The 54,408-nt window shown below is 73.9% G+C and carries 58 protein-coding genes and 1 pseudogene (1 of these 59 only partly in view); 29 read left to right on the top strand and 30 right to left on the bottom strand.

What is annotated here, in order from left to right; translation table 11 throughout:
- A protein-coding gene (locus tag ACIF6L_RS36985; RefSeq protein ID WP_396491414.1) for a hypothetical protein crosses the window boundary here: on the top strand, nt 1–1,007 show its 3' portion. The gene continues 472 nt to the left of window position 1, outside the view; 1,007 of the gene's 1,479 nt are visible here — the last part of the coding sequence; its start codon lies off the left edge, out of view; it ends in the stop codon at nt 1,005–1,007.
- Complete coding sequence (locus ACIF6L_RS36980; protein WP_396491413.1) at nt 1,004–2,182, top strand: ARPP-2 domain-containing protein; 1,179 nt, start codon at nt 1,004–1,006, stop codon at nt 2,180–2,182. The genes ACIF6L_RS36985 and ACIF6L_RS36980 overlap by 4 nt, the downstream gene beginning before the upstream one ends.
- A gap of 86 nt (nt 2,183–2,268) precedes the next feature.
- Here ACIF6L_RS36980 and ACIF6L_RS36975 read toward each other — a convergent pair whose 3' ends face one another.
- The 3 genes from ACIF6L_RS36975 to ACIF6L_RS36965 all read right to left on the bottom strand — a co-directional run bounded on the left by ACIF6L_RS36975 (nt 2,269) and on the right by ACIF6L_RS36965 (nt 4,728).
- Nucleotides 2,269–3,555, bottom strand: a complete 1,287-nt coding sequence (locus ACIF6L_RS36975) for an MFS transporter (protein WP_396491412.1) — start codon at nt 3,553–3,555, stop codon at nt 2,269–2,271.
- Entirely contained in the window at nt 3,552–4,091 is a 540-nt protein-coding gene (locus ACIF6L_RS36970) for an ArsR/SmtB family transcription factor (RefSeq protein WP_396491411.1), read from the bottom strand. Before ACIF6L_RS36970 ends, ACIF6L_RS36975 begins: the two co-directional genes overlap by 4 nt.
- A 349-nt stretch (nt 4,092–4,440) precedes the next feature.
- Nucleotides 4,441–4,728 carry a hypothetical protein gene (locus ACIF6L_RS36965; protein WP_396491410.1) on the bottom strand — a complete coding sequence of 96 codons (288 nt, stop codon included), beginning with the start codon at nt 4,726–4,728 and terminating at the stop codon, nt 4,441–4,443.
- A 182-nt stretch (nt 4,729–4,910) separates the two neighbouring features.
- On the opposite strand from ACIF6L_RS36965, the gene ACIF6L_RS36960 reads away from it, so the two are divergent.
- Nucleotides 4,911–5,066: a hypothetical protein gene (locus ACIF6L_RS36960; RefSeq protein ID WP_396491409.1), complete on the top strand. Its 156-nt coding sequence runs from the start codon at nt 4,911–4,913 to the stop codon at nt 5,064–5,066.
- 176 nt (nt 5,067–5,242) lie between these two features.
- Here ACIF6L_RS36960 and ACIF6L_RS36955 read toward each other — a convergent pair whose 3' ends face one another.
- Both ACIF6L_RS36955 and ACIF6L_RS36950 read right to left on the bottom strand, forming a co-directional pair.
- On the bottom strand, nt 5,243–5,839 hold the full coding sequence (locus tag ACIF6L_RS36955; protein WP_396491408.1) for an NADPH-dependent F420 reductase: 597 nt from the start codon (nt 5,837–5,839) through the stop codon (nt 5,243–5,245).
- Between the two features lie 87 nt (nt 5,840–5,926).
- Nucleotides 5,927–6,748, bottom strand: coding sequence for an inositol monophosphatase family protein (locus ACIF6L_RS36950; protein WP_396491407.1), 822 nt, complete (start codon nt 6,746–6,748; stop codon nt 5,927–5,929).
- Between the two features lie 139 nt (nt 6,749–6,887).
- Between ACIF6L_RS36950 and ACIF6L_RS36945 the strand changes: the two genes are divergently transcribed.
- The 4 genes from ACIF6L_RS36945 (at nt 6,888) to ACIF6L_RS36930 (ending at nt 10,756) form a co-directional block, all read left to right on the top strand.
- Nucleotides 6,888–7,793 carry a LysR family transcriptional regulator gene (locus ACIF6L_RS36945; protein ID WP_396491406.1) on the top strand — a complete coding sequence of 302 codons (906 nt, stop codon included), beginning with the start codon at nt 6,888–6,890 and terminating at the stop codon, nt 7,791–7,793.
- 122 nt (nt 7,794–7,915) lie between these two features.
- Nucleotides 7,916–8,731, top strand: coding sequence for an SAM-dependent methyltransferase (locus ACIF6L_RS36940; protein WP_396491421.1), 816 nt, complete (start codon nt 7,916–7,918; stop codon nt 8,729–8,731).
- Nucleotides 8,732–9,053: 322 nt separating this feature from the next.
- On the top strand, nt 9,054–10,496 hold the full coding sequence (locus ACIF6L_RS36935) for an RICIN domain-containing protein (RefSeq protein ID WP_396491405.1): 1,443 nt from the start codon (nt 9,054–9,056) through the stop codon (nt 10,494–10,496).
- On the top strand, nt 10,493–10,756 hold the full coding sequence (locus ACIF6L_RS36930) for a hypothetical protein (RefSeq protein ID WP_396491404.1): 264 nt from the start codon (nt 10,493–10,495) through the stop codon (nt 10,754–10,756). Before ACIF6L_RS36935 ends, ACIF6L_RS36930 begins: the two co-directional genes overlap by 4 nt.
- Before the next feature lie 342 nt (nt 10,757–11,098).
- Here ACIF6L_RS36930 and ACIF6L_RS36925 read toward each other — a convergent pair whose 3' ends face one another.
- Entirely contained in the window at nt 11,099–11,683 is a 585-nt protein-coding gene (locus ACIF6L_RS36925; RefSeq protein WP_396491403.1) for a TetR/AcrR family transcriptional regulator, read from the bottom strand.
- Nucleotides 11,684–11,804: 121 nt separating this feature from the next.
- Here ACIF6L_RS36925 and ACIF6L_RS36920 point away from each other — a divergent pair, with 121 nt between their 5' ends.
- The 5 genes from ACIF6L_RS36920 to ACIF6L_RS36900 all read left to right on the top strand — a co-directional run bounded on the left by ACIF6L_RS36920 (nt 11,805) and on the right by ACIF6L_RS36900 (nt 17,006).
- Nucleotides 11,805–12,596 carry an SDR family NAD(P)-dependent oxidoreductase gene (locus tag ACIF6L_RS36920; protein ID WP_396491402.1) on the top strand — a complete coding sequence of 264 codons (792 nt, stop codon included), beginning with the start codon at nt 11,805–11,807 and terminating at the stop codon, nt 12,594–12,596.
- A gap of 597 nt (nt 12,597–13,193) precedes the next feature.
- A complete protein-coding gene (locus ACIF6L_RS36915) occupies nt 13,194–13,421 on the top strand; it encodes a hypothetical protein (protein ID WP_396491401.1) in 228 nt (75 codons plus the stop codon).
- Nucleotides 13,422–14,120: 699 nt separating this feature from the next.
- Entirely contained in the window at nt 14,121–14,729 is a 609-nt protein-coding gene (locus tag ACIF6L_RS36910; protein WP_359839160.1) for a hypothetical protein, read from the top strand.
- A gap of 482 nt (nt 14,730–15,211) precedes the next feature.
- Nucleotides 15,212–15,520, top strand: coding sequence for a hypothetical protein (locus ACIF6L_RS36905; RefSeq protein ID WP_359809514.1), 309 nt, complete (start codon nt 15,212–15,214; stop codon nt 15,518–15,520).
- 442 nt (nt 15,521–15,962) lie between these two features.
- The gene (locus ACIF6L_RS36900) at nt 15,963–17,006 is read left to right on the top strand and encodes an alpha/beta fold hydrolase (protein WP_396491400.1); all 1,044 of its coding nucleotides are present in this window, start codon (nt 15,963–15,965) and stop codon (nt 17,004–17,006) included.
- A gap of 153 nt (nt 17,007–17,159) precedes the next feature.
- Here the strand turns inward: ACIF6L_RS36900 and ACIF6L_RS36895 are convergent, their stop codons facing one another.
- On the bottom strand, nt 17,160–17,897 hold the full coding sequence (locus ACIF6L_RS36895; protein WP_396491399.1) for an alpha/beta hydrolase: 738 nt from the start codon (nt 17,895–17,897) through the stop codon (nt 17,160–17,162).
- Nucleotides 17,898–18,581: 684 nt separating this feature from the next.
- Here ACIF6L_RS36895 and ACIF6L_RS36890 point away from each other — a divergent pair.
- Together ACIF6L_RS36890 and ACIF6L_RS36885 are read left to right on the top strand one after the other, a co-directional pair.
- The gene (locus tag ACIF6L_RS36890; RefSeq protein ID WP_359839156.1) at nt 18,582–19,364 is read left to right on the top strand and encodes an MEDS domain-containing protein; all 783 of its coding nucleotides are present in this window, start codon (nt 18,582–18,584) and stop codon (nt 19,362–19,364) included.
- Nucleotides 19,361–20,326, top strand: coding sequence for an anti-sigma factor RsbA family regulatory protein (locus ACIF6L_RS36885; protein ID WP_396491398.1), 966 nt, complete (start codon nt 19,361–19,363; stop codon nt 20,324–20,326). Before ACIF6L_RS36890 ends, ACIF6L_RS36885 begins: the two co-directional genes overlap by 4 nt.
- Before the next feature lie 158 nt (nt 20,327–20,484).
- Here ACIF6L_RS36885 and ACIF6L_RS36880 read toward each other — a convergent pair whose 3' ends face one another.
- On the bottom strand, nt 20,485–20,757 hold the full coding sequence (locus ACIF6L_RS36880) for a hypothetical protein (RefSeq protein ID WP_359809521.1): 273 nt from the start codon (nt 20,755–20,757) through the stop codon (nt 20,485–20,487).
- Nucleotides 20,758–20,899: 142 nt separating this feature from the next.
- Nucleotides 20,900–21,271: a winged helix-turn-helix transcriptional regulator gene (locus ACIF6L_RS36875; protein ID WP_396491397.1), complete on the bottom strand. Its 372-nt coding sequence runs from the start codon at nt 21,269–21,271 to the stop codon at nt 20,900–20,902.
- Nucleotides 21,272–21,363: 92 nt separating this feature from the next.
- Between ACIF6L_RS36875 and ACIF6L_RS36870 the strand changes: the two genes are divergently transcribed.
- Complete coding sequence (locus ACIF6L_RS36870) at nt 21,364–22,203, top strand: NAD(P)H-binding protein (RefSeq protein ID WP_329491675.1); 840 nt, start codon at nt 21,364–21,366, stop codon at nt 22,201–22,203.
- A gap of 483 nt (nt 22,204–22,686) precedes the next feature.
- On the opposite strand, the gene ACIF6L_RS36865 is transcribed toward ACIF6L_RS36870, so the two are convergent.
- From ACIF6L_RS36865 to ACIF6L_RS36850, 4 genes are all read right to left on the bottom strand, one after another.
- Entirely contained in the window at nt 22,687–23,490 is an 804-nt protein-coding gene (locus ACIF6L_RS36865; RefSeq protein ID WP_396491396.1) for an SDR family oxidoreductase, read from the bottom strand.
- Between the two features lie 48 nt (nt 23,491–23,538).
- Entirely contained in the window at nt 23,539–24,432 is an 894-nt protein-coding gene (locus ACIF6L_RS36860; RefSeq protein ID WP_396491395.1) for an RNA polymerase sigma-70 factor, read from the bottom strand.
- Between the two features lie 108 nt (nt 24,433–24,540).
- A complete protein-coding gene (locus tag ACIF6L_RS36855; protein WP_396491394.1) occupies nt 24,541–25,146 on the bottom strand; it encodes a DUF6461 domain-containing protein in 606 nt (201 codons plus the stop codon).
- 244 nt (nt 25,147–25,390) lie between these two features.
- Complete coding sequence (locus ACIF6L_RS36850; RefSeq protein WP_396491393.1) at nt 25,391–26,116, bottom strand: TetR/AcrR family transcriptional regulator; 726 nt, start codon at nt 26,114–26,116, stop codon at nt 25,391–25,393.
- A 118-nt stretch (nt 26,117–26,234) separates the two neighbouring features.
- Between ACIF6L_RS36850 and ACIF6L_RS36845 the strand changes: the two genes are divergently transcribed.
- The 3 genes from ACIF6L_RS36845 to ACIF6L_RS36835 all read left to right on the top strand — a co-directional run bounded on the left by ACIF6L_RS36845 (nt 26,235) and on the right by ACIF6L_RS36835 (nt 27,831).
- Nucleotides 26,235–26,381: a hypothetical protein gene (locus ACIF6L_RS36845; protein ID WP_396491392.1), complete on the top strand. Its 147-nt coding sequence runs from the start codon at nt 26,235–26,237 to the stop codon at nt 26,379–26,381.
- A gap of 70 nt (nt 26,382–26,451) precedes the next feature.
- Entirely contained in the window at nt 26,452–27,189 is a 738-nt protein-coding gene (locus ACIF6L_RS36840; RefSeq protein ID WP_359839147.1) for a VOC family protein, read from the top strand.
- Between the two features lie 201 nt (nt 27,190–27,390).
- Complete coding sequence (locus tag ACIF6L_RS36835; RefSeq protein WP_329491668.1) at nt 27,391–27,831, top strand: hypothetical protein; 441 nt, start codon at nt 27,391–27,393, stop codon at nt 27,829–27,831.
- 73 nt (nt 27,832–27,904) lie between these two features.
- Here the strand turns inward: ACIF6L_RS36835 and ACIF6L_RS36830 are convergent, their stop codons facing one another.
- The gene (locus ACIF6L_RS36830; protein WP_396491391.1) at nt 27,905–28,789 is read right to left on the bottom strand and encodes a helix-turn-helix transcriptional regulator; all 885 of its coding nucleotides are present in this window, start codon (nt 28,787–28,789) and stop codon (nt 27,905–27,907) included.
- Nucleotides 28,790–28,939: 150 nt separating this feature from the next.
- On the opposite strand from ACIF6L_RS36830, the gene ACIF6L_RS36825 reads away from it, so the two are divergent.
- A complete protein-coding gene (locus ACIF6L_RS36825; protein ID WP_396491390.1) occupies nt 28,940–29,560 on the top strand; it encodes a YbhB/YbcL family Raf kinase inhibitor-like protein in 621 nt (206 codons plus the stop codon).
- Between the two features lie 94 nt (nt 29,561–29,654).
- On the opposite strand, the gene ACIF6L_RS36820 is transcribed toward ACIF6L_RS36825, so the two are convergent.
- Together ACIF6L_RS36820 and thpR are read right to left on the bottom strand one after the other, a co-directional pair.
- Nucleotides 29,655–30,605: an SDR family NAD(P)-dependent oxidoreductase gene (locus tag ACIF6L_RS36820; RefSeq protein ID WP_396491389.1), complete on the bottom strand. Its 951-nt coding sequence runs from the start codon at nt 30,603–30,605 to the stop codon at nt 29,655–29,657.
- 232 nt (nt 30,606–30,837) lie between these two features.
- Entirely contained in the window at nt 30,838–31,452 is a 615-nt protein-coding gene (gene thpR / locus ACIF6L_RS36815) for an RNA 2',3'-cyclic phosphodiesterase (protein ID WP_396491388.1), read from the bottom strand.
- A gap of 81 nt (nt 31,453–31,533) precedes the next feature.
- On the opposite strand from thpR, the pseudogene ACIF6L_RS36810 reads away from it, so the two are divergent.
- Nucleotides 31,534–31,695 (top strand): annotated as a pseudogene (locus ACIF6L_RS36810) (DUF4232 domain-containing protein); the annotation flags it as partial.
- Between the two features lie 108 nt (nt 31,696–31,803).
- Nucleotides 31,804–32,763, top strand: coding sequence for a helix-turn-helix domain-containing protein (locus ACIF6L_RS36805; RefSeq protein ID WP_329491663.1), 960 nt, complete (start codon nt 31,804–31,806; stop codon nt 32,761–32,763).
- 37 nt (nt 32,764–32,800) lie between these two features.
- Here the strand turns inward: ACIF6L_RS36805 and ACIF6L_RS36800 are convergent, their stop codons facing one another.
- Complete coding sequence (locus ACIF6L_RS36800; protein ID WP_396491387.1) at nt 32,801–33,052, bottom strand: hypothetical protein; 252 nt, start codon at nt 33,050–33,052, stop codon at nt 32,801–32,803.
- Nucleotides 33,053–33,213: 161 nt separating this feature from the next.
- Here ACIF6L_RS36800 and gap point away from each other — a divergent pair, with 161 nt between their 5' ends.
- Nucleotides 33,214–34,212 carry a type I glyceraldehyde-3-phosphate dehydrogenase gene (gene gap, locus ACIF6L_RS36795; protein WP_329491662.1) on the top strand — a complete coding sequence of 333 codons (999 nt, stop codon included), beginning with the start codon at nt 33,214–33,216 and terminating at the stop codon, nt 34,210–34,212.
- Between the two features lie 483 nt (nt 34,213–34,695).
- Nucleotides 34,696–35,550, top strand: a complete 855-nt coding sequence (locus ACIF6L_RS36790) for a PRC and DUF2382 domain-containing protein (protein ID WP_396491386.1) — start codon at nt 34,696–34,698, stop codon at nt 35,548–35,550.
- 163 nt (nt 35,551–35,713) lie between these two features.
- On the opposite strand, the gene ACIF6L_RS36785 is transcribed toward ACIF6L_RS36790, so the two are convergent.
- From ACIF6L_RS36785 to ACIF6L_RS36765, 5 genes are all read right to left on the bottom strand, one after another.
- Nucleotides 35,714–36,469 carry a DUF4232 domain-containing protein gene (locus tag ACIF6L_RS36785; RefSeq protein WP_396491385.1) on the bottom strand — a complete coding sequence of 252 codons (756 nt, stop codon included), beginning with the start codon at nt 36,467–36,469 and terminating at the stop codon, nt 35,714–35,716.
- Nucleotides 36,470–36,755: 286 nt separating this feature from the next.
- Complete coding sequence (locus ACIF6L_RS36780) at nt 36,756–38,324, bottom strand: hypothetical protein (protein WP_396491384.1); 1,569 nt, start codon at nt 38,322–38,324, stop codon at nt 36,756–36,758.
- A gap of 247 nt (nt 38,325–38,571) precedes the next feature.
- A complete protein-coding gene (locus tag ACIF6L_RS36775; protein ID WP_396491383.1) occupies nt 38,572–39,666 on the bottom strand; it encodes an NAD(P)-dependent alcohol dehydrogenase in 1,095 nt (364 codons plus the stop codon).
- Entirely contained in the window at nt 39,663–41,066 is a 1,404-nt protein-coding gene (locus ACIF6L_RS36770; protein ID WP_396491420.1) for an aldehyde dehydrogenase family protein, read from the bottom strand. The genes ACIF6L_RS36775 and ACIF6L_RS36770 overlap by 4 nt, the downstream gene beginning before the upstream one ends.
- Nucleotides 41,067–41,077: 11 nt before the next feature.
- The gene (locus ACIF6L_RS36765; RefSeq protein ID WP_359809551.1) at nt 41,078–41,830 is read right to left on the bottom strand and encodes a (5-formylfuran-3-yl)methyl phosphate synthase; all 753 of its coding nucleotides are present in this window, start codon (nt 41,828–41,830) and stop codon (nt 41,078–41,080) included.
- A 596-nt stretch (nt 41,831–42,426) separates the two neighbouring features.
- On the opposite strand from ACIF6L_RS36765, the gene ACIF6L_RS36760 reads away from it, so the two are divergent.
- The gene (locus ACIF6L_RS36760) at nt 42,427–42,726 is read left to right on the top strand and encodes a DUF4193 domain-containing protein (protein ID WP_329491654.1); all 300 of its coding nucleotides are present in this window, start codon (nt 42,427–42,429) and stop codon (nt 42,724–42,726) included.
- A gap of 128 nt (nt 42,727–42,854) precedes the next feature.
- On the opposite strand, the gene ACIF6L_RS36755 is transcribed toward ACIF6L_RS36760, so the two are convergent.
- Both ACIF6L_RS36755 and ACIF6L_RS36750 read right to left on the bottom strand, forming a co-directional pair.
- Nucleotides 42,855–42,992, bottom strand: coding sequence for a hypothetical protein (locus tag ACIF6L_RS36755; RefSeq protein ID WP_396491382.1), 138 nt, complete (start codon nt 42,990–42,992; stop codon nt 42,855–42,857).
- Between the two features lie 222 nt (nt 42,993–43,214).
- Nucleotides 43,215–44,534, bottom strand: coding sequence for a M23 family metallopeptidase (locus ACIF6L_RS36750; protein WP_396491381.1), 1,320 nt, complete (start codon nt 44,532–44,534; stop codon nt 43,215–43,217).
- 465 nt (nt 44,535–44,999) lie between these two features.
- Here ACIF6L_RS36750 and ACIF6L_RS36745 point away from each other — a divergent pair, with 465 nt between their 5' ends.
- Nucleotides 45,000–45,791 carry a hypothetical protein gene (locus ACIF6L_RS36745; protein WP_396491380.1) on the top strand — a complete coding sequence of 264 codons (792 nt, stop codon included), beginning with the start codon at nt 45,000–45,002 and terminating at the stop codon, nt 45,789–45,791.
- Nucleotides 45,792–45,828: 37 nt separating this feature from the next.
- On the opposite strand, the gene ACIF6L_RS36740 is transcribed toward ACIF6L_RS36745, so the two are convergent.
- From ACIF6L_RS36740 to ACIF6L_RS36715, 6 genes are all read right to left on the bottom strand, one after another.
- A complete protein-coding gene (locus tag ACIF6L_RS36740) occupies nt 45,829–46,920 on the bottom strand; it encodes a VWA domain-containing protein (RefSeq protein ID WP_396491379.1) in 1,092 nt (363 codons plus the stop codon).
- Between the two features lie 387 nt (nt 46,921–47,307).
- On the bottom strand, nt 47,308–47,754 hold the full coding sequence (locus ACIF6L_RS36735; RefSeq protein ID WP_359839906.1) for a DUF1772 domain-containing protein: 447 nt from the start codon (nt 47,752–47,754) through the stop codon (nt 47,308–47,310).
- 151 nt (nt 47,755–47,905) lie between these two features.
- On the bottom strand, nt 47,906–48,646 hold the full coding sequence (locus tag ACIF6L_RS36730; RefSeq protein ID WP_396491378.1) for a class I SAM-dependent methyltransferase: 741 nt from the start codon (nt 48,644–48,646) through the stop codon (nt 47,906–47,908).
- A 290-nt stretch (nt 48,647–48,936) separates the two neighbouring features.
- Complete coding sequence (locus tag ACIF6L_RS36725; RefSeq protein WP_329491645.1) at nt 48,937–49,254, bottom strand: hypothetical protein; 318 nt, start codon at nt 49,252–49,254, stop codon at nt 48,937–48,939.
- Nucleotides 49,255–49,524: 270 nt separating this feature from the next.
- Entirely contained in the window at nt 49,525–51,006 is a 1,482-nt protein-coding gene (locus ACIF6L_RS36720) for an ATP-binding protein (protein WP_396491377.1), read from the bottom strand.
- On the bottom strand, nt 50,999–51,676 hold the full coding sequence (locus ACIF6L_RS36715) for a response regulator transcription factor (RefSeq protein WP_396491376.1): 678 nt from the start codon (nt 51,674–51,676) through the stop codon (nt 50,999–51,001). Before ACIF6L_RS36715 ends, ACIF6L_RS36720 begins: the two co-directional genes overlap by 8 nt.
- Before the next feature lie 141 nt (nt 51,677–51,817).
- Here ACIF6L_RS36715 and ACIF6L_RS36710 point away from each other — a divergent pair, with 141 nt between their 5' ends.
- The 4 genes from ACIF6L_RS36710 (at nt 51,818) to ACIF6L_RS36695 (ending at nt 54,010) form a co-directional block, all read left to right on the top strand.
- Nucleotides 51,818–51,973, top strand: coding sequence for a hypothetical protein (locus ACIF6L_RS36710; protein WP_396491375.1), 156 nt, complete (start codon nt 51,818–51,820; stop codon nt 51,971–51,973).
- 110 nt (nt 51,974–52,083) lie between these two features.
- Entirely contained in the window at nt 52,084–52,731 is a 648-nt protein-coding gene (locus tag ACIF6L_RS36705) for a DedA family protein (protein ID WP_396491419.1), read from the top strand.
- Entirely contained in the window at nt 52,728–53,345 is a 618-nt protein-coding gene (locus ACIF6L_RS36700) for a phosphatase PAP2 family protein (RefSeq protein ID WP_396491374.1), read from the top strand. Before ACIF6L_RS36705 ends, ACIF6L_RS36700 begins: the two co-directional genes overlap by 4 nt.
- Nucleotides 53,330–54,010: a phosphatase PAP2 family protein gene (locus ACIF6L_RS36695; RefSeq protein ID WP_396491373.1), complete on the top strand. Its 681-nt coding sequence runs from the start codon at nt 53,330–53,332 to the stop codon at nt 54,008–54,010. The genes ACIF6L_RS36700 and ACIF6L_RS36695 overlap by 16 nt, the downstream gene beginning before the upstream one ends.
- The last annotated feature ends 398 nt before the right edge of the window (nt 54,011–54,408 follow it).

Raw genomic sequence — 54,408 nt, 5'->3', positions numbered from 1 at the left:
GGCCCGCCGCCGCGGAGACCGGCGACTTCCTGTACGCCCCGCGACGCCGCGGCGCGTACCAGGCACCGCTGCTGGACGCCTGGCGGCGCGCCCACCACCAGCAATCCGCTCTCTACGAGCTGCCGTACACCGTCGCGGAGGGCTTCGCCCGGCGCCACGGCATCCCCCGGGCCGCGTTCCTGGAGCGCATCGAACCCCGGCTGACCGGCCTGGAGCGGCTGCGCCTCCAGGAGTCCGCGCGCGCCGCCGGCGCCACCGCCGTCACCGCCGACGACGCGGCGCTCGCCCGGATGCCGCTCACCCGGCTCGCCTCGTACGTCCTGGGTCTGCCGCCCGCCGACCGGGTCGCCCGCCGCGCGGAGCTGACCGGCGCCCTGCGCGGCGCGGCGCGCCGGGCGGTGCGCGCGGCCGGCGCCGAGGAGGGTGGCTGGGGCCGGGTCGCGGCCGTCCTCGACGACAGCTGGTCCGCGTACGGCTCGGGCGTGAAGCGCCGTCGGCCGCTCGCCGCCGCGCTCGCCTGCCACTTCCTGCTGGCGGCGCTGGCGGGCGAGTACACGGCGCTGTGGACCTCGGGGCGCACCGACGCCCTGCTCGCCCGCCCGTCCGGCCCGACCCCGCTCGGGCGCCGCATCCTGGACGCCCTGGACACCGCGCCGCAGCGGCTGGTGATCGTCTCCGACGGCTGGGACAACGCCCCGCCGGGCCTGGCCGCGGAGGTGCTGCGGGTGTGGCGCACCCGCCTGGACCCGGAGCACCGGACCAGCATCGTGCACCTCAACCCGGTGTACGACGCGGAGGGTTTCGACGTCCGGCGGCTCGCCCCGACGGTGCCGACGGCCGGGCTGCGCGACGCCGAGGACCTACCGGCGCTGGTCGAGTTCGCGCGCTTCGCCGACGGCCGCACCGACCTCGCGGAGCTGACGGCGCACCTGGCGGCCCGCACCGAGAGCTTCCTGGCGGCCGGCGCGACCGGGCGCCGCCCCACCGCCGAGGAGAGCGTCCGATGACCACGACCCCGTCCGGGCCGGCCTTCCGGATCGACCTCGCCGGTCTCGACACCCGGCCCGCCCAGGTGTGGGGCGGCGTGCGCCTCGTCCCGCTGGTCCGCGCCGAGCCGATCGAGGACCTCCGCCTCCACCAGGAGCTGTACGAGCCGGAGTACGCCGCCGTCCCGGTCGGCCGGCACACCGACTACCTCGCCTACGTCCCGCACGGCTTCGTCGCCGACTGGACCCGGGACGGCACCCCGGCGGCCACCTACGGCACCCGGCTCGACGCGCCCTCCGCCATCGGCGCCACCGCCCCGCCCGAGCGCATCCGGGTGCGGGCGCCGCGCCGGCTCGCCAAGCGAGAGAGCCGGACCCGGCTGCGTTTCCTGCCGTTGCACCTTGCCCTGGAGGGCTACCTCGCGCTGCACTTCGGCGGCCCGACCATCGCCTGGGAGGAGTGGTCCGACCGCGCCGTGCGGCACGGGCTGTCGCCGCGCGCCGAGGAGGCATACGTGGGCGACCGGGTCCGCGGCCTCGCCGACGCGCTGCGGGTCTTCGAGATCCACCCCGGCCAGTGCGGGCTGCTCGTGTACGTCGCCGACGCCCTCGCCGCGGCGTTCGTCGTCCCGCACCCCGACGACTACCGGGCGCTGCACCGGACGCTGCTCCTCGACCTCTACGGCGAGCTGATCCACCACTACGCCCTCCTGTCCGCCGCCGTCCCGGACTTCCGCGCCGACCTGCGCACGGCAGGCCCGGTCAACTCGGTGGCCGAGCTGCGCGCGGCCGTCGCCGGGCAGGAGCGCGCCTGGGCGGACTTCCACGACGACACGATGGCGGGCGGCCTGCTCGACCCCGACTACCGGGCCCGGGAGGTGCGTCGGCTGGGCCGCTTCAGGCTCGCCCGGTTCCTGCCGGAGTTCCGTCCCAAGCAGGAGAACCACATCGGCGAGGCGATCACCGACGAGCACGGCCGGCTCGCCTACCTCAAGACCTTCCGATTGTCCGAGTCCCAGGTCCGGCGCGGCCACCTGCTGGACCGGCTGGCCGCCCACGAGTGGCACCTGCCGAGCGCCGCCGCCTCCCTCGGCCTCACCGAGCCCCAGCTCGGCCTGCGGATCGAGGGCGCGGGCTTCGCCGGACTGCTGCGCCAGGACGTCCTCGACCACTACCGCCGCGCGGCCCGCCGGTAGCGCGGTCTGCGGGGCCGGCCGGGCGCCGTGGTCGCGGTCGCCGTCGCCGTCGTGCGCCCGACTGGCTCGACGGCCTCTGCGGCGTCCTACACGGCACCCTCGTGAACGAGCTGCCGGGATCCCGGGTGGGCCGGGTCGTCGGCCGGGGCGGCGGCGCGCAGTGCCGCCTCGACCTGGCGGTTGCTGGTCATGGTCGCGGTGACGGCGGTCATGGTGAGGAGGAGACCGGCGGCGGTGTAGAGCGGGGTCCGCACGTCGTAGGTGGTGGCCAGCCAGCCGCCGAGGAAGGCGCCGAACGGGGCGGCGCACATGGAGAGCATGCGGGAGGTTGAGGCGACCCGGCCCATCAGGTGGGCGGGGACGATCGTCTGCCGGAGGGAGGGGGCCAGCACCATCGTGGCACCCATGCCCGCACCGCAGACGGCGAGCGCGAGACCGGCGACGTACGGGTTCGGTGCGGCGGCGAGGACCAGGACGGCAAGCCCTTCGAGGGCGGCCGTGCAGGTCAGCGCAGTGCCGGTGCCGAGCCGTCGGCCGAGGAAGGAGGCGATGCCCGCGCCGAGCAGACCGCCGGTGGCCTCCGCGGTGAGGAGCAGACCGAAGCCGAAGGCGCCGATGCCGAGGCGGTCGTGCGCGAAGAGGGCGAGCACGGTCTCCACAGCGAGGAAGGCGATGTTCCCGACCGCCGGACGCAGCGCGAGCCCGAGCAGCAGCTGGTTCCGGAAGACGTACGAGGCGCCGTCCCGTGCCTGCCGCAGCAGCGACTCGCGGGCCTGCGGCAGGGGCCGCGGCGCGGCGGGCAGCGAGCGCACGAGCAGGGCGGACAACGCGAACGACACCGCGTCGGCGAGCAGCGGAACCGCCCGTCCGAGCGCGAGCAGGGCGCTGCCCGCGGGCGGTCCCGCGAAGCCGGACGCGGCGGTCTGGGCGCCGCGCAGGCGGGAGTTGGCGCGCTCCAGGAGTGCGGGGTCGCGGCCGAGCAGGTCCGGCAGATAGGCGGTGGCGGCCGTGTCGAAGAAGAGTCCGCCGAGGCCGAGCAGGAAGGCGACCGCCGCGAGAAGGGGAACGCTGAGCAGGTCGAGCGCGGCCGCTGCCGCCGGTATCGTAAGGAGCACCGCACGCGCCGCGTCCGTCACCCACATCGTGCGCCGACGGTCCCAGCGGTCCACCAGCGCACCGCCGAGCACCCCGAACAGCAGCCACGGCAGCGTTCCGGCGGCAGTGACGACGGCGAGCGCCATCGGATCCCGCGTCAGCGTCAACGCGAGCAGTGGCAGCGCGGCGTGCGTCACGCCGTCACCGAGCGAGGACACCGTCTGCGCGGTCCACAGTCGTCCGAACCCGGCCGGCAACTTCCGAAGGTCTGAGGTCACTTGGCGTCTCCTTCGGCCTGCACGCGGGTTGCCGGGTGGAACAGCGCGAAGACGAGCGACGCGTCCGGCAGGGACGGATCGGACAGCTCCCGGTACTCGTCCGCCAGCGCTTGCAGCCGCACCCCCAGCTCCGCGAACTGCTCCTCGGTGAGCCGAAGATGCGCCATCCGCACGTGCCGCTCGCCGTCCGCCGGCGCCGCCTCCAGGTCCGCCACCGCATGCCGCATCAGGATGTCCGGCCCTCCCTCGCCCGGATCCGGCAGCACGATCGACCGCGCGGCCATGGCGTAGTACCGCTCGGTGACCCCCCGGACCTTCCGCGTCCGTACCACCGTCACCAGCCCGGCCCGCTCCAGCAGCCGCACGTGGTAGCTGGAGCTCCCCTTCGCGAGGCCCACCCGGTCGGCGATCTGCGTGATCGTCGCGGGCTCGAAGCGGAGCACGGCCATGATCCGGTGGCGCGTGAGGTTGGAGACGGCGCGTAGTTGCTCGTCAGTGGTGACGTGGAACTTCGCGGGGAGATCATCGGTAGGCATGGGCCCAATGGTCAACGTTTCTTGACCATTGGTCAAGGGGTTTCGCCCGCGCGCCCGGGATCGACTGTGCAGCACGCGGGGCCTTCACCCCTGCTCCCGCCCGAGCTGCCGGGGCGGGCGGGCGCCTTCGGCCCACTGTGGGCGCTCAACCAGCCCTCGCTGTCGACGACCGTCGATCCAAGATCGAAAGGACCTCCAGGGCCTTCCCGTGCCCCTTCGGCAACCTGGGTGGTTCAACGAACCCGGGGTCGTTCTCTTGTGCCAGAACTCCGGCTTTGGGCAGGGAACTTGACCTCTACGCGTTCCGACTCCTGGTCGCCGAAGCGCCGATGCGGACCGGCACCCGCTCCTACGGGAGATCGTGCAGGACGGCCACTCCCGTACCGAACGTCCACACGGCCGGCAGGAGCCACATGCCAGGGGACGGGCGGTCCTTGCGCAGCACGGCGATGGCGATACCGACAAGGAGGCAGAGCAGGGCGAGGCCCTGGGCGATCCAGGCGATCGTGGGATAGCCGGGGTGGGTGCCGGTGCGGTCGGCGGCCATGCGAAGGATGAGGGAGGGAAGGAGCAGTGGCACGCCCGTGTGAGCGACGATGTCCTGGAGGGTGGAGGTGCGACGGGCGGGGTCGGTCACGCCGATTCCTTGACGACGGGTGGCGTATGGCTGTTCCGCGCCACCGCGGGGAGGTCGGTTGTACGACGGATCGGGGAGGCCAGGAGGGATCCGCTCGCTCGCCGTCCGGCCGTGGTGCTGTCGCGGGACATGACCAGCGCTGGGCCGCGGGCCGGTCGCCGCAGGGCCTTCAGAGCAGAGCGGTGACCGATCGCGCCGCGGCCATGGCGACCAGGAGGGCCGCGCCGGCCAGAAGGCACTGCGTCGCGCGCTGCATCCTTCTCGCCCTGAGCTGGTGGACGCTGATGCAGCGCCACAGCTCCAGGACCGCGGAGTCGGCCGCCGCCTCCACGCTCTGAGCGGAGAAGCCGGACCGGAACTCCTCCGGAGAGCCGAACGCACCTACGGTGTCGCCGTAGCCGAAGGCGATCGGAACCGGGAAGCCGGCCGGCCGCGGGGACGCCGGCCGAGCGGGTCGGCCAGCACCGCACCGGGACACGGTGCGGTGTGGCCGGAGCGGTGCGCTGTGCCCGGCTCAGCGGACTATCGAGATCGCGAAGGGCGAGAAGCCGTTGGCGCGGATCACGTGCGGTACGAACAGGATCGCGGCCTCCGTGGCGCGGGCGGTCCGGATCCCGCCGAGATCGGTGATCCACTCGTCGTGCCAGCCGAGGTCGTTGAGCAGTTCGCGGACGGTCTGCTTGGCTTGCGGGTCCTCGCCGGAGAGGAAGGCGTCGGGTGCCCGGGTGAGCATGGCCGGTGCGGTCATCACCGGGAAGAGCATGGTGTTGAGGGTCTTGACGACATGCGTTTCGGGGAGCGCTTCCTGGAGTTGCTCGGCGAGGCTCGACCCCGGGTGGAGCAGTTCGCCCGGCAGTCCGTCCGGTCCGTCCGCGGTGGCGTTGGAGACGTCGACGAGGATCTTGCCCCGGAGTTCCTCGCGCAGGGCGGTGAGCCGCTCCAACGAGCCGTCGCCCGGGGTGGCGTTGATGACGATCCGGGCCGTGCGGGCCGCGTCGGCGGCGGCGCCCGGCGTGCGGTCCGCCACGGTCACCTCGTGTCCGGCCCGGGTGAGGGCGGTGGCCAGGTTGCCGCCGACGCGGCCGTTGCCGAGAACTGCGATGGTGGTCATGGGGAGGGGGTCCTTCCGTTCGTACGGGATCGTGGTGGTCGTGGCGCGGTTGCTCGTGGCGCGGTTGCTCGTGGCGCGGGGGCGCGCTCAGCGCGAGAGCGTGGTGACGGCCTGGGCGTGGACGCCGGGCGCGGCAGCCAGGAAGCTCTCGCTCAGCGGGGTCCAGGGGCGGCCCTGGGCGTCGGAGATCCGGCCGCCGGCCTCGGTGACGAGCAGTGCCCCGGGCAGCAGGTCCGCCCGGGCGCCGGCGAACTGCCAGAAGGCGTCGATCCGGCCGGCGGCCACGTTCACCAGGTGCAGGGTCGCGGGCACGGCGGTGCGGACGACCAGCGCGTCGAAGAGCATCGCGGTGATGGAGGAGCCGACGCGCCGCACGACCTCCTCGTTCTCGTCCGGCCGGGCCTGGCTGGTGGCCACGAGGCCCAGGCCGAGGTCCGCGGTCGGGGAGACGTGCAGCGGCCGGCCGTCGAGGTGCGCGCCCGCGCCGGCGAGCGCGGTGTAGGTCTCGCCGGTCAACGGCAGGTGGACCACGGTGAGCACCGGCCGGTTCTCGCGCACCAGGGTGGCGGTCACCGCCCAATCCGGCAGGGCGTGCAGGTGGTTGACGTTGCCCTCGGCCGGGTCGACGACCCACCACTCGCCGGGCGGCAGCGCTCCGCCGTCCAGCTCGTCCTCCACCCACCCGGCCTCCGGGCGCAGCTGCGTGAGGCGGGGGCGCAGGACGTCGAGGGCCGTGTCGTCGTTGGCGGCGAGCGCGTGCATCAGCTCCTCGCGGGTCCGGTAGTGGACCACGTCACCGAAGCGTGCGAGCAGCGCGGAGCCGGCCTCGCGCACGGCGATCGCGACCTGGGCGAGCAGGTCGGCGTCGGAGGCGGCGACGGCGGTGGTGTTCTGAAGCATCGCGGACATGGCGGAACTTCCTTTCCCAGCAGAGGTGATGAGGGCCGGTCGGGCCGAGCGGTCCGTTGCGTCCCGCGCTCACATCTCGAAGGTAGACAGCCCAGTCATTAACCACAACTGCATGTCAAGCACGGCTAGGATTACTCCCATGCAACTGGATCTGAATCTGCTCGCCGCGCTCGACGCGCTGCTGGAGGAGGGCAGCGTGGCCGGGGCGGCCGCGCGCCTGCACGTCACCGCCCCCGCGATGAGCCGCAGTCTGGGCCGGATCCGCCGTACGACCGGGGACCAGATCCTGGTACGCACCGGCCGCACGATGACCCCGACCCCGTACGCGATCGCCGTCCGGGAACAGGTGCACGAGCTGTTGCACCAAGTCCAGGGGGTGCTGGCGCCGAGCCGTGAACTCGACCTCACGACACTGGAGCGCACCTTCACCCTCCGCTGGCACGACTCCCTGGTCGCCGCGAGCGGCCCCGCCCTGCTCGCCGCCGTCCGCGCGCAGGCGCCGGGCGTGCGCCTGCGCTTCCTCGCCGAATCGAGCGGCGACACCCCCGGGCTGCGACGCGGCGAGGTCGACCTGGAGGCGAACGCCAACCGCCCGGCCGCACCGGACATCCGTGCCGAGAACGTGGGCGAGACCCCCCTCGTCATCATCGTGCGGCACGGACACCCCCTCACCCGCGTCGAAGCCGTCACCGCGCAGCACTACGCCGCCGCCGAACACATCACCGTCTCGCGACGCGGAAACCTCGCCAACGCCCTCGACGACGCCCTCGCCCGGCTCGGCCTCAGCCGCCGCGTCGTGGCGAGCGCGCCGACGGAAGCGGCCGCGCTGGAGTTCGCCCGCGGCTCCGACGTCCTGGTCAGCGTCCCGGAAGCCACCACACGCACCGCGGTCGCCGACCTCGGCCTGGTCGCCCTACCCCTGCCGCTCGAACTGCCCTCGGCACCGGTCTACCTGTCGTGGCATCAGCGCCACGACAACGACCACGCCCACGCCTGGCTGCGCGGGCTGGCACGGACCGCGTTGGCCGCCTGCGCAGCGCCGTAGCCGGCACCGTCCGGGCCGCTCCACCCGCATGAGCTACCTGGTTCCCTCCACCCGGCCCCTTGGAGCCGGTCATCTAGGCTGGCGCGGTGACTGATGAGCGGGGGCGGGCGCAGCCGTCGGGAGTGTGGGCCACGGCGGTGGGGGTGGCCAGGGTGCGAGCGCTGGAGACCGCGCGGGAGAACGCGCTGTTCCGCGACCCACTGGCCCAGGCCTTCGCCGCCGCCGGCGGCCTGTGGCCCCCCTCGCCGCCGCTGCCCGACGACGAGGCCGCGCGGCGCCGCCGGCTGGCCGTGTCGTACTCCATCGTCATCAGGACGAAGTTCCTCGACGACCTGCTGCGGCAGGCCTGCGCGTCCGGGATCCGGCAGGTCGTGCTGCTCGGTGCCGGCATGGACAGCCGGGCCTTCCGGATGGACTGGCCCGAGGGCACCCGGCTGTTCGAGGTCGACACCGCCGCGCCACTGGACTTCAAGGCTTCGGTGCTGCACCAGGAGCGGGCCGTCGCACGCTGCGATCGGATCACCGTCGCGGTGGATCTGCGCGAGGACTGGCCGGGCGCGCTGGCCGCCGCAGGGCACCACCCGGCCGCGCCGACGGTGTGGATCGCCGAAGGACTGCTGATCTACCTGCCCGAGGGCGCGGTGGAGCTGTTGCTGGCCCGGATCGGCGCACGGTCGGCGGCGGGCAGCCGGATGGGGCTGACCTTGGGCTCGCGTGGCGTGATCGAGCGCTTCGGCGAGGACGCCGTGCCGGGGTCGGCGGCGTCCCTGTGGCTCTCGGAGATGCCCGACGACCCGGTGCGCTGGCTGGCCGGGCACGGCTGGGAGGCCGACTGCCACACGCTGCGCGAGTGCGGTGCAGCCTACGGCCGCCCGATCAGCACCCTGCCGCGGCGCGAGGAGCGGCCCGGCGGACTGGTCTCGGCGGTCCGCCGGTAGGGCGCCTCGGGTCCTTCATCGCCGCCGAATCGCTGCCGCGGTCGAACGAGTGCTCCGGCTTGCCGGGAGACAGGCCCGGCGGACGCCGACGAGGCGCACATCCGGCGAGAGCGCCACCGGATGTGCGCCGCTCACGTCCTGATGCGTCAATGCTCAGCGGGGTTCGCGACTCGCGGTGCGCGAAGTACGGACACGGAGAACCGTTCATCGACAAGTCTTGAACGTGTACGAGACGCGGATCACATGAGGGAAGGTCACATTCCGCCCGGCCCGGCGCGCCCGGTGAGTGAGCATGGCATGGACACCTCATAGGAAGGCCGAGATGAAGCTCTCTTTCAGGCGCGTCGGACGACTCTTGTCCGTCCCCTTCACCGTCACCGTCCTGCTGGGCCCGGCCCTCGCCCTCGCCGCGCCCCCGGCCGCGGCGACAGCCACCGCGACGGACGCCTACACGTTCACCAACGGCGACGGCACCCTCAACGCGACGGGCAACAACGACGGGAACCAGATCTCCGTCACGCCGGACGGCACCAACTACCAGAACTTCCGCCTCATCAAGCTGGGAGCCCCCGGCCAGTTCAACATCGCCAGTACGTCCTCTGGGAAGTGCGTCTACGCCACCCAGCCGGCCACCCAGAAGTCGTGCGGCCAGGACGGCGAACAGTGGCACTTCCGTCCGGTGGACGGCAAGCCCACCTCCTTCGGGATCGTCCGCCGCGACGACGCCAGCGGCACCGAGTGGTGCATGGACAACCGGGGCGGCCTGCACCTGTGGGGGATCCTGGCGCAGCCCAACGTCTGCAACGGCAGCGCGGCCCAGGAGTGGAAGGTCCCCGCGGCGAAGGCGGCCGAAGCCAGGAGCCTGGCGCTGGACTACTACGCCGACCTGTGTGCCAGGAAGACCGCCACCTGCTCGTGGACGGAGAAGTCCGAGGGGCAGCCCGAAGTTCTGCCCCGCCAGCCCGCCTCGTCGGTCTGGTACAACGACACCGCCGACAAGGTGACGCAGGTCTTCACCACGATCTACCACTCGGGCTGGTCGCAGTCGTTCGGTGTGGGCCTGTCCTCCTCGGTCGGCGTGTCCGTCCCGGTCCAGGCCATGGTTTCCACCCAGCTCCAGACGACCACGACCTACGAGTCCGACCAGTCGACCATCAACGGCATCGCGGTGACCGTCCCCGCCAAGAACTACGGATGGGTCGACTTCGCGGCCGTCGGCAAGAAGGTCACGGGAGCGTGGACCTTCGACACCGACAACCAGCCGTGGACGACCGACGCGACCGTGACCGTCCCGGTCATCAACTCCACGGCCGGCTCCACGATGTACGTCGCCCACACCAGCCCGGACCAGCCGGGCACCACGAGCGTGACGAGCGCTGACGCGCCGGCGCTGACCCTGGCCACCAGGGCCTCGTTCACCCCGGACCTCCCCGACGGCACCGCGGCGTCGCAGGACGGCCCGAACACGGTGAAGCTCATCGACACCGCCACCGGGGCCAGGATCGGCACGATCAAGCCGAGTGCCGTCGTGGACACCCGAGGGACCACTCACCCGGTCAACCTGACGGTCACCGGCAACGTCATCACGCAGACCATCGAGAACGCTCCCGGCGACACCATCGACGGCTCCATGACCCTGCCGTCCGTCAGCTACAACACCACCACCGCTCCGGCCGCCAAGACCGGCGGCCTCGCGACCGGCGGTGTCACGACCGGCGGTGCCACGACCGCCGCGCTCACGACCACCTCCGCGAGGCGACCGTGAACCCCGCGTTCTGGCCGATTCCCGACCGCGAGCACCCGAAGAACTCGGACGAGTGGAACAAGTGCATGGCCAAGGAGCTGGGCAAGAGCATGGTGGAAGGCGCAGCCAAGGCCGCCCTGCTGGGTGCCCTGCGAGGCGGCCAGCTCGGCGCCGCCGCCGGCCCCGAGGGAGCGGCGGCGGGCGCCGCCCTGGGGATGCTGACCGGCACCGTCACCGGGCTGGGCAAGGCGTACTACGTCTGCGGTACCGACCCGGGCTGATTCGCACGCGCACACCGCACGGGGGTGCCACCCACCGACCGATCGAGTCGGCGAGCAGCGGGCGGGCCGACACCGGGTCGGCTCTCTGAGACGACTTGGCGCCGCCCGTCGCCGTGGAGGCGCAGCCGCCCGAGTAGTACGGCCTACCGCGTGCCACGTCGACCCGCAGCCACGGGTCGACTCATCGAAGTCCCCTTCAACCAAAGCTGGTTGAAGGGGACTTCGCGCACCGAACCGCCCGGGTGGCGCTACGCCCACGGCGCGAAGGGACCGCCGGCTGTCGATGCGCGCTGGGATCGAGGCCGGACGGCCGCCTCTCCCGGCCGGCCCTGGCGGCGTGCTCTACGCGGGAGCCGTCCCGACCCCATGCAGGAGGGTGTCCACCACGCGTGCGGCCAACCGGTCCACGGCGCCGATGTCGACGGCCTTCCGCCCTTCTTCGGCCGCCTCGTGGATCAGGGCATAGTAGACCCTGCGGGCCCACTCCAGGTCGGTGTCCGCGGACAGCAGGCCGGCCTCCTGCGCGCGACGGAAGAGCTGATCGCACTGGGCCAGGACGTCGGCCTGCACGCGCGCGGTTTCGGGGTCGGACGGAGCGCTCCGGCTCATCGCGAAGCTCCAACCGATCTTCACCTGAAGGACATTGGCGGTCACCTGGTGCAGGGCGACCAGTGGCGGGGAGGTGAGCGGGCGGGCGGCCTCCACGGCCAGGTGGAACCGCTCGGTCGCCCAGGCCGCCAGCGCCTCGACCAGCGCCTCCCGACTGGCGAAGCGCCGGTGCACGGTGGTGCGGGCCACCCCGGCCGCCGCCGCGATCTGCTCCATGGTCGCCGCCGGATCGGCGGCCAGGACGCGTTCGGCCGCCTCCAGGATCGCCCGCACCGTCCGCTCGGCATCGGCGCGCAGCGCGCGCCCTCTCGTCTCCATGGACCAGACAGTACATCGGGGACGCCGATCACGACCTACTTGCATCATTAATGTTGCATCTATTAGCTTGATTGCGTCATTGAAGTCGCGACTCATGCATCGCCCCGACAGGAGCACATCCATGGACCTGCAGCTGACGAACACCACCGCCGTGGTCACCGGCGCGAGCCGCGGCATCGGACTGGCCACCGTCCGAGCGCTCACCGCCGAGGGCGTTCGCGTGGTGGCCGCCGCCCGCACCATCACCCCGGAGCTGAAGGAGACCGGCGCCCTGGCCGTATCGGTGGACCTGCTGGCCCCCGACGCCCCCGCCCGGCTGATCGACCACGCCACCGCCGAACTCGGCGACCTCGACCTGCTCGTCAACAACGTCGGCGGCGGCGACGGCGGCGGAGCGGGCCAGACCGGCGGCTTCCTCTCCTTCACCGACCAGCAGTGGCACCAGTCCTTCGACCTGAACTTCCTCGCCGCCGTACGGACCAGCCGGGCGGCGCTGCCCAGCCTGCTGCGCCGCCGCGGCGCACTGGTCAACATCTCCTCCAACGGCGCCCGGATGCCACACGCCGGGCCGGTCCCTTACACCACCGCGAAGGCCGCCCTGACCGCCTTCGGCAAGGCGCTGGCCGAGGAGTTCGGACCGCAGGGCGTGCGCGTCAACACCATCTCGCCGGGCCCGGTACGCACCGCGATGTGGGAGAGCCCGGACGGCTACGGCGCGGAGCTGGCCCGCTCCATGGGAGTCACCCAGGAACAGCTGCTGGCTGGGCTCCCGGCCGCGATGGGCATGACCACCGGCCGCCTACTGGAACCCTCCGAGGTCGCCACGGCCGTCGCCTACCTCGCCTCGCCGCTGGCGGCCGGCATGTCCGGCACCGACCTGCTGATCGACGGCGGATCCGTCAAGACCACCTGACAGGAGATCCGGCCGGGCCCGCCCCGCCGCGAGGGAGCGGGCCTCGGCGTCCCAGGCGCCCCGGACGGCCCGCAGCCTCGGCGCCGCCCGATGCCCCCGTCCCGCCAGTCGTCACGACCGGCGGGACCGCCGCGATACGGGCGCAGCGTCCGGCGACGCCGTGCTGCTACCGGTCTCGCGCGCCCTGTCGGCGCGGCACGCATGGCCCGCGCGGCCCGGCCGGTCGATCCCTACCGGCGTCAGAGACCCTTCAGGACGCTCTCGAGTGCGGACCGGCCCACGGTCCCCCGGTTCGCCTTGCCCCCGGCAGGCCGGCGGGCCGCGATCACCGTTCCGGCCCATCGGCATCAGGAACAGGCTCTTCGTCGCGGCCGGCCCACGCCCTCGGCGCACCGACGTGCCTCCCGGGAGGTCCCTCCCGTATCAAGGACAAGGCCGTCCGATGTCGCGCCTGGGCAACGACGGTCCTGCGCCCGGACACCCGACCGACCCCGTGGATTCCCCACCGCGCCGGGGCCACCGAAGAAAGCCACCGCCGGAAGGCTTGACGCCGGCCGTGCGACGCGGTGCCATGAGTCCGGACGGAGGGGGCACACCGTGGCCGACCAGGACAGCGACGCCAAGAGCCGGAGCGACGAGGAAGACGGTGACCTGCCGGATCGACCGGCCCGGCCGAATGGCCCGCATCGTCCCGGCTTCGAGGACACCTTCTGGTTGGTGCTGCTCGGGTTGATCGTGGTGGTCCTCTTCATGATCGGCCTCCTGTCCTCATCGGGCGGTGACGCCGGACCGGCGAACCAGGACTGGAACTCCGGCTGGCACTGAGCGGGCGAACCGCGAGGATCACGGGCGCACCGGCCACGGCCTCCGGTGCGACCGAACCGTCAGGGTCGCCTGCCAGGGGGCGACGCCACGCCCCGGGCGACCCGGCTACCGTCCACGCTGATCAGCACCGACCACGGCGCGAGCCCGACCACCGCCGTGCTGGTCAGCGCCGCCTCCGGGATCCCGACGATCCCCTCACGGCTGGCCGGGGGCCACCTGGCCGACCGGAGCGGACGACGCACGACGGACGTACTCGGGCTCTGCGGATGCGCCGTGTGCTCGCCCAGGCGGGGACGACCGCACTGTGGTCGGCCATGGCCGTGTCTGCCTCCTGCGCGCCGCGCTGCACCTCCGGGTGACCCCGGCCCCGGGCCTGCCGCGACCGCGGGTGGCCTTGCCCGCCGTCGGTCAGCGCCGCGGACTGCGCGCGGCCGCCGACTCGGCGGGCCTGCGCCCCTGCGGTGCGCGTCGCTGCGCCGACCGGGCCGACTCCGCCGCCCGCACCCGGCACACCCCTACCCGGGGCCTCCCCAGTGACCGACATCGTCGGTCACTGACGGTTTGTCTGTTCCGTCAGTCAAACGACTGATGTGCACCGCGCTCGGGTCCGCGAGGGTCGAGGGCACCGGGTACTTCCCGGTGGCGGGCGCGCGGGCGTGCCGCGAGGCCCGTCGACGCACGTGAACGAGGAGTACCAGGATGGCAACCAGTCAGCGGTCCGTCGCACGGTGGAGGACGGTCGTGGTCACCGGGGCAGCGGCGCTCGCCGTCGCCGGCGGCGTCGCCGCACCGGCCGGCGCGGCGACGCTCCCAGCGGGTTCGGCGGCGGACCGTCCGTTCGCCGGGAACCAGGACCTGCGCGACGCCGTGCAGGCGGGGGAACCGGCGCACCCCCGGGACCACCCGAGCGGTCGCCCGCTGCTCAGGCACCACTGGATCATCAAGGCCCAGTACGGCACCGTGTCCGCCCTGAACCGGGCGACCAGCTTCGGCTGGCAGCGCAACTACAAGGACTGGACGGTCGCCATCGTCGGCAACGACATCAAGGGGAAGAGGGTCACCGTCTACACCAAGATCACCAACCTGTTCTACGGTGAAGGCGGCGTCATCGGCGCCCAGACGGCTCCGACACCGCAGGTGCTGATCGCCAAGAACACCATCAAGGCCCAGAACGTCGACATCGTCACCGAGATCGTGAACGTCCACTTCATCAGCCCCCAGTGGCAGGACGTCTTCAGCGCCGACTGCAGCGCCCAGGAGAACCTCCGCGACGCTGTGAAGGCCCAGCTCGCCTGCACGATGGGCTGACCCCCTCCGGACCGGCCGGTCGGTCGCAACCGACCGGCCGGCCCCCAAGGCGCCGTGGTCGTGCCCGCGCATCCAGCACAACGGTGGCACCTCCCCCGCCGGTTGACGGGACGCATCCGTCGGTTGTCCGGCGATCCCACTCGCGCCAGACGTTCCCCGGGCGATCTCAGCGCGGTGTCCTACGTCCTTCCGCAGAGCACGAACCGGCCGGCGCGGCGATCCGGGCGACGGTACCTGCGGGCCGGCGCCGCGAAATCGAGGCGACGGCGCGGCAGCCCGTGTGACAGCCTGAACGGATGGCTGACGAGGACTGGGTGAGGATCTTCACCGTCGAGAACGCGACCGGCATGCCGCACCCCGGACTGGCCCTCGCCGTTTGACTGCGCGACCACGGCATCGACTGGTCGCCGGTCGACGAGCAGGACATCCGCTGCGACCTGACCTGCGGGCCCGACCGCGCGTCGGGCCGATGGCGGGGCTTCGTGACCGTGTCGGTCCGGGCCGGTGCGCTACGGCCGCTGGGCCTGCACCCGGACCAGCCGACCGCCCGCGCCGCCCTGCCGCTCGCCCCCGACTGGTGGGGCTCCTGGACGCGCACCCGGAGACCGGCCGTCCGGCGCTCGGAAGTCGCCGCCGCCCGGCGCCTGTGGGCCGCACCCCACCGGCCGGAACGGTTGGCCGAGCTGATCCCGGACGCGCTCAGGGCGTCCCCGCTCCCGGCCGCCGCGCAGGCTCTCGCGGACCTGCGTTCCGTCGTTGAAGGCGACCGGACCGGCACACCCACCGGTTGACGGGCCGACGGGCCCGAGCACCGCTCGGGAGTCCCCGACCACATCGACGGACCGGAGCACAGCGGGCGCGGGAGTGGTCACGACCACCCTGCCCGCGCGGTGGTGGCGGCGCCGGACGGTGATCCGATCGAGGATCACCCGGGGGAGCCGAGCGTGCGCCCGCCAAGGGCGAGCCCGCCCCGGAGCACGGTCTCCCACCACGCCGGCGGTCGCGTGACCGGCATCGATCAGCCCAGAGAGCGCCGCCGCATCCTCGCACCGAACTCAGGCGGACCGGCCCGTCCCACCCGGGGAGGAAGGGGATCGTGCAGCCTTGCCGCCTACCGCCGGTACGCCCGCTCCTCGGCCGAGGTGCCCTCGACGACGTCATGACGGTCAGGAAACACGGCATGCCCCCACCGGTTGGTGGTGCCTGCTCCCACCGACGAAGCGCTCGCCGTTCATGGCCGGCTCGATGCGGCCCGCATCCCGCAGGTCGAGAGCATGCCGCCAGATCCCCGCAGCGTCGCCGGGCATGGTGGCGAACGTCGCGGCGACCAGCTGTCCGGCCGACGCCGCCCGGCGGCCCAACTCCGTACCCAGGAACCCGCTGCCGCCGGCCTGCGGAGCGCGATGTGACAGGACGGTCGTACCTCCCGGCGGCATCCGGGTCGGTGTAGCTTCGGTTCCCGGAGCGCCCCCTCCGGACGGTGGGAGGCATCGCGTTCGGCTCGGGACCGACCGGTCCACCAACGAGCCGACCTCCGCGGGCGCGCGTGGGAGAGGGGAAGACGTGAGTCACATGATCGACCCGACCGTTCCGCGGGCGCGGCGGATCGCTCGCCCCGATGCGATCCTGCGGGGGGAGGAAATCGGTGCCGGACCGACCTGTCTCCTGTTGCATGCCGGTGGCGAACGCCGTCAGGTGTGGGCACCGGTCAGCGAGTTGCTCGTCGAAGCCGGGTTCCGCTGCGTGGCCTTCGACCAGCGGGGCCACGGCGACAGCGACGGCCGTGCTCGGACGCTGTCCGCGTGCGCGGCGGACGTCGCCGCGATGCTGTTCGCCGAACCGCCGGGGTGCGTGGTCGTCGGTGCCTCACTGGGCGGGCTCGCCGCCGTCGCCGCCCTCGGCGATCCGGCGGTGCGGGCAAGGGTGGCAGGGCTGGTGCTGGTCGACGTCGTCCCCTGCCTCGGACCCGCCCGCGTCCGCCGCTTCCTCGCCGCCGGCGGCCTGGCCGGCACCCACGCCGAGCTCGTCGAGGACATCCTCGCCCAAGTCCCCCGGCTACGGCAGATCACCGGCGCACTCGACCTTCCCCTCCTGCTCGTCCACGGCGACACCGGTTCATCCGTCACCGCCGAGGACATCGACCAGTTGCTGCGCCTGGCCCCGCACACCACCGTCCGGTCCGTCCACGGTGCCGGACACCTCGTCGCCCGGGAGCGGCCCGTGGCGTTGGCCCGAGACATCATCGCCGTCACCGGCGCCTGGGGCAGTCCGCAGTGACGACGAGGAGATCGAGGAGGCCTGGAGCCGACGTGGACCCCCGCCGGAGTTCAGCGGGGGTCCACGGTTCGGACCGCCGTGGAGGGCCGGCCTCTGTCCGAGCGGCACACCGGCCGACCTCAGCGACCGCCTGTCACCGGCCCGGTGCCGACCTCACTTCCTCAGGTGACGGGCGAAGAACTGGGCCGCGACGTCTCCCGCGAACTGCGGGACGCCGGTGTGTCCGCCCATGTTGGCGTGCAGGGACTTCTCCTGGGAGCCGAAGGCGTCGAAGAGGTCCAGAGCCGCCTGCCGGTCGTTCCCTTCGTCGTCCCACTGCAGCAGGACGTGCAGCGGGATGGTCACCTGCCGGGCCTCCTCGAACATGGCGCGAGGCACGAGACTCCCGGCGAAGAGCCCGGCGGCCACGATGCGCGGCTCGACCACGGCGAGCCGGATGCCGATCGAGATCACACCCCCCGAGTACCCGACCGGGCCGCCGATCCCGGGCAGCGCAAGGAGGGCGTCCAGGGCGGCCTGCCACTCCGGGACCGCCTTTTCGACCAGCGGGAGGACGAGGGCGTCGACGATCTCGTCGCTGACCGGCTCACCCGCCTCCATCGCCCGGCGCAGGTCTGCGCGGGCCTGATCGACGGCGGCCAGACGGGGCCGGTCACCGCTTCCGGGGAGCTCGATCGTGGCCGTGGCGAAGCCCTCCGCCGCGGAGTGCCAGGCCCGGTCCACCAGCCGGGGGTACATCTTCCGCAGCCCGAGGGGCGGGTGGCCCAGCAGGATCAGCGGCAGCGGTGCGGATACGGCGGCGGGCGTCCACAGGATGCCCGGAATCTCACCGAGGGTGAATTCGCGTTCGAGGACGCCTTCGTCGAGGCGCTGCTCGGAGGTGAAGCGCATGGTCGTGCCTTTCGGGAGTGCACTGAACGGCGCTCCCGGACGACCTGCCTATCGCCCGACCGTGACCCCGGAGGGGAGCACCCATGTCGATATCGCGTTCACGGGTACCACCTCCTCAATCTCTCGCACGGTCACCGGGAATGTAGCAGCGCACCCCTCGTCCACCAAACGGGTTTTCCCACGGCCTCCGCGAACAGCTTCTCCAGGCCGAGCAGCGGCCTCGTTCACGCGCCGGAACTCTCGACCAGGACAGGGCCGACCCCGGCTTCTGCCGGCCAGGGTCGTGGGAGAACCGCCCTTCGCCGCCCCTGAACGCCGACGAACGCCGACGAACGCCGACGAACGCACCGGCTCGAAAGCCGGCTCGGCTCTCACCGCGCGACCCTCCCCATGACCTGCGAGGGTCCGGACGACGAACAGGCCGCCGTCGCGTCCGCGCCACCGCCCGGTTTCGCGTCGACCGGCCTCGACCGTGGTGAGTCACCCGTGCCCTCCATCACGGAAGGGCGGTCATCCCCGCAGGCCGGTCCCCGACGTAGGAGGGTTGGTGTTGCCCCTGGTGGGCAGGCGTAGACCGCACTCCGGCCGCCCGGAACAGCCGGGCGTCTGCCGGGAACCGTTATTCTCCTATCACTGCTGGCGGGGGTGACCTGGGAAGGGGGCGGGGTGAGAGCGGCGCGGGCTTTGGCGACCCTGGACGAGGTCGGTCTCGGTGACCACGTCTGCTGGCGGATGGGCCCCGCTGCCACGTTCGCCGATGCGCGGGCCTATCTGGCGGACGGCGCCCTGTACGGGGACAAGGTCGTGGTCATCGGTTCCCTCGGCACCGCCGGGATCGAACGTGACGGCAGTCCCTCCACCTCGGTGGTTCTCGACCTGCCGGACGTTCTGGACATGGACATGATGCTGGCTGCGGTGCGCAGGGAAGTCCACACCGCGACCCGCGAGGGTTTCCGGTCCGTACGGGTCCTCACCGAGCGGATGCCCCCGACGGCAGCCTCCGGGGCGGAGGAACTACTGGCCGGGGAGCTCAAACTAGACGAGTTCGCTTCGGAGAGCGGCGCCATGGTGGTGTGCGCGTTCCGGCCGTCGCGGTGGGACCGGACTACCCTGGACGGTGTGGCGTGCATGCATCCTCACGAGGTGGGCACACGTGCTGCGCGTCCGTCCTTTCGGATGTTCAGCACGGGCGCCGACAGGTGGAGCGTGGACGGAGTGGTCGACTTTGAGGGCGCGGCCGCGTTCAACGCCGCGGTCCGCGCCGCGGTCAGGAAGTCGTCGATGGTGAAGCTGGGGTTCCACGATCTTGAGCTCATCGACGCTGCCGGCATGCAGGCTCTGGTCGAAGCGGCCCGCCACCTGCCGGGCCGCCGGATCGTCGTGGAGGGCGCCAACGAGACCGTGCTCCTCTGCTGGGAGCTGGCGGGTTTCGCAGCCGCCGACCTGCCGGTGGTGATGGCGACATGACCGCGACCGTACCCCCGCCGTCCGACCGGGGCGAGAGCCCGTTCCGCCACGAGCTGTACCCCTATCGCGGCGACGCGCAGTTCCTGTCCGGGACCCTGGGATTCATCCACGAGGCCTTGGAGGCCGACGAGGCGGTGGTCGTCGCGGTCCCCTCGGACAAGACCTCGCTGCTGCGCGGCGAACTCGTCGACGAGCCCGCCGTCACCTTCGTCGACACGACGACGGCCGGGTCCAATCCCGGTCGGCACATCGCGGCCTGGTCGGCCTGGATGACCGAGCGGGGTGAAGGCGGCAGGCCGGTACGGGCCATCGGTGAGACCGCCTGGCGCCATGCGCGCAGCACAGCGCACCTCTCGGAGCTGCGGTACCACGAGTGGCTGCTGAACCGGGCCTTCGCGCGCAGCGCCACCTGGTCGATGCTGTGCCCCTACGACGCCGCCGACGACGACGAGGACGCCCTGCGATCGCTGTCGCGCTGCCATCCGCTGATCCGCCGGGCCGACCGGGATGCGGCCAACGAGGAGTATCTGAGCGCCGAGGAGTACCCCTTCGAGGAGCTGGCCGGCCCGTGCGATCCCTTCCAGGAACTGAGCTACACAGAGGGTGATATGGCCGCGATCCGCGCGAAGGTGACGCAGTGCGCGACCGACGCGGGTGTCCTGCGGGACCGGTTGCCGAAACTGGCCGTCGCCGTCACGGAGATCGCGACGAACAGCATCCGCCACGGGGGCGGCCACGGCACCCTGCGCACCTGGGCCCAGGACGCGACGTTCCTCTGCGAGTTCCGTGACTCCGGCTACATCTCCGACGTGATGGCCGGCCGCAGCCGCCCCACCGCTGATCAGATCGGCGGCCGCGGCCTGTGGCTCGCCCACCAGCTCTGCGACCTCGTCGAGATCCGCTCCAGCCGCGCCGGGGGAACCACCGTCCGCCTGCACATGGACGCGCCCCGGCAGCAGTAGCGGACCGCCGGAGTCCTGCGGGCGGCGTGAGGGGCGCCGCTTCGCCGACGCCACCGCCCGGCAAGCGCTGACCGGGCCCTTCCGCCGCTGTCCGGAATGCTTCTCGCCGGAATTCAAAGGACGGCGGACAGCCCGGCGGACGCACCGGACCGGCGCCGTCAGGGGCTGTCGCCCTGCCAGTCCCAGCGGCGCCGGTCCGAGGGTCGCTGCCGGTAGTGGGCGCGGCCGCCGGCACCGAACGCGCCGAGCTCGGTGGCCAGCGCCGCGCCATAGTCGAGCCGCTCGGCGTCCCAACCGGTGACGTCCAGGAGCAGGCCGTCGAGCGGGCCGCCGACCAGTTCCCGGTACTCGTGCCCGGGGCGCGGCCCGGGGTCCGGGTCGTCGTGGTCGGCCCCGTACACGCGGCCGCGCAGCAGTGCCTCGTCGTCCATGCCGCCAGCATCCCAGCCGGCACCGACACCGGGCCGGACGGTGGCCCCACGAACCGTCAGGCGTGACGAGACGGTCACCCGTCCACGGCAACGGTCACCGCAACGCGGCGACGGGGTGGGCCAGGTGACGCGGGACCGGGCGCTATTGCGCGCCGCGCGGCGGCAGTCGTTCGGTGATCCGGTCGAACAGGTCCGTCAGCGGCTCGCTGACGTCCCGGCCGAACTCGGTGAGCCCGTAGGTGACCTGAGGCGGCGTCGTCGGCTCCACCTCCCGCCGGATCAGGCCGTCCTGGACCAGGGCGCGCAGGGTCTGGGCGAGCATCTTCTCGCTGATGCCCTGGATGCTGTCGCGCAGCTCGTAGAACCGGAGGTCATTGCTCCGCAGGGAGATCAGCACCCAGACGCCCCACCGGCTGGTCACGTGGTCGACCATGTCTCGCGCGGGGCAGTCGGTGTGAAACACCTCATACCGACGGCCCGCCCCAGCTTGCCTCAGCTGCGCACCTTCCCTCATGTCCGGAGCTTACCTCCGGGTACGTCCTTACGAGAAGTAAGCCCCTCTCCTAACGTCAGTTGCCGCAGTACACAACGAACCAGGAGCTGAACATGATCGTGGTGACCGGGGCTACCGGGAACGTGGGCCGTCCTCTGACGCAGGCGCTGGCCGAGGTGGGCGAGCAGGTGACGGCGGTGTCGCGGCGTGCGGCGGCGGTGCCGGACGGAGTCCGGCACGTGGTGGCCGACCTGGCCGAGCCGACAAGCCTCGTACCCGTGCTGGACGGGGCGAAGGCGCTCTTCCTCCTGCTGTCCGGCGACCTGCACGCCGCCGGGGCCAGGCCGGCCGACCTCATCGGCCTGGCCGCGGCCGCCGGGGTCCGTCGGGTCGTCCTGCTCTCCTCGCAGGGCGTGGCGACCAGGCCGCTCGATCCGTCACGGGTGGCGATGCGCGCGGTGGAGGACGCCTTGCGGGAGTCCGGCCTGGACTGGGCCGTCCTGCGTCCGGGCGGCTTCGCCTCAAACGCCCTGGCCTGGGCGCAGTCCGTCCGCACGGAGGGGACGGTCGCCGCGCCCTTCGGCGATGTGGGGGTGCCGGTCGTCGACCCGGTGGACATCGCCGGGGTCGCGGCGGCCTGCCTGCTGGACGACCGGCACACCGGCCGGGTGTACGAGCTGACCGGACCGGAGGTGATCACGCCCCGACGGCAGGCGGAGGCGCTCGCCGCCGTGCTCGGCTCCCCCCTGCGGTTCCACGAACTCACCCGCGAGGAGGCCAGGGCCACGATGACCCGGTTCGTGCCGGTGGAACTCGCCGACGACACCCTGGACATCATCTCCGCCCCGAACCCGGCCGAACTGCGGATCAGCCCGGACGTGGAACGAGTCCTCGGCCGCGCCCCGCACCCCTTCACCGAGTGGGTCACCCGCAACATCGCCGCGTTCCGCTGAGGAACGACCCACCCGCACCACCCGGGCGCCTCGCGCGGCAGCGACCGCACGAGACGCCCGCCTCCGCCGGTCACTTCCACGGGTCACCGCCACAGCGCCACCACCGACGGCTCACCTGAGGAAGCCACACACCGGCCACCGGACCCCGCTCCGACGACGGAGAGACCGGGACGAGCCGGACGGCCGGGTCCGACGACGGCGATCACGCCGGGCCGCACAGCCCTCGGCCGCCCACTACCGGACGTTCACCCGCCCGGAGGAGCGACGACGTCTCCCGCCGCACGGTCGCCCGACGCCGGGTGGCGCGGACCAGCGACCAGTGCCGCGAGGTCCGGGGCGCCGGCCGGATCGTCCGTGTAGCGGGTGGTCGGCAGGCGCCCACGTCCCACGCGCCCACGACGACCGCAGCGCGCACCGACGGGGCGGGCCGGCCGCACGGCCGGGCCGCCCCGACCGGCGTCGCCGCGTACGGTCGCGTCGGAGTCAGCGGGCGACCTTCTCGGCCAGGTACGCCTCCCAGGTCCGCCTGCCCGCCGGTCGGTCGGGCGCGGTCAGGGCGCCGGAGCGGAAGGCGGCGCCGATCCTCCCCGGGATGAAGACCGGCAGGACGGGACGGCGCTTGCCCGCCGCTCGCAGCCAGTCCCTGGCCAGGCGGTCGGCCGGGTACACGGTGGGGCCGGCCAGGTCCGGCACCCGTCCCCAGCCCTCGGCCGGGGGCGCACCGGTGGCCGGATCGCCCAGGGCCAGCTCGACCAGGCGGTCCGCCACCTCGCCCTGGTCGACGGGCTGGCAGCGGGTGCCGGACGGCACGACGACCACCGGCAGCCTGGACAGGAACCCGAAGGCCGTGTTCAGCAGCTCGGGGAACTGACTTGCGCGCAGATTGGTCCAGCCGATCCCCGAGGCCGCGAGCAACCGCTCGCCCTCCCGCTTGATCCGGTAGTAGGGGTACGGGATCCGGTCGACACCGATGATCGAGATGTTGACGATGTGCTCGACTCCGGCGCGCGCCGCGGCTTCCAGCAGGTGCTCGAAGGCCGGAATGTCGTTCTTGAAGTGCCGGATGTCGGTCGCGCAGTGGATGACCGTGCGGACCCCGGCGAACGCCTCGTCCAGCCCGGTGCCGGCGGCCAGGTCACCGGTGAACCAGGCCACCCCCAGGTCGTCCGGGAGCACTGACCTGCGGGTGAGGGCCCGCACCGGCAGCCCGGTGCGGCGCGCCCGGTCCAGTACCTCCCGGCCGAGCACGCCCGTTGCGCCGGTCACCATGATCGCGTCGTTCTTCATCAGCCACAGCCCTTCTCGTTCTGCCGTCACCGATGAGGAACCGACGACTCACGTGTTCTGTGACAACCCGGAGCACTGGTGCGCCAGGAAGGCCAGTTTGTCCGGGTTCCTGATGAGCCGCACGCCGGTGATTCCGGCACCACCGAGCTCCAGCGCACCACAGGACGTCAGTGCGCCACCCTCCCAGCCCAGCACCATCGCGGTGCCGTTCGCCTCGACGACCTCGATCCGCACCCCGGTCGCCCACCGGGCGAACAGACCCGCCAGGAACCGGGCCACGTTCTCCCGGCCGACGACCGGCCGCCGCGCCGCGCCCACCTTGCCGCCGCCGTCCGACCAGGCGACCACCTGTCCGGCGAGCAGTTCCTCCAGCTGCGCCAGCTCGCCGTGCGCCGCGGCCTCCAGGAACCGCAGCACCAACTCGCCGCTCTCCCCCTGGGAGGAGACGAACCTCGGCCGCTCGTCGCCCAGATGCTGCTTGGCCCTGCGGTACAGCTGCCGCGCGTTCGCCTCCGAGCAGTCGAGCACGTCTGCGACGTCCCGGTGGCTGTAGTCGAAGGCGTCGCGGAGCACCATCGCCGCCCGCTCGGGCGGGGTCAACCGCTCCATCATCACCAGGACGGCCAGCGACACCGCGTCCCGCTGCTCCGCCGTCTCCATCGGCCCGAGCGCCCCGCCGTCGGTCCGGACCGGCTCCGGCAGCCACGGTCCGACGTACTCCTCGCGTCGGGCCCGCGCCGACGTCAGCCGGTTCAGGCACAGGTTGGTGGTCACCTTGGCCAGCCACGGCCCCGGCGCGGCGATCCGCTCCCGCTCGGCCCCGTGCCACCTCAGGTAGGCGTCCTGCACGGCGTCCTCGGCCTCCGCCGCCGATCCGAGCATCCGGTACGCCAACGAGAACAAGCGAGGCCGGTGCGCCTCGAACTCCTGAGCCTTCTCCATGGGAGCACACGCTAAATGATCACTCTCGGGAACCGGTACCTCGGCGGCGGATCGCCCGCGCGCCGGGAGCGGCGGAGAAGCCTGTGCCGGGCGACCGGACCCGGCGGATCACCCGACCCGGTCGGGACGCGGCCGGAGCTGGGCGCTGAGCACAGCCCCACCGGAGAGATCGGCGGGGTCGACACCCGCGCCGAGCCCCTCGGCGAGACGGCAGAAGAGGCCGCGCATGCCCAGCGGTCCGGTCTCCCCGGTGTCCGGGCAGGCGCCCAGCGCCCGCAGTTCGGCGTCGAAGCGGTGGGGGTCCCGGCCGGTGCGGTGCCGGGGCTCGATGCCCAGAAGGGTGTGCAGACCGGTCACCACCTGCCCGTCCTCGGCGTAGCGGAAGTCCACCAGGGGCTTCTCGTTGGCGTGCAGGGACAGCGCCGCCGTCCCCGTCGAGAGCTCACCGAGCAGTCCCTCGTCCTCGACGCACAGCCAACTGCCGTGCTCCCAGACCCACGCCCACGCCCCGTACCGGCCGGCGGTCACCACATAGGCGTCGTCCTCGTAGAGGAGGTCGTCGAACTCGTCCCTGAACTCCTCCTGGGTGCGCTCGGCCAGCGTGTCGGGGTCGGCGCCCATCCGCTCCAGGAGCCCGCGCGCAGTGAGGTCACGGGCGAAGGTGACGCTCAGCAGCGGCAGGTCCGTCCCGTACATCCAGCTCAGGCCACTCATCCGTAGTCCCTCCGTGCAGCGGTCGGCTCTCCCCGCGAGGCTAGACGGCGGGTACGACAGTCCGGCCCCTGCCGGGTCGGGGCACGGGCCGCACGCCGTGTCGTCCGGGTACCGCCCCGCCCCCTTCGTTCCCACTCTCGTCGGCCCTCCCACGGACAACGGACAACGGACAACCGACAGCCGACAGCGGCACCCACGCCCGACGTCGCCCACCCCACCACCGTCGGGTGGGCCGGCGCGGCGGTCAGACCCGGTCGACGAGGAGGGCGGTTCCGTCGAGGATGCGGTTCAGGCCGAAGTCCAGCGGGTCCTCGGCCCGGGGGGCGAAGGCTCCGGCCGCGATGGCGGCGGCGAGGGCGGGGTAGCGGTGGGCGTGGCGGTCGAGGGTGTCGGCGGCGAGGCGGTTCCACTCCTGCTCCCCCTCCTCGTCACGGTCGACGAGTTGCTGGGCGAGGTTGCGGATGTGGCCGATGACCAGGAGGACGGTGTCGTGCTGCTGGGCGGCGGACAGTCCGGTCGGGGCCAGCACGGCCAGGGCGGCGTCGAGCCAGGCCAGTTGGTTGGGGCCCATGAGCTGGCGGCGCATGGCAGTGGCGGTCAGGATCCAGGGATGGCGGCGGTAGAGCGCCCAGCACTGGCGGGCCCACTCGGTGAGCCCGGGGCGCCAGCCGGCGGACCCGGCGACGGCCTCGGACGGTACGCCGAGGGCGGAGTCCACCATCAGGTCGACCAGTTCGGCCTTGCCGGGGAAGTACCGGTACAACGCCATGGTGGTGACGCCGAGTTCGGCGGCGACACGCTGCATGGAGACCGCGTCCAGGCCTTCGGCGTCGGCGACCTCGATGGCACCGGCCACGATCCGCCCGGCGGTCAGTGACGGCTTCGGCCCGCGCCGGGGCTGGTCCTGCTCGCCCCACAGCAGCGCCAGGCTCACCTTCGGGTCGCGCTTCTTCTCCCTGCCGGCGGCCATGCGGGCTCCTCACTGCGTGCGACCGGTCGACCGGCCGCTCCCTCTCGTCGGCGGCCACCGCTTCTCGTTGACGGCACCTCAGAACTGTGTATACCGGGCCCGGTGCTTCCTCGACGACGTGCAGGCGCCGGTCAAGGAGTTCGCCCTGATCCGGGACGCCGGCCACTTCGCGTCCTTCCGCCACCCCGACCAGTTCCTGCACCTGATGCTCACCAAGGTCCGGCCGGTCGTCGCCACCGCCGGGCTCCACGCCGCGGGCCGGTGAGGTTGCCGGGGAGACGGGTCTTCCGCGCGCACTCGGGTGCGGGCCCGCGACAGCTTCTATGATCTTCGGCATGGCAACCCGACTTGTGCAGATCAACATGAAGGCCCGGGACGACTCCGCGCTCGGCCGGTTCTGGGCGGAGGCGCTCGGTTGGGGCCTCGACAGCGAGGGGCCCGGCGTGACCAACCTCGAACCCGTCGGCTTCAGCTACCCCGATCCCACGGCCGTCTGCATCGATCTCATTGCCCGGCCGGAACCCAAAACGGTCAAGAATCGGGTGCACCTCGACCTGGCCACCACCTCGACGGCCCATCAGACGGAGCTGGTCGCACGGCTGCGGGACCTCGGCGCGACGCTCGCCGACGTCGGTCAGGGCGACGTCCCCTGGACCGTCATGGCCGACCCGGAGGGCAACGAGTTCTGCGTCCTGGAGCCCCGCCCGGTCTACCGGGACACCGGGCCGATCGCCGCGGTGGTGGTCGACTGCGCCGACCCACGGGCGATGGCCCGGTTCTGGGGCGAGGCGATGGACTGGACACTGCACGAGGTCACCGACGACTACGCGACCATGCGCTCCGCCGCAGGCGTCGGCCCCTACCTGGAGTTCATCCGCACCCCCGACACCAAGAGCGGGTGGAACCGCGTCCACCTCGACCTCCGCCCCTACCGCGGTGACGACCACGCGGCGGAGGCGGACCGGCTGCGCGCCCTGGGCGCCACCGATCCCGGTGTCGACCAGTCCGAGATCCACTGGACGATCCTGGTCGACCCGGAAGGCAACGAGTTCTGTCTCCTCAGCCCCGGCTGACTCCGGCCGAGGCCCGACCGGCTCCGACCGGCCCGGAGAGCGCGGGCGTCCGCCGCACCCGGCTGGCGGACGCCGGTAGGACCGGGGACCGGCCGGCGCCGGGCCGGCGCGACCTCGCCCGCGCGAGGGGCGGGCGCCGCTCCACCCGATCGCCGAGGCCCTGCTGCGCGGGGCGGCGGCGGGGCAGGCTAGTTTACTCGGGTGAGTCTCCTCGATGATGTGGCCGAGCACGACAGCTGGCGATGCTGGGTGTGCGACGAACCGGTCGACCCCGACAAGTCGGTGAACGACCCGCGCGGGCCCAGCGTTGACAGCCGGACCGCCGACCGGAAGGCCAAGGTCGCCGAGCGGCTCGCGCACCGCGGGTGCAACTCCCGCAAGGGCGCGGTCAAGGTGGTCATCGCCTGGCCGGACCGCCTGTACGTGGTCGAGCCCGCGCCGCTGATCGCCGTGGCCGCAAGGCTGGAGCGCAAGGGCGGCCGCGAGATGGTGGGCCGCTGCCCGACCAGGCAGGACGCCCAGGAAGCCGCGGACTGGCTGGTGGACCGGTTCTCCCGGCTGGTACCGGACCTGCCGGTGACCGCCCACATCGAGCCGGGCGGCGGCCAGTTCCTCGTCACCCTGGCCACCGGCCGCCGCTGACCGGGGATCACCGGCACGAGCGTCGCAGGCCGATCCAGCACCCCGGCGGGACCCGCCCGGACGGTCCGGCGACTCAGGCCGTCCGGGCCGCCTTGAGCACCTGGGCCGACGTGCCCACGGCGCCCTGCGAGTAGCCGGCGATCAACAGGCGCAGCGCCCGCTCGGTCGCCCCGTCCGCCGGGGTGAGCACCATCAGCCGCTGGTCGGAGCCGTCCGTGGCGGCGAGCTGGTCGTAGCAGAGGGCCAGCTCCCCGCCCACCGGGTGTCGCATCCGCTTGCTGCCGTGGGACCGCTCGCGCACCGTCCTGTCCTCCCACCAGAGGGCGAACTCCGGGCTGCCGTCCAGGAGTTGCGCCACGACCGCGTGCAGCCGCGGGTCGCCTCGATGCCGTGCGGAGGCCGAGCGCAGCGCACCGACCGTCTCCCGCGCGAACTGCTCCCAGGACGGCTGGGTCCGGCGGTTCTCCGGGTCCAGGAAGGTCAGGCACGCCGTGTTGGCGGCCGTACCGGTGCCGAACCCGTCGCCGAACAGCGCGCGGGCCGCGCTGTTCCACGCCAGGACGTCGAGGCGGTGGTCGATGACGTAGGCGGGCAGCAGCGGCATGCCGTCCAGTATCGCCCGCAGGGACGCCGCCGGCGCGGTGGCGACATGCCGGCGCGGGGGCACCTCGCCGCGCGCGGTGAGGTGCACGTACTCGCGCTCCGCGGGGGTCAGCCGCAGCGCGTCGGCGATCCCCTCCAGCACCGCCGAGCCGGGGGTCCCGGCGCGGCCCTGCTCGAGCCGGATGTACCAGTCGACGCTCACCGCCGCGAGCTCGGCCACCTCCTGGCGGCGCAGGCCCGGGGTGCGGCGGCGCGCGCCCGCCCGCAGGCCGACGTCGCCCGGCGGGGTCCGCTCGCGCGTCGCCCGCAGGAACGCGCCCAGTTCGGCGCGGGGCCCGTTCTGTCGATCGTTCACAGCGACATCGTCGCCGGTCGGGCGCCGCGCGGTCCACGCCGGAGGGTGGCACGCCGCGTACCAGGATGCGCGCGGCCTCCCCCGGGGCGCCGGGCGCCGGAAGGCTGGTCCCGACCGAACACCACCGTGCGACCCGGAACGGAACCACCCATGAAGCGCTCGACCCGCGTGACCGCCCTCGCCGCCACCACGGCCGCCACCGTCGCCCTCGCCGGCGCCGCCTCGACGGCGGCCCACTCCGCCACCCAATCGGACCGCTTCGGGCACACCGAGGTGCGCACGGGCGTCCCCCGGCACACGCCCCGGTTCACCGTGACCAGCCCCGACTGGCGGAGCGGGACGGTCCCGGCGGCCGGCTACGCGAACGCCTTCGGCTGCTCCGGCGCCAACCAGGCACCGACCGTCCACTGGTCCGGCGCCCCCGCCGGCACCCGCAGCTACGCCGTCTCGCTCTTCGACCCGGACGCGCCGACCGGCAGCGGCTTCTGGCACGCGATGACCTGGGACATCCCGGCCACCGTCACGACCCTCACCGGCGCCACACCGGCCGGCGCGGTCGCGGGGCCCAACGACACCGGCGCCACCGGCTACCTGGGCCCCTGCCCGCCGGCCGGCGACCGCGCGCACCACTACGTGCTCCGGGTGGTGGCGCTGGACGTGCCCGGCCTGGGCCTGGCCGCGACCAGCACCCCCGCCGTGGCCTCCTTCTCGATGGCGATGAGCGGACACATCCTCGCCACCGCGGAGCTGACCGCCACCGCCCGGCGCTGACCCGCCCGCCGCTGACCGTCCCGGCTCCCGGGGCGGCGCCGACCACGACGGTGGCACGGAGCACCGGGAGCCGCTTCTACACCGGGAGCCGCGTCTAGAGGAGGCCCAGGTGGGCCTCGACGCCGGCCCCGTCGCAGCTGGCGTCCCACAGGCGCCCGGCGACGGCCGGATCGGTCATGTGGGCCCGCGCGGGCTCCAGCCGCGGCGCGCCGCGCAGGCCGAAGGCCCTGGGCCCCCACAACTGCCCTCCCCGCACCCGCGGGTCCAGGACCGCCCGGACGATCGGCCACGCCCCGGCGTCCTTGCCCTGGAGCAGCAGCCCGGCGGGCAGCGCGCGCAACCGGGTGCCCCGGGACGCCGCGTGCACCCCCGGGCGGGGCGGGGTCAGGGAGTCCAGGGCGCCGCCGGGGTGGGCCACCACGCTGAGCAGGGTGCTGCCGCGGGCGCGCAGGCGCCGGTCCAGCTCGAAGGCGAAGGACATCTGCGCCAGCTTCGACCGTCCGTAGGTACGCCCGGGGCGGTAGTCCCGAAGCGACTGGAGGTCGTCCGGGTCCAGCCGCTCGGAGCGCGCCGCGAAGCTCCCCACCGTGACGATCCGGGCGGCCGGCGCCGCGGACAGCAGGGGCGCCAGTGCCCGGGTCAGCGCGACGTGGCCGAGGTGGTTGACCCCGAACATCAGCTCGTGACCGTCCTCCGTCGTCCGCCGCGGCGGGTCGTCGAGCGCGACGCCCGCGTTGTGGACCACCGCGTCGAGGCGGTCGAGCCCGAGGCCGTCCGCGACACCGCGCACGGACGCCAGGTCGGCGAGGTCCAGCGGAAGGTGGCGCAGCCGGGCAGCGGGAACACGCGACCGGATCGCCGCCATGGCGGCACCCGCCCTCCCCCGGTCCCGGCAGCCGAGCACCACGACGGCCCCGGTCGCGGCGAGCTGCTCCGCGACGAAGTAGCCGATCCCGGCGTTGCCTCCGGTGACCAGGAAGGACTTGCCGTCGGCGGACGGCAACCGGTGGACGTCCCACGGCGGGCTCAGGGGTGCGGGGGTCATGACGAGTGGCTCCTTCGACTGGGGGAGGTGTGCGGACGGCGGCGCCGACCTGACCCATCACACAGCGGCCGACTCACCGATCACTGATAGATCGCCGTCATCACCGACAGCCCCCCGTCACCTCCCCGAACGCACCGCCGGGCACGGCGCCTCGGCCGGCGGTCGAGCACCGCTCGGAGGCGGCTGATCCCCCGGCCGCCCCACCGCGGCCGCAAGGCCGCGAGGCCGTCGGTCACGACTCGCTGGGAGCGTCCTCGCCGCCGGTGCGGGCGGCGGCGAATCGCCATGCCTCGATGTCGCGGTAGCGGATCGGCCCGGGGCCGCGGCCGATGTTGCTGCCGACGAGGTGGAGGCGTTCGGTCCGCCAGGGCCGGCCGACGAACCCGGCGAGTCCGGCCGCGGCCTGCGGCACGCTGGTGGGGTCGTCGCGGCGGGACCGTGCCAGCGTCAGATGGGGGCGCAGGGGGCGTTCCGTGAACGGGATCCCGCAGGACCTGATGACGCTCCGGACGTCGGTGGCGAGCAGGTGCAGTCCGTCCAGGTCGCCGTCGATCCCGCTCCACAGCAGGCGCTGGTCGAAGTGGCCGCCGCCCCGCAGGCCCAGGCGCAGAGCCGGGCGCGACGCGGCCTGGCCGGCGAGCGCCGACCGCAGCAGCGGCACCGCCGTGGCGGGCAGTTCGCCGAGGAAGGCCAGAGTGATGTGCCAGTCCTCGATCCGGTTCCACCGCAGCCGCGGGTACCCGGCGTAGGCGGGTCGCAGGGCCCGGGCCAGTTCGTCCTTGGCATCGTCGGGCGGGGCCAGCGCCACGAAGACGCGCAGGGTCGAGGGCTCGGGTCGATCGTCCACGAGGGGGCAGGCTAGCCGAGGCCGGTCCGCCCGCGCGCGCCGGGGGCGAGGGTGCGTGGCGGGGGCGAGGGTGCGTGGCGGGACGGGCGCGGCTCGGGCGTTCGCGTCACCGGGCTGGTCGTGACCCCGCCGGACGAGACGAAGCCGGTCACCCTCACCTGGCCGGGCACCGGCGCCCTGCCCGTCACGGACGGCGGCGGCTCCCCGGTGAAGGTCGGCCCGATCGGAAGCGCCGGCCAGGGCAACCGACGCACCCGCCGGGCGCACCGCCGAAGGCCGTCCGGCCGGTGCGCCGCCGGCCGGCCCGCGTCCGGGGCCGACCGGGGTCACGGCTCCACGTAACCTCTTCCTGTGCCCGACTCCCGCCTGCTTCGCGTCGCCGTCCTCGTCCTGGAGGGCGCGAAACCGCTCGATGTCGGCATTCCCGCCCAGGTCTTCACGACCCGCGCGAGCATGCCGTACGAGGTGCGGGTGTGCGGGGCCGCGCCCGGTCCGGTGACCGGCGGTGACGGCCTGTCGTACCTCGTCGCCCATGGCCTCGACGCGCTGGCGTGGGCCGACATCGTCTTCGTCCCCGGGTACCGGTTCCCGGGCCGCGACGACCCGCCGCGGGCCGTCGTGGACGCGCTGATCGCCGCCCACCACCGGGGCGCGCGGCTCGCCGCCATCTCGACGGGCGCCTTCGCGCTCGCCGCCACGGGCCTGCTCGACGGCAAGCGCGCCACGACGCACTGGCACTACGCGCGGGCCCTCGCGGCGAAGCACCCGCTCGTCCAGGTCGACGAGAACGTCCTGTTCGTCGACGAGGGCAGCGTCCTGACGTCCGCCGGCGCGGCCTCGGGCATCGACCTGTGCCTGCACATCCTGCGCGGCGACCTCGGGGTGGCCGCGTCGAACCACGCCGCCCGTCGCCTGGTCGCCGCCCCCTACCGCAGCGGCGGCCAGGCGCAGTACGTGCCGCGCAGTGTGCCCGAGCCACTCGGCGAGCGGTTCGCCGCCACCCGCGAGTGGGCGCTGCACCGGCTCGGCGAGCCCCTCACCCTCGAACTGCTCGCCCGGCACGCCGCGGTGTCGCCGCGCACCTTCTCGCGGCGCTTCGTCGACGACACGGGGTACACCCCGATGGAGTGGGTCATGCGGGCCCGCCTGGACCGGGCCCGTGAGCTGCTGGAACGCTCCGAGCGGCACATCGAGCAGATCGCCGCCGACGTCGGTCTGGGCACCGGTGCCAATCTGCGGCTGCACTTCCGTCGCATCCTCGGCACGACGCCGAGCGAGTACCGGCGCACCTTCACGGCCCAGCAGTCCTAGAAGCAGCCCGGGCCGTTCCGCGCGGGGTGTTCCGGGTCTACGGCGTCCCGGCCGGGGGCGGGCCGGAGGCTCCGACGGCCTTGGCGCAACGCGTGGCGAGGTGCGCGAACGCGCTCCCGCGTTCGGGCGGGCCGACGACCTCGATGTCGGCGTCGAAGCTGCCCAGGGCGGCGGCCAGGCCGGTCCAGGACCAGGATCCGAGGACGAGTCGGCAGCGGTCGGGGCCGAGCGCTTCGACGATCCCGTCCCGGGCGAAGCCGGCGACGGTGGGGGCGGGGAGGCCGAGCACGACCTCGCCTCGTCGCCTTCCTGGACGACGGCCGGGGCCCGCTCGGATCACCTTCGAGGACGGGTGAGCTGGCGTGATCCTTTTGAACCGTGGCAATCACGCCGCTGTCGTGAGCGGGCGCCGTACGCGAGATTTGGTGGTGAACCGAAGGGACACCACTCATGACGCGCATCGCCATCAACGGATTCGGCCGCATCGGACGCAATGTGCTGCGTGCGCTGCTGGAACGTGACAGCGACCTGGAAATCATCGCGGTCAACGACCTCACGGAGCCCGCCATCCTCGCGCGGCTGCTCGCCTACGACACGACGGCCGGCCGGCTCGGCCGCCCGGTGACCGTCGACGGAAACGCCCTCGTCGTCGACGGCCGTCGCATCACGGTGCTCGCCGAGCGTGAACCCGCGCAGCTGCCGTGGGCCGAACTCGGCGTGGACATCGTGCTGGAGGCGACCGGTCGCTTCACCTCGGCCGGGGCCGCCCGCGCCCACCTCGCCGCCGGCGCGAAGAAGGTCCTGGTCAGCGCACCGTCGGACGGTGCCGATGTGACGCTGGCGTACGGGGTCAACACCGACGCCTACGACCCGGCCGCGCACACGATCGTCTCGAACGCCTCCTGCACGACCAACGCCCTCGCGCCACTGGCCGCGGTGCTCGACGACCTCGCCGGCATCGAGCACGGCTTCATGACGACGGTGCACGCCTACACGCAGGAGCAGAACCTGCAGGACGGCCCGCACCGCGACGCCCGCCGGGCCCGTGCCGCCGCCGTCAACATCGTGCCGACCACGACCGGCGCCGCCAAGGCGATCGGCCTCGTACTGCCGAACCTGGACGGCAAGCTGTCGGGCGACTCGATCCGCGTGCCGGTGCCGGTGGGCTCGATCGTCGAACTCAACACCACCGTCACCCGCGACGTGACGCGCGACGAGGTCCTCGCCGCGTACCGCGCCGCGGCGCAGGGGCCGCTCGCCGGCATCCTCGAGTACTCGGACGACCCGCTCGTGTCGTCCGACATCACGGGCAATCCGGCCTCGTCCATCTTCGACTCGGCCCTGACCCGCGTCGACGGCCGGCACGTCAAGGTGGTCGCCTGGTACGACAACGAGTGGGGCTTCTCCAACCGCGTGATCGATACGCTCCAGCTCCTCGCCGCCAACTGACGGCAAGTCAGCTACCGCGGAACGCTCGACCGGGATCTCCCGGTCGAGCGTTCCGCACGCGCGCACCCGACAAGCAGCGGACGAACCGGCCGGGCCTCGGCGTGCGCACGTTGACCGCGAGCAGCCGTTCCAGCTCCTCCTCGGTGAGCTGCCCGACAACGCCACACCGCCGGCCTCGGCGACCGGCTCCGGAGGGTGACGGGCACCGACCCCGGCGGTGGGCCGAACGGGTGAACCGCAAGCCCGCCCGGCGTCGACCACCCGCCACCCACCGTGTCGCCGACACCACGGGTACCCCCCGTTCACGGGCCCCGCTCGCCGGCATCGGCCACACTCCGTCGCCACCCGGCCGCAACCCCATCCGGGCCGTGGCGCAAGCGGGTTCACGACGCCGGTGACGCTGAGCGAACGTCATGCGGGAGGCCGTTTCGGCTCGGCCCCGATGGCAAGGCGCTCCTCAGACCCATGGAGGAGGCGTAACTGATGATCACCGAACAGCAGATCCGTACCGTCCTCGACCACCCGGTCCACGATGCCGACGGCCACCGCATCGGCAAGGCCGACCACCTGTTCCTCGACGACATGACGGGCAAGCCGGAGTGGGTGAGCGTCAAGACCGGATGGTTCGGGACGAGCGAGTCGTTCGTCCCGATCCGCGATGCCCGGATCGTCGACGACCACCTCGAAGTGCCCTACCCGAAGGCCACCGTCAAGGACGCGCCCAACGTCGACGTCGACGGCGGCAACCACCTCTCCGCCCAGGAGGAGCACCGTCTGTACGACCACTACGGCATCGCCTGGGACAACGCCTGGCACGAGGCCAACCAGCCCGGCGACGGCGGGTGGGCCCACTCCGGGGAGCGGACCGCGGCCACCGGCGCGGCAGGCGCTGCCGCCGCCACCGCGGGTACGGGCGCCCGGGCGGGTACCGCGGCCGACCAGGACGACGCGATGACCCGCTCCGAGGAACGGATGACCGTCGGGACCGAACGCCACGAGGCCGGCCGCGCCCGCCTGCGCAAGTACGTCGTGGAGGAGGAGCAGCAGCGGACCGTACCGGTGCGCCACGAGGAGGTCCGCGTCGAACGCGAGCCGATCACCGAGGCCAACCGGGACGCCGCACTCGCCGGTGAGCCCATCGGCGAGGCCGAGCACGAGGTCGTGCTGCACGAGGAACGGCCGGTGGTCCGGACCGAGGCCGTGCCGGTGGAACGGGTGCGGCTGACCACCGAGGAGCTCGTCGAGCAGGAGACCGTGACCGGCACGGTCCGCAAGGAGCGGATCGAGGCGGAGCTGCCCGAGGACCCGCCCGCGACGGGCAAGGACCGGCGCCGCTGAGCCACCGGCGCCGCCGAGCGCGGTACCGGTGTCCGGACGGGCACGGGAGCAGAACGCGCGGGCGGGCACGGCAGGGGTCGCCAGGACCCCGGCCGTGCCCGCCCGCCCTCCCCCGAGCCGGGCCGAGCCGAGCCGAGCAGCCGGGCCGAGCCGGGCGGGTCGGCTAGTTGGGGGCGGCGGCCATCGAGGTGACCGCCTCCGCCACGCTGGACCGGTAGATGCCCATCTGCGGGTTCAGGACCCGTGCGCCGTTGCCGAGCGGGAAGTTCCGGGTGTTGGCGAGCGGCATGTTGGTGTCATCGTCGTCGACCAGCACGTTGAGCTCGTTGATGCCGGGGACGGTACCCGTGGTGGCACCGCTCGGGTCGAGGTCGATCACCGCGTAGGCGCTCTGGCCCGCCGGGACGGCGAACCGCGCCGTGCCGCTCGCGAGCACCGGCTTGATGTTCTTGCTCCGGTCGGCGGCGGTGGAGTTGCCCAGGTCGACCCCCGGGGTGGAGCTCAGGCTGCAGGCGGCCGTACCGCTGTTGCGTACCTCGATCACCCACTGGGTCGGGGCCCCGGCCCGGGCCGTCGCGTGGATCGCCAGGCTGTCGATGGCGCACGGGCGGGCGGCGGCGCCGGCACTCCCGCCGTCGGGCCGGGTGCCGCTCGACGGGCTCACCCCGGACGGCGTGTGCGACGCCGCTCCGGTGGCCGGCGCGCTCGTCCTGGGCGCACCGGTGGCACCGGGCGCCGAGGGGGCACCGGTGGCCGGCGCGCCCGTCGCGGAGGGCGTCACGGCCACCGCGGTGGTCGCGGGCGCCGTCGAGCCGCCGGCCGCGTCGGTGTTGTCGGGCCCGCAGGCGGTCAACGCGAGACCCGCCCCGGCGACGAGCACGACGGAGGCGAGCAGCGGACGGCGGCGGCGGACGAACATGGTGGCTCCCCGATGGTGGCGCGTACTGAACTGTGTTCGGACACACCACAGGACGACCGGCCGACCGCGAATGGTGGCATGCACAGCGTCACAATCATGAGGACAGGACGGCGACGGAACCGTGACATTCGGTCGGGTACAACGCAGTTGACAGGGCGCCACCTCTCGGCAGCCCAACCCACCCTTCCGGTGGGGGCGGACCGGCCCGCCCCCACCGCACGGCCCACCGCCGTCCGCGCTCCGAGGTCCGAGGTCCGAGCGGTGGCGCCGGTCAGTCCTCCCGGCCCTACCCCTGTCCCTGGCCCCGGCCCTGGTCGTCGCCGTCGCCGTGGTGCCCGGTGGTGCGGGCGTAGACCTGGTAGTCGGTGTGTTCCGGGCCGCCGGGGCCGGTCAGCAGATTGCCGCTGGTCGAGCCGAACACCACCGTGTCGCCGCGGGCGTCAACGGCCGGGTCGACCGACGATCCGTTGCCGAGCGAGCCGTCCGGTGCGGTGGAGACCCGCTCGGTGCGGCCGGTGCGCAGGTCGTGGCGGTAGACGTCCCAGCCCGCGTGCTGCGGGCCCGCCACCAGGTTGTCGGCGGCGGAGGAGTAGTACACCCAGCGGTTGTCGGCGGTGATCCGGCCGTGGTCGGAGGAGCCGACCGAGGCGGTGCCGGGAAGGCCACCGCTGATCTTCGTGACGGTGCCCTTCCCGAGGTCCCGGACGTACAGCACGGTGTGGTACCGGTGGCCGTTGGTCGACCCGCCGGGCTCGGGCAGGGCGTAGATCGCGCGCCGCCCGTCGGGGCTGATCGTCGCGTCGAAGCTCGCGTAGCCGAGCGTGCCGTCGGGGGCGAGGCTGGCGGCGGAGATCCGGCCGGACGCCACGTCGTACGTGTAGTAGACGCCGGTCGTCGGCCGGGCCAGACCGGGCCGGGCGCCGCGGGGGAGGTCCGCGCCGCTGCCTGGGGCGAGTTCCACGTCGGCGGCGGGACCGGCGGCGCCGGCCGCGGGCGCGGGGGTTCGGTCGGCGGGGGTCTGGTCGGCGGGGCTCTGGTCGGCGGGCAGCAGGTTGCCTGCCAGTGAGGTGAAGCCGACGGTGCGGCCGTCCGCGCTGATCGTCGGGTTGAGGGACATGCTGTCGCCCGGCTTGCCGTCCACGCCGCGGGTCACCAGGCGGGTCTTCCCCGTCCAGCGGTCGGTGACGTAGATGTTGTAGTCCCAGGTGTAGGGCCTGGCCAGCGAGGCGCCGTCGCCCTGGGGGGCCGGGACGAGGTCGGTCCGGCTGGAGACGAACGCCACGTAGCGGCCGTTCGCGCTGACGGAGGGCGCGTACGAGGCGTGGAACCGGTCGGTGTCGGTGCTGACCGGTCCGCCGCTGACCAGTTCGGTGCGGCCGGTGCGGCGGTCCCGGACGTACACCTCGGTGCGTCCCGGGACCGGCAGGCCGGGGACCACGTTCACCGCGTCGCTCTCGAAGGCGACGTAGCGGCCGTCGGCGTTGATCGCGGCGTAGTCGGTGAAGCCGTCCAGCGCGTTGTCGTCGTCGGACAGGTTGACCCGCTCGGTGCGGCCGGTCGCCAGGTCGCGGACGTAGGCGTCGCGTCCGCTCTTCGCGGGCTGGGAGACCAGGTTGGTCGCCCATGAGGTGAAGAGCGCGTAGCGGCCGTCGGCACTGATCTGCCGGTTCCAGGACTGGTCGTCCGGCCCGGCGCCGTTCACCCCGACGCTGACCTGGACGGTGCCGCGCGCCGCCGGACGGGCCTGGGCGGGCACGGCGGTAACGGCGGTCACGGCGAGTACGGCCGCCGCCGCGAGGACGCTGCCGCCGCCGGCCAGCCACCGGTTGCGGGTGGTGCGGGTGGTACGTGCCATGGGTCTGTCCCTTCCCCTGGTGATCGCCCGGCCGGGCTCCCTCCCGGCAGCGGGCTCCCGACGAGCCAATCGTCGGGAGGCACGGCGGTCAACGGTCCCGGGGGATCCCGGCGGAAGATACGCCAACGAACGTATCCCGCGCGGGGGCGCGAAGCGGTACGTACTCCGCGCGGCGGCACCTCTCCCCCGCGGCGGCGCGCATCCCGCGCGGAGCGGCGAGCCGGTGCGGAGGCACCCGCTCGGCGGCTCACCCGGCCGGGATCAGCACGGGCTTGACCACGCGCCCCTCGTCACAGTCGCGCTCGGCCTCGTTGACCGCGGCGAGCGGATACGTCCGGATCAGCTGGTCGAAGGGGAACCGCCCGGCCTGCCACAGTGCGGTCAGCCTCGGCACCAGCAGCCCCGGCACCGCGTCCCCTTCGCAGAGGTGGGAGATCCGCCGGCCCCGGTCCAGTGCCCCCGGTTCGATCGCCAGCGCGCCGCTCAGCCGGGCCACCAGTGCGAGGTGTCCGGTCGGGCGCAGCGCCAGGAGCGCGTCGTTGATCAGCCGGACGGAGCCGGTGGTGTCCAGCGCGTACCGGGCGCCGCCGTCGGTCAGGCGCCGGATGCGGCCGGGCAGGTCGGCCGAGGTGGCGGGCAGCGGGACGGCGCCGAACCGTTCGGCGAGGGCGAGCCGTTCGGTGTACCGGTCGACGGCCACGGTGACGGCGCCGGCGGCGGTGGCCGCCATCACCGCGGCCAGGCCCACCGCTCCGGCGCCGAAGACCGCGACGGTGTCGCCCGGACCGGCCGCGAAGGTGTTCAGGACCGCTCCGGCGCCGGTGAGGAAGCCGCAGCCGAGCGGTCCGAGCAGTTCGACCGGCAGTGCGGGGTCGACCCGGACGGCGTTGCGGGCCAGGACCACCGCGTACTCGGCGAACGAGGACTGGCCGAACCACCGGGGAGCCAGTCCTCCCCCGGCCGCGTCGGTGAACCGCGCGGCGTGCTCCGTGCGCCCGCCGAAGAGGTTGAGCGCGGCGAAGGAGTCGCAGTAGGCGGGGGCCGCGCCCCGGCAGTTGCGGCAGTGGCCGCAGGAGTCGAAGCTCAGCACGACGTGGTCCCCGACGTGCAGGCCGGTGTCCGGGCCGGCCGTCTCCACCACGACTCCCGCCCCCTCGTGGCCGAGGACGGCCGGCAGCGGTGAGCGGCCCGCCGAACGCCGGACGGCGAGGTCCGTCCGGCACATTCCGCAGCCCGCGATCCTCACCAGGACCTCGCCGTCGGCCGGGCCCGTCCCCAGGGCCACCTCCTCGACCGTGAACGGCCCCTGGTGGGAGCGCAGGACCGCCGCGCGGAACCTCACCCTTCCTCCGGGCGGTGCACGACGAACGGCCTGAGGTTCCCGTAGAGCCCCCACGGCCCGCCCGCGACGCCGACCCCGCTCTCCTTGATGCCCGCGAAGGGCTGGGCGAGGGAGAGCTCGGCGTGGTGGTTGATCCAGGCCGTCCCGCACTCCAGCCGGTCGGCCACCGCCTCGGCGCGGTCGAGGTCCGTCCCCCAGACCGAACCGCCCAGACCGAAGCCGGTGTCGTTGGCCGCCGCGACGGCCTCGTCGACGCTCCGGTAGGCCAGCACCGGCAGGACCGGTCCGAACTGCTCCTGCGTCACCACCGGGCTGTCCGGCGGGACATCGGTGAGGACCGTCGGGGCGAAGAAGTGGCCCGGCCGGTCCAGCCGGTGGCCGCCGGCGGCGGCCCGGGCGCCGTCCGCCAGGGCCCGGGCCGTGTAGTGCTCGACGCGGGCCAGTTGGGGGGCGTTGTTGAGCGGCCCCAGCTGGGTGCCCGGGTCGAGCCCGGGGCCGACGACGGCGGCCCTGGCGCGCTGCGCGAGGGCCTCGACCACCTGGTCGCGGAGCCGGGCCGGGGCGTAGACGCGCTTGACCGCCATGCACACCTGCCCGCAGTTGCGGAACGCCGCCCAGAACAGCCGGTCCGCGATCCGCTCGACGTCCACGTCCTCCAGCAGGATCGCGGCGTCGTTGCCGCCCAGCTCCAGGGTGACCCGGGCCAGCGAGGGCGCCGCGCCCGCCGCGACGGCCCGGCCGGTCGGGATCGACCCGGTGAAGCTCACGTGCCGGATCCCCGGGTGGGAGACGAGCCGGGCACCGAGCGGTTCGAGCCCGGTGACGATCGTCAGGACGCCCTCGGGGAGCGCGCCGGCGAGGACGGACCCCAGCAGCCGGGTGGCGAGGGGAGTGAACGGGGAGGGCTTGAGGACCACCGTGTTGCCCGCCGCGAGCGCGGGCGCGAACTTCGCCGCCGCGAGCTGGAGGGGGAAGTTCCACGGCACGATCGCCGCCACCGGCCCGAGCGACCGCCAGCGGACCTCGCTGCGGACCGGCCGGCCGTCGTCGATCGGCCGGGGCACGGGGGCGAGCCCGGCGAAGTAGCGCAGTCGGGCCGCCGTACGGGCGACCTCGGCGGACGACTCGGCGAGGGGTTTGCCCTGTTCACGGGTGAGCAGCGGGGCCAGCTCGGCGCCGGCCGCCTCCACCGCGTCGGCCGCCGCGAGCAGCGCGCGGGTGCGGGCGGCCGGGTCGGCCCGCCAGCCGCGCCAGGCCTGGTGGGCCCGGCCGACGACGGTGTCGAGTTCCTCGGGCCGCTGGTCGGGAGCCTCGTCGAAGGCCTCGCCCGTCGCCGGGTCGAGGACGGCGAAGTGCTCGCCGCGTGGGCCCGGCGAGCGCCGGGGCACGGGTGTCGGCAGCATGCCGGCAGTCAGCTCTGCGCGACGGCGGCCGCGTGCTCGCGGGCGTGCCGGTCCATCTCGGCCCGGAAGGCGGCCACCAGGTGCGGCCGGATCCTGCCCACCGTGCGGTCGCCGCCCTCGCAGACCGCCCCGCGCACCCCGACGATGTCGGTCCCGATCCGGGTCAGCTCGCCGAGGTCGCCGAGTCGGACGCTGCCCGCGAGGGCCGCGAGCAGCCCGGCCTCGTGGGCGAGGCGGACGAACTCCGCGCACGCGTCCGGCGGGACGTGGTCGAACAGCCGACTCCCGTCCTTGATCGCGGTGTCGAGCATGGCCGCGTCGGAGCCGGAGCGGAGGGCGATGTCGGGCAGGGCGAGCGGGTTGACGCAACCGATCCGGTGGGCGTCCGCGTAGCCCGAGGCGACGACGAAGGCGTCCGGCCGGTAGTCCTTCACCGCCCGGACCACCCCGCGCATGACCTCGACGGCCTGGTCCGGGGTCGTGCACCCGTAGAGGCCGACCTTGATGTACGTGGCTCCGGAGACCGCCGCTCCGAGCGCCGCCTGCGCGACCGTCCCCGGCTTGTACGGGACGTCGCCGACGGTGGCGGAGACCGGCTTGTCCGCCGGGACGGCGTCGCGGATCTCCCGGATCACCCACGGGAAGTTCGCGCCGAGCGAGCCCTCGTCGGGCTTCTTGACGTCGACGATGTCGAGGTGCTCCGCGGCCTTCGCGCAGTCGAGGGCCTCCTCGACGCTGTCCGGGGAGATGAGAAGCAACACGGTGGGCCCCTTCCGCCGCAGGTCCGCCTGCCCGGGGGCAGGTGGGCGGAGTCGCCCGGATCACGTGCGGTCCGCTCATCATCGCGGCGGCCCCCGGACGTCGGTAGAGCGCACGGAGCGCGAACGGGTCGTTGGGACGGCGCGCCCGGCGCACCGTGCGCCGTCCGCGCCCTCCGCGCCGACGCGAGCCGGCCGTACCGCGTGAACCGGCCGGGCCGTCCGGCCGGGCCGCCGGGGTGCGCCGGCCGGGGCGGCGCGGGCCCGGCGGTCGTGGTCGGGGGCGCGGCCGCCGTACAGTACCGGGACGACCCGCAGCTTCGTCACCGTCCTGGTGGCACGCGATCGCGGTCGGGGGTGCGGACGGCGGATCCCGGCGGACTTCATGGCATGATCAACACCCGCGTCGGACGCGAGTGGACGCCTGCCATCCCCGCCCCGCCCCCGACCGCCCCGACCGGCCGCACGCACCGCCGCCCCCACCAGGCCTCCGACCACCCGAGGGCCGGGCCGCCAGCCCTGCCCAGCGGACCACCGCGGCCGCCACCAGGCACGTCGCACACGGCGTAAACTTCAACCACGACGACAAGGGACCATCTGTGGCAACCGACTACGACGCCCCCCGCAAGACCGACGACGACGGGTCGCACGACAGCATCGAGGAGCTGAAGACCCGCCGCACCGACACCTCCTCCGGCGCCATCGACGCCGTCGACCAGCTCGAATCGACGGACGGTGTCCAGCTGCCCGGCGCGGACCTCTCGGGCGAGGAACTCACCGTCACCGTGCAGCCGATGCTGTCCGACGAGTTCACCTGCGTGAACTGCTTCCTGGTGCACCACCGCAGCCGTCTCTCGCGCATGAAGAACGGCCGCCCCCTCTGCGTCGACTGCGACTGACCGACGGCCGCCGGCCCGCGACCGCGGCTGGACGACGACCGCGACCGGCCGACGACGGCGACCGGGGGCCGGGGCCGCGGTACCGCCGCCCCGGTCCGGTTCCGGCAGGCGACTGCCGGAACCGCCCGTCACGCGGGTACCGGGGCCGGCACGATCCAGAGCTCGCCCGGGCCGTTGACCACGGCGGACCGCAGCCGCACGGGCGGCGGGCCCTCCGGAGCCAGGACGGCGTCCGGGTAGGAGCCGAAGAACCCGGACAGAGCCACTTCGGCCTCCAGGCGTGCCAGCGGGGCGCCGAGGCAGACGTGCGGGCCGTGGCCGCCGCACGGAGCCGGCCTCGTTCGCCCGGCGGACGGTCCCGTCCGTACCCCGCGCGAGGCCTACCGGGCACCGGCCCGCGGACGTCGCCCCACGCCTTCGCCGCGGCGCTCCGGACGCCGCCGTGGCCCGCCACCCCGGGTACGGGGTGGCGGGCCACGGGCCGGCGGTCAGAACTCGAGCACCTGGCGGTCGAGCGGGTACGCGGAGCGGTGCGGGCCGTCGTAGGGCGAAGGGTCGATCGGCAGCACGCCGGTCGGCTGCAGCCCCAGGTTGTCGTCCCAGATCCGGGGCGCGACATGGCCGAGCACCCGGAACTCCCGGAAGGTGAACGGCGGGCTGTCGGTCGGGAAGAACTCCGCCGTGGTCATCACCTGGAAGTGCAGGTGCGGGGTGGTGGAGTTGCCGCTGTTGCCGATCAGCCCGAGGACCTGGCCGGGTTCGACGCAGTCGCCCGCCCGGACCCGGAGCGATCCCGGCTGGAGGTGTGCGTAGAGCAGGTACCGGCCGGGGGCGACCTCCAGGGTGATGTGGTTGCCCACGGTGTCCTCGATCGGCGGTACCGCGGGCGGGTACGGCGGCGGGTTGTCCGGGACGCCGTCCTGGACCTCCACCACCCGGCCGCCGGCAGCGGCGAGAACCGGCTGACGATAGGTCAGATAGCTGGTGAGCTGCCCCGGATCGCCCTCCCAGGTCTGCCCGTCGCCGCCCACCCGGTACCAGTCGATCGCGAAGCGCTGCGGAACGTAGAACGCGCCGTTGATCGGGGCGAGTCCGCGCCGGTGGTGGGTGTTGTCACAACACGACTCGCTGGCGTACCAGCTGCCCGGGCGGACCGGCGGCAGCAGGTCCGGCGGCGCCGTACGGGCGGTCCGGGTGGGCTGCACCGTCTCCTCGAAGGGCGAGGAGCCCGACGCGGACAGGACGGCCCCCACCAGGTGGTGCTCCACCACCTCGGGGACCGGCTCGCCCGGGGCGAGCGCCAGGTCGATCCAGAGCACCCACTGCTGCGAGCCCGGGATCACCGTCTCCGCCGGTGGCTCGGGCGGCGGCGCGGCACCGCGGCCGCCGTCGGCCGCCGGGTCGCGCGGGCGGTCGCCGACCGCGCCCGGCAGCGGGTCACCGACGGGATTGGCCGCCGCGCCCAGCGCCGACCCGCTCAGCGAGCCGACGACGCGCTTGGTGGCGGCGTCCTGGACGTCCACGCGGTCCAGCCGCACCGCGAGGCTGGTGGACAGCGCGTTGGTGGTGAGCAGTTCGTAGGAGAGGTGGACCTTCCCGTCCGAGGCGTCGAACGGCGCGGGCTCGGTCATCACCGCCGCGGTCAAGGGGGTGAACTGCGTGCCCGGTGCGAGGGCGGGCCGTCCGGCCGCGTGGCCGGGCGTGCCCGCCGCGGCCAGCACGACGGCTCCCAGGACGGCGGCGGCGAGGCGGCGCAGGAGGGGCCGGCCGCCGATGCGGCCGCCGGCTGCTGGGTCCGGGTCGGTCATGGGGTTCCCGGTTCGTCGTTGGAGCCGGTCCGTCCGAGACGGACGGCGGCGCGCCCCATCGGCTGGGGCGCATGCCCATGTAAGGCGATGCCGGTCCGGCTCCGCCCGACGCCGGTGCCGACCCCTGGCGAAGACCACCCGTCCGGTCGACACCGGAGCCGAGGGGCCGGCTCCGGGTCGCCGCCTGCCGCTCGCGGGAGCGGCCACGGTGCGACGGTGCGACCGCCATGGTCTGAGGACGGCAGGCGCGCGCGGAGGAATCCGCGCGCGCCTGCCCGGGAGCACCCTCTACGATCGTCGGGTCCGCCGGCCGGTACGCCATGGGTCCGGGGGGCCGCCGGACCGTGGTCGAGGCAGAACGGGGGTGCCTTGGTGAGGTGGCGACGGCGCACGAGGACCGGCACGGGCCCCGAGCCCGTGACGACGGCCGAGGCCGTCCCGCTCCCCGAGGAGCGTCCCGTGGCGGTGGCGGCACATCAGTGGAGCCATCGCTGGGGGCCCTGGGCCGAGCAGTGGCAGGACTGGCTGCGCCGCTCCCCCGTCGGGGTCGACCTGCTGGTGTGGTGGCGGGACGAGGGGGGCGACCTGCTCGCCCTCGTCGGGCCGCAGCGCTACCTCCAGCGGCTGGCCGAGCTGCTGTCCCGCGCCTCACCGCGGGACGTGGCGGCCCTGGGGATCGGGTGCACCCGCCGCATCGACCGGCCGTGCCGCGATCCGGGGACGTGCGGCCAGGACCGGGCCGACGACGACCCGACCGCCGCACCCCGGCACCGCACGGGTCCGGTTCCGGGCGCCTGCAGCGGATTCAAGGACTGCTGGAGCGCGTACGGGATCGACGTCGAGTTCACCGCCGACGACCGGCACCGCGCCGTGCACCTCCGGGACCCGTCGGACCACTCCAGGACGGACGTCTGGGTGGACGGCGTCCGGGTGGCGGACGGGATCACGCTGGACAGCTCGGGCTACTGGGTGGACGGACGGTACTACGTGGTCCAGGCCGAGGGCCCGCAGGACCACCCCGAGCAGAGCCACACGATGGGACACCTCTGCTGCACCGTCCTGTCGCTGGTCGTCCACGACGCCGAGCTGGCCACCACCCGGATCCTCGTGCCCCGGGCCACCGAGGCGTGGACCGATCCCGAACTGGGCCGGGACGGCGACACCTTGTGCGTCTACCCGAGCCGCGGGGCCCGTGCGGCCGGGCGAGCGGACCGCGTCCTCCCCGTCGAGCCGCTGCCGCCCTCGCCGTCGCGCTGACCGTGGCGGAGGGGGGCGGCCGGACCGCGGGTGCCCGTCACAGCATGACGAGCAGCTTGGTGCCCGTCACCAACTTGCGGTTCACCGAGGTCGACTGGACGAACACGGTGTACGACGGGTTGTCACCCGGCTTCACCGTGGCCTCCGCCGACGGCAGGCCCAGGAGCCGGCGGGCCGCCGGACCGGAGAACACCCTGCCCGTCATCCGGCCGGTGGCCGGGTCCTTCTCGGCCACCGCGAGCTGCTTCGAGCCCTGGATCTTCTCCCGCTTGGACAACTCGTAGTAGGCGCAGCCGGTCTTGTAGAGGTGCCCGGCGCCGGTGACGAAGTCGCGGATCGGCATCGCCTCGTCGACCGGGACCAGGATGTACTTGCCGGCGTCCAGGGCGTCGAGATTGGCCGTCACATCGGCGGTGCTCAAGTCCTGGCCCATCGCGAACAGGTTCCTGGTGCCGCGCACACCCTTCTCGCGGCCCCGCAGGAAGCTCGTGGCGGCCGACTTGACGGTGCCGATCGCCTCCTCGACGCCCTTGCTGGAGTCCGCGTCCCAGATCGCGATGTTGCCCGCGGGGAAGCCGTACTCCTGAGCGGTGCGCTTGGCCAGCGAGTTCGGGACCAGGATCGCCGACGTCCAGTGGTCGGGGAGGTCGTCCATGGCCTTCTGGATGCGGCTCAGCCACGTGCTCAGCACCGTGCTGCCCCGGCCGCCGTTCATCTGGGTGTGCATCCGGCCGTTCTGCGAGAACCCGGAGGCGTTCTCCTCACCGTCGGTGACGACGACCTGGAGGAAGGAGTGCTCCCCGTACCCCTCCCAGATGTTCTTCAGGTCGTCGACGGACTTCACGGCCGCCTCGATCAGCGCCGTCGCACCGCCGTTGACCTTGTAGAGACCGCGCAGCGACGGCAGGTGCTTGACGTCCATGTCCCACACCAGGTTCTCCACCTCGTGGTCGAACGCGTAGAGGCTGATGCGGGTCTCGTGACCGAGCCGGTCGGACTCCTCCTGAAGGCCCTTCACGAATTCGTCCACCACGCGAACAAGCTGCGCCGCGTGCTGGCGCATCGAACCGGAATTGTCGACCACCAGGGAAACGTGGTTGACCTTGTGCTTGATCCTGTTCGCAGACATTCTTCTACCCCTTGTCCCAACGCGCTCGCGACGCCTTCCGGCGCCCCCTCCAACGTTGGTTCCACACTACGGTGAGGCACTGACAATCCGCCCTGACCTGGGGCTTCACCGCCCACTGACGACCCGTCGGATTCGCCTGCCCGAGGACGGGAAACCGGAATGCGGCGGCGGCCACGGGTCGGACGAATCACCACTCGTCGCCCGGCGGTCACCCGAATTCGGAATACCGCACCCGCCGCCGTCCGGCGCGGATTTCCTCACCGTCGACCTCGCCCCGCTCCCGAACGCGGACCGCGACCCGGCCCAGCGGTCACCCGCCCGGTCCGGACGCGCAGAACGCCCGCCGGGACCAGGCCCGCCGGACGCTGCTGGAGAGGTGCCGGGCCCTCAGACGAGGGCGATGACCAGGAGGAGGAACGCGGTCACGATGACGGCCACCCGCAGGTAGTGGAGGCGGTCCCAGCGGCCGAGCTGCTCCCGCCAGTCCGCCGGGGCGCTCTCCGGTGTCCAGTGCGCCGCCCGGGAGTTGATCGGCACGAGCAGGGCGACCGACATCACCACGCTGAGGACGAGCAGCCCGGCGGCCGTGGCGACCAGCCCCGCCCCGGCGTCCCCCCAGGTCACGGCGGACCACGCCACGCCGAGCACCACCGACCCGATGTACCAGAACGGCATCACCCGCCCGAGCAGCCGGGCCCCCTCGCTGCGGGCGGCGAGTCCGCCGTTGTGCGGCAGCCCGTCGACGATCGGGTTGACGAAGACCGCCACCGCGAACTCCACACCCACCAGCAGGCCGACGACCACGACCGTGACGACGGCCAGTGCGTTCTGCATGTTCCCTCCCCAAGTTCGGACCCGACGCCTTCTAGCGCCGCTAGGTCATGGGGCAATGCTAGAGGTGTCGCCGCTCGTATGTCTAGCGCCGCTAGCCTCCAAGGTGCGGCGGGTCGTCCCGGCCTCCTTCTCCCCGGGACGTCCCCCGACCTCAGCCGCCCGCCGGACCGCCCCCGGCCGCCGCGACCACGTACCAGTGGGCCGGCAGCGCGACCCGGGAGCCGTCCGGGTGGTGTTCGCTCATCGCGAGGTCCGTCCCGCCCTCGTCGAGGATCTCCAACCCGGCGCCGCGCAGCAGCCCGGGCATCTCCCCCGGCGTGACCTCGGCCGGGCGCAGGTCGTGCTTGCGGACCTGGCGGAGCTTCTCCGGCGGCCCACCCGGCCGTTCGGCGACCTGCTGGAGCACCGTCTTGGCGGCGGCGGTCGGCTCGACCACGAAGCCCCGGCCGCGCCGGCCGAGCAGCAGGGCCACAGCGGCCGCGACCGGTGGCCGGTCCGCCGGTTCGCTCTGGTGGAGCACCGCCCGCAGGTAGACGTTGGCGTCACCGAGCCGGTCACCGAGGCGCCGTACCCCCGCCAGGTCGGTGAGGTCGAGCTGCTCGAACTCGGCCACCGCGTCGCGGTCCGCCCGACGGGCGTGTGCCACGGCCGAGGCGGACAGGTCGACGCCCACCGCCCGGGGGAACCGTCCGGCCAGATAGCGGGTCTGGGTGCCGTTGCCGCACCCGAGGTCGACGATCGGCAGCGTGCGGTCGGCGTGGCTCGCGAACAGGGCGGTGTGCGGGGCGGCCGTCAGCGCCGGATCCGCGTCCCAGAACGGCTCGCCCGGCTCACCCGTGTTCTCCGCCCAGAACCCCTCCCACGCGCGTACGTAGCGCTCCGAATCACTCATCAGCTGGTCTCTCCCTGGGTCGTGGCAGCGGTGACAGCCTCCATACCGGCCCCTGCGGCGGCGGAAACCGGCCGACCGAAACCTTCACCCCACGTTCGACCCCGCACCGGCGAAACCACCCGATCGGTGACTCCCGGGCGGGCGAAGGCGCCGGACGAAGGCGGCGGCCGACGGGGCCGCCGCGTTTCGGGACGTCCGTGTTCACCGCTGCGGAACCGAACACCGACCGCCCCGTTGTCGTCCACGGACGTGGACGACAACGGGGCGGAAGCCGGACCCCGGGGGGCGGATCAGCCGACGTCGATGCCGGTGACCGCCGGGGTGCCCATGCCCACCGCGTCCGCCTCGTACCCGGCCGCCGCGAAGGCCCGCCTGGTGAGGTCCAGGGCCGCCTCACCGGCGGCCGTGCGGTCGGCCGCCTCGACCTCCAGGCGCAGCACGAACGTCCCCTCCGGCTCGTCCAGGGTCAGCACATCGAGGTCGGGGACCTCCTCCGTACCGACCTCCTCGGGATCGGCGCCGCGCACGACGGCCAGCAGGGTACGGCGAGCGGAGTCCTCGACCGGTCGCTGGACTGTTCCGGGAATGGTGATCACATAGCTGCCCATGCCCTACGTGTCACCCGAGCCCGGCGTCGCAAACCTCGGCGGGGCCGTGCGCCCCCCGGATGTCCCGTGCCCGATGTTTCCTCCCAGTTCAGAGGCATGATCATCCACCCAGGTCGGCAGTCGGCAGGACTCCCGGCAGTTCCGACCACTGGGGCGGGCGGCCACGCGCCTCGCGCGCGCGGCACCGAGGCTCATCGCCCGCGCCGGCCGGAGATCGTCCGGTCGCGGCGCCAGCTGGAGGGGTCTGCCGCCGGCCGGCCTTCGGGGCGGCTACGCAGGCCGTCGTGCCTTGGGCTCCGGGCTCGCGTCGGGCAGCCGGGTGCGGAACGTGGTGGTGTCCGGTGTGTCGAGGACGGTGAGGGTGCCGCCGTGGACGGTGGCGATGTCACGTGCGATGGACAGGCCGAGGCCGGAGCCGCCGTCGTCGCGGCTGCGGGCGTCGTCGAGGCGGGTGAACCGCTCGAAGATCCGCTCCCGGTCGGCGGGGTCGATCCGGGGGCCGTCGTTGCTCACGTCCAGAACGGCGTACCCGGTGGCGCTGTCCTCGAACAGGCGCACGGTGACGCGGTGTCGGGCGTGGCGCCGGGCGTTGTCGAGGAGGTTGGTCAGCAGGCGCCCGAGCCACAGGGCGTTGCCCGTGACGGTGATCTCGTCCGGGGCGTCGAGGACGACCGGGTGGGGCTCGGGTCCGTAGGCCCGGGCGGTGGTGCGGACGAGTTCGGTGAGGCGGACCGGCTCGTCGGGGTGGTGGTGGCCGCCGGCGTCGAGACGGGCCAGGAGCAGGAGGTCGGTGGCGAGCGACTGGAGCCGTTCGGTGTCCTGGAGCGCGCCGGCCACCAGGTCGGCGCGCACCTCGGCGTCGGGGTGGGTGAGCGCCACCTCCAGCTGGGTCCGCAGCACGGCGAGAGGGCTGCGGAGCTCGTGGGAGGCGTCGGCGATGAAGCGGCGCTGTCGGGTGCCGGCCGCCTCCAGGCGTTCGAGCATGGCGTTCATGGTGCCGGCGAGGCGGGCGATCTCGTCGTCACTGCGTGGGTCGGGAACGCGCCGGTCGAGGTCGCGGTCGCCGATGGCGGCCACCTCGGCGCGGATCGCCTCGACCGGCCGCAGGGCGCGGCCGGTCGCCCGCCAGGTGAGGGCGCCGACGGTGAGCAGCAGGACGGTGCTCAGGGCGGCGAGGGCGCCCGTGGTGAGGTCCTCGGCGGCGTCCGCGGTGCGCAGGGAGGCCCCGACATGGACGGTGGCGGGCCCGGTGGGGGTGGCGGCGGTGACCGTGGTGACGCGCTGGTGGTGCTCGTCGCCCAGGGCGCCGAGGTTGAAGGTGTCGTGGCCCTCCCGGTGGCCGGCGGGGGTGAGGGCCGGGTGGCCTGCCAGGTTCTGGCTGGCCGCGACCACCCTGCCGTTCGCGTCGACGACCTGGATGAAGTCGGTGCCGTGGTCGAGCGGCAGGGGGTTGCCGAGGTGCCCGTCGGTGGCGAGCCGGGCGACGACCTGGGCCTGTTCGCGGGCGCCGGTCTCCACGGTGCGTTCCAGGTTGACGCGCAGCAGGAGGATGACGGCGGCCGAGGCGACGGCGAGGACGACGGCGACGCTGAGGCAGGCGGCGGCGGTGGTCCGGGTGCGGACCGAGCGCGGGGCCAGGCGGTCCAGGAGGGCCACCGTGCGGGGGTGGCCGAGGAGCCTGCCGAGGGCGGTGCGTGCCCGGCGGTAGGCGGCGGGCCGGCGGGGTGCGGGGCCGGCGGTCGGGTCAGCCACCGTCGGCCGCCAGGCGGTAGCCGGTGCCGCGGACCGTCTGCACCGAGGCCCTGCCGAAGGGGGTGTCGATCTTGCGGCGCAGCGCGCTGACGTGCACCTCGACGGTGTTGGGGTCGCTGTCGAGGGCGCTGTCCCAGACGGCGTCGAGGATCTCGCGCTTGGAGACGGCCTCGCCGGCCCGGCGGGCGAGGTGGTCCAGGACGGCGAACTCGCGGGGTGTGAGCGCGATGGCGGTGCCGGACCGGGTGCAGGTACGGGCGGCGGAGTCGACCACGAGGTCGCCCAGGACGGTGCGCCGGGGTGCGCGGCTGCCGATCCGGCGGGCGAGGGCCTTGAGGCGGGCGACGAGGACGACGAAGGAGAACGGCTTGGACAGGTAGTCGTCGGCTCCGGTGTCCAGGGCTTCGGCCTCGTCCCACTCGCCGTCCTTGGCGGTCAGCATCAGGATGCCGGCGTCGCTGCCGGCGGCCCGCAGCCGCGCGCACACCCGGTACCCGTTGAGACCGGGCAGCATGATGTCGAGCACGATCACGTCGTAGGCCTGGTCCATGGCCTTGGCCAGGCCCGAGAGGCCGTCGTGGGTGATGTCGACGGTGAACCCCTCGGCGGTCAGCCCGTGCTGCAGCGCCAGGGCCAGTCGGCGCTCGTCCTCCACCACCAGTACTCGCATGCCCCCAGGGTGGCAGGTCCGCGGACCGGGCGGCTGAAGGTGCCTTCAGGTCTTCAGCTGTCCTTCAGCAACGCCCGGTCATGCTGGCCGTACCGTCCGGGCGCAGGTCCCGGGCCTTGTCACAGGATCGGGGTGGGCGCAGTGAGCGAGCCCAGAGGCGGGACGCGGTCGCCGCAGGAGCCGGGCGGCGGCCGGGGCCGGCAGGCCGTGGTCCTCGGCCCGGACGGTGTCCGGCACCGGGTGACCGTCGACGGGGCCACCGGCACGGTCACCGGCAACGCGGTCCTGGGCGGCTGATCCCCCGGGTCGGCGCGGCCGGGCCGCGCGCGGAGACACCGCAACCGCGCTCCGGCCGCGGCCGCCCCGACCGGCTCGAACAGCTCCCTCTGGAAAGGCGCAACCCCGTGATGCTCTCCTCATCCGCCCTGCTGGCCGTCAATCCGCTGGACGCGAGTTCCCTTCTCGGCGCGTTCGGCGCCCTGGGCATCGCCGTGGTCCTCTTCGCGGAGACCGGTCTGCTGATCGGCTTCTTCCTGCCGGGTGACTCCCTGCTGTTCACCGCGGGCCTGCTGTGCACCACCGGCTCGCACAGCGGACCGCACCTCGACCTGGCCCAGGTCCTGAGCGCGTCCGCCGTCGGGGCCCTCGCGGGTGCCCAGGTCGGCTACGTCATCGGGCGGCGCGGTGGCAGCGCGCTGCTCGCCCGCTCCCGCAACAGACGGTTGCACGAGGGAGCTCTGCGGGCCGAGGAACTCCTCACCCGCTACGGCCACGGCAAGGCCGTGGTCCTCGCCCGGTTCGTCCCCGTGGTCCGCACCGTGCTCAACCCGTTGGCCGGAGCCCTGGGGGTCGACCTCCGCACCTTCACGATCTGGCAGACCGTGGGTGGCCTCGTCTGGACCCTCGGTCTCGTCCTGGCGGGCTACGCGCTCGGCTCGTCGGTGCCCGATGTCGACCACTACCTCCTGCCGATCGTCGGCGTCGTCATCGCGGTCTCCCTGCTGCCCCTCGTGCTCGAAGTCCTCCGCTCGCGCCGCCGCCGGGAAGCCCGATGACGGCCGCCGCCACCGCGCTCGCCCTCGACGGCCGCCCGATCGACGCCGGCCTGTACCTGCGCGCCGACCACTGGGCCCAGCACCTTCCCGCTCCCGCCCGGGAGGTGATCACCGCGTTCTCCGCCTACGGGCTGGGACTTCTGGCCGTCCTGTTGCTCTGGGCCTGGTGGCGCGCCCGCGCCGACGACGGCGCCACCATGGCCCGGGCTCTCGGCGCGCCGCTGGTGGTCACCGCCGTGTTCGCCGCCGACACCGTCCTCAAGACCCTGCTGCACGAGCCACGGCCGTGCCGGGTCCTCGACGCCGGCACCACGCTGGAGGCGTGCCCCGGCACCGGGGACTGGTCGCTGCCGAGCAACCACACCGTCATCGTGTTCGCCGGCGCCGCCGTACTGTGGCAGGTCAGCCGCCGCATCGGCGCGCTCGCGCTGCTCCTGGCCGCCGCGATGGGCGCCTCCCGGGTGCTGGTCGGCGTCCACTACCCGCACGATGTCGCGTTGGGCGCGCTGGTGGGCGTCTGCGCCGGATACGGGCTCGGCCTCCTGGCCGGGCGGGGCGGGGGCGTGGTGGACCGGGCCCGGTCGGGCGGCGCGCACCGATGGCTCACCGCGTGACCGGCCGCCGCCGGCCCGCCGTCCTCGCCGGGAGCTGGGCGGCGTTCGCCGTGCTGGCGGCCGTACTCGCCGCGCACGACTGGGCACCCTTCCCGTTCGAACGGACCGGCGTCGACTGGAGCGTCGCGCACCGCCCGCCCGTCGCCGAGACGGTGGCCCTCGCCGTCACCTCGCTCGGCACGGGCGTCGCGCCCTACCTCCTGGTGCTGGCCGCGGGCCTCGTCACGCTGCGCGCCTCCCCCGCCGCCCGGTCCCGCCGTGCGACCGCCGGGACCGTGCTCGCCCCCGTGCTCTGCCTGGCCGCGGGCCAGTTGCTGCGCCAGGGCCTGATGCACGCCTTCGGCCGCCCCCGGCCGCCGCGGACCGACTGGGCGTTCACCGCCTCCGGATTCGCCTTCCCGTCCGGACACGCCTTCACCTCCGCGCTCTGCGCGGGCCTGCTCGCCCTCGCCGTCGCCCGCGCCCACCCCCGGGCGGCCCGGGCCGCCGTCGTGACCGCGGCCCTGTTCGCGGGCTCGATCGGCCTCAGCCGTATCTACCTCGGGGTGCACTGGCCCCTGGACGTCCTCGGCGCCTGGCTCCTCGCCGCCGGCTGCCTGGCCGCCGCCTCGATCGTCCCGCGTCCCCCGACGCGATCCAGGGCTCCCGCGCCCGAAGTCCCGTAGCGGCCGGCCCAGCCTGCGCACGGCTCGACGGGAAACCCGGCCGTGCCGCGGTCTCACACCCCTGCCGCACCGCTCGGACGGCGACCGCCCCCGGCCCGGCCGGGTCGCCCGGTCCGGCCTCCTGATCCACCGAGGTCCCGCGCTTCCCCCGGAGCGCGGGGCCTCGGTCGCACCCGCGGGGAGCCGGTCTCCGGTTCCCCGCCTCGGTCGGCCACGGACGCGCACCTGGTCCGGCCCGGCCGACCGACGGCCGTTCGGGCCCCGGAGGCCGAACGAGGATCCGACGACGCGGACGCTCCGGGAACGGCGGTGGGGGGGGGCCGGGGGGGGGGGGGGCCGGGCGGGGGGGGGGGGGGGGGGGGGGGGGGGGGGGGGGGCCGCCGGGCGGGGGGGGGGGC

The sequence above is a fragment of the Kitasatospora sp. NPDC086009 genome (genome assembly GCF_044540385.1).
Classification (GTDB): Bacteria; Actinomycetota; Actinomycetes; order Streptomycetales; family Streptomycetaceae; genus Kitasatospora.
Note: the sequence above shows the minus strand (reverse complement) of the source record. Positions and strands in the feature narration are given on the sequence as shown.

What these genes read in the sequence shown, in the direction of transcription:
- ACIF6L_RS36875 (WP_396491397.1), bottom strand. Translation starts at nt 21,271, where the DNA reads ATGAGGGAAGGTGCGCAGCTGAGGCAAGCTGGGGCGGGCCGTCGGTAT.
- gap (WP_329491662.1), top strand. Translation starts at nt 33,214, where the DNA reads ATGACGCGCATCGCCATCAACGGATTCGGCCGCATCGGACGCAATGTG.
- ACIF6L_RS36865 (WP_396491396.1), bottom strand. Translation starts at nt 23,490, where the DNA reads ATGAAGAACGACGCGATCATGGTGACCGGCGCAACGGGCGTGCTCGGC.
- ACIF6L_RS36790 (WP_396491386.1), top strand. Translation starts at nt 34,696, where the DNA reads ATGATCACCGAACAGCAGATCCGTACCGTCCTCGACCACCCGGTCCAC.
- ACIF6L_RS36740 (WP_396491379.1), bottom strand. Translation starts at nt 46,920, where the DNA reads ATGTCTGCGAACAGGATCAAGCACAAGGTCAACCACGTTTCCCTGGTG.
- ACIF6L_RS36885 (WP_396491398.1), top strand. Translation starts at nt 19,361, where the DNA reads ATGACCGCGACCGTACCCCCGCCGTCCGACCGGGGCGAGAGCCCGTTC.
- ACIF6L_RS36955 (WP_396491408.1), bottom strand. Translation starts at nt 5,839, where the DNA reads ATGACCACCATCGCAGTTCTCGGCAACGGCCGCGTCGGCGGCAACCTG.
- ACIF6L_RS36860 (WP_396491395.1), bottom strand. Translation starts at nt 24,432, where the DNA reads ATGGAGAAGGCTCAGGAGTTCGAGGCGCACCGGCCTCGCTTGTTCTCG.
- ACIF6L_RS36935 (WP_396491405.1), top strand. Translation starts at nt 9,054, where the DNA reads ATGAAGCTCTCTTTCAGGCGCGTCGGACGACTCTTGTCCGTCCCCTTC.
- ACIF6L_RS36855 (WP_396491394.1), bottom strand. Translation starts at nt 25,146, where the DNA reads ATGAGTGGCCTGAGCTGGATGTACGGGACGGACCTGCCGCTGCTGAGC.
- ACIF6L_RS36785 (WP_396491385.1), bottom strand. Translation starts at nt 36,469, where the DNA reads ATGTTCGTCCGCCGCCGCCGTCCGCTGCTCGCCTCCGTCGTGCTCGTC.
- ACIF6L_RS36900 (WP_396491400.1), top strand. Translation starts at nt 15,963, where the DNA reads ATGGCCGGCTCGATGCGGCCCGCATCCCGCAGGTCGAGAGCATGCCGC.
- ACIF6L_RS36735 (WP_359839906.1), bottom strand. Translation starts at nt 47,754, where the DNA reads ATGCAGAACGCACTGGCCGTCGTCACGGTCGTGGTCGTCGGCCTGCTG.
- ACIF6L_RS36820 (WP_396491389.1), bottom strand. Translation starts at nt 30,605, where the DNA reads ATGACCCCCGCACCCCTGAGCCCGCCGTGGGACGTCCACCGGTTGCCG.
- ACIF6L_RS36850 (WP_396491393.1), bottom strand. Translation starts at nt 26,116, where the DNA reads ATGGCCGCCGGCAGGGAGAAGAAGCGCGACCCGAAGGTGAGCCTGGCG.
- ACIF6L_RS36970 (WP_396491411.1), bottom strand. Translation starts at nt 4,091, where the DNA reads ATGCCTACCGATGATCTCCCCGCGAAGTTCCACGTCACCACTGACGAG.
- ACIF6L_RS36705 (WP_396491419.1), top strand. Translation starts at nt 52,084, where the DNA reads ATGCTCTCCTCATCCGCCCTGCTGGCCGTCAATCCGCTGGACGCGAGT.
- ACIF6L_RS36925 (WP_396491403.1), bottom strand. Translation starts at nt 11,683, where the DNA reads ATGGAGACGAGAGGGCGCGCGCTGCGCGCCGATGCCGAGCGGACGGTG.
- ACIF6L_RS36700 (WP_396491374.1), top strand. Translation starts at nt 52,728, where the DNA reads ATGACGGCCGCCGCCACCGCGCTCGCCCTCGACGGCCGCCCGATCGAC.
- ACIF6L_RS36715 (WP_396491376.1), bottom strand. Translation starts at nt 51,676, where the DNA reads ATGCGAGTACTGGTGGTGGAGGACGAGCGCCGACTGGCCCTGGCGCTG.
- ACIF6L_RS36840 (WP_359839147.1), top strand. Translation starts at nt 26,452, where the DNA reads ATGGCAACCCGACTTGTGCAGATCAACATGAAGGCCCGGGACGACTCC.
- ACIF6L_RS36910 (WP_359839160.1), top strand. Translation starts at nt 14,121, where the DNA reads ATGGCAACCAGTCAGCGGTCCGTCGCACGGTGGAGGACGGTCGTGGTC.
- ACIF6L_RS36725 (WP_329491645.1), bottom strand. Translation starts at nt 49,254, where the DNA reads ATGGGCAGCTATGTGATCACCATTCCCGGAACAGTCCAGCGACCGGTC.
- ACIF6L_RS36870 (WP_329491675.1), top strand. Translation starts at nt 21,364, where the DNA reads ATGATCGTGGTGACCGGGGCTACCGGGAACGTGGGCCGTCCTCTGACG.
- ACIF6L_RS36950 (WP_396491407.1), bottom strand. Translation starts at nt 6,748, where the DNA reads ATGTCCGCGATGCTTCAGAACACCACCGCCGTCGCCGCCTCCGACGCC.
- ACIF6L_RS36880 (WP_359809521.1), bottom strand. Translation starts at nt 20,757, where the DNA reads ATGGACGACGAGGCACTGCTGCGCGGCCGCGTGTACGGGGCCGACCAC.
- ACIF6L_RS36895 (WP_396491399.1), bottom strand. Translation starts at nt 17,897, where the DNA reads ATGCGCTTCACCTCCGAGCAGCGCCTCGACGAAGGCGTCCTCGAACGC.
- ACIF6L_RS36920 (WP_396491402.1), top strand. Translation starts at nt 11,805, where the DNA reads ATGGACCTGCAGCTGACGAACACCACCGCCGTGGTCACCGGCGCGAGC.
- ACIF6L_RS36730 (WP_396491378.1), bottom strand. Translation starts at nt 48,646, where the DNA reads ATGAGTGATTCGGAGCGCTACGTACGCGCGTGGGAGGGGTTCTGGGCG.
- ACIF6L_RS36980 (WP_396491413.1), top strand. Translation starts at nt 1,004, where the DNA reads ATGACCACGACCCCGTCCGGGCCGGCCTTCCGGATCGACCTCGCCGGT.
- ACIF6L_RS36695 (WP_396491373.1), top strand. Translation starts at nt 53,330, where the DNA reads ATGGCTCACCGCGTGACCGGCCGCCGCCGGCCCGCCGTCCTCGCCGGG.
- ACIF6L_RS36945 (WP_396491406.1), top strand. Translation starts at nt 6,888, where the DNA reads ATGCAACTGGATCTGAATCTGCTCGCCGCGCTCGACGCGCTGCTGGAG.
- ACIF6L_RS36825 (WP_396491390.1), top strand. Translation starts at nt 28,940, where the DNA reads ATGAAGCGCTCGACCCGCGTGACCGCCCTCGCCGCCACCACGGCCGCC.
- ACIF6L_RS36750 (WP_396491381.1), bottom strand. Translation starts at nt 44,534, where the DNA reads ATGACCGACCCGGACCCAGCAGCCGGCGGCCGCATCGGCGGCCGGCCC.
- ACIF6L_RS36780 (WP_396491384.1), bottom strand. Translation starts at nt 38,324, where the DNA reads ATGGCACGTACCACCCGCACCACCCGCAACCGGTGGCTGGCCGGCGGC.